47 protein-coding genes and 1 pseudogene are annotated in these 52,531 nt (G+C 72.2%); 21 read left to right on the top strand and 27 right to left on the bottom strand.

Annotation, left to right across the window (positions count from 1 at the left end; all coding sequences use genetic code 11):
• Positions 1-243 precede the first annotated feature (243 nt).
• Positions 244-1,215, bottom strand: coding sequence for an EamA family transporter (locus AB0J74_RS34860; RefSeq protein ID WP_363456141.1), 972 nt, complete (start codon positions 1,213-1,215; stop codon positions 244-246).
• Positions 1,216-1,287: 72 nt separating this feature from the next.
• Between AB0J74_RS34860 and AB0J74_RS34865 the strand changes: the two genes are divergently transcribed.
• Genes AB0J74_RS34865 through AB0J74_RS34875 form a run of 3 tightly spaced genes read left to right on the top strand, consistent with a single transcriptional unit; the run spans position 1,288 to position 4,044 of the window.
• Entirely contained in the window at positions 1,288-2,193 is a 906-nt protein-coding gene (locus tag AB0J74_RS34865) for a LysR family transcriptional regulator (RefSeq protein ID WP_363456144.1), read from the top strand.
• Complete coding sequence (locus AB0J74_RS34870; protein WP_363456147.1) at positions 2,190-2,531, top strand: helix-turn-helix transcriptional regulator; 342 nt, start codon at positions 2,190-2,192, stop codon at positions 2,529-2,531. Before AB0J74_RS34865 ends, AB0J74_RS34870 begins: the two co-directional genes overlap by 4 nt.
• Positions 2,532-2,559: 28 nt before the next feature.
• Positions 2,560-4,044, top strand: coding sequence for an MFS transporter (locus tag AB0J74_RS34875; RefSeq protein WP_363456150.1), 1,485 nt, complete (start codon positions 2,560-2,562; stop codon positions 4,042-4,044).
• Positions 4,045-4,410: 366 nt separating this feature from the next.
• Here the strand turns inward: AB0J74_RS34875 and AB0J74_RS34880 are convergent, their stop codons facing one another.
• The 9 genes from AB0J74_RS34880 to AB0J74_RS34920 form a co-directional block, all read right to left on the bottom strand.
• A complete protein-coding gene (locus AB0J74_RS34880; RefSeq protein WP_363456152.1) occupies positions 4,411-5,343 on the bottom strand; it encodes a hypothetical protein in 933 nt (310 codons plus the stop codon).
• 90 nt (positions 5,344-5,433) lie between these two features.
• Complete coding sequence (locus tag AB0J74_RS34885; protein ID WP_363456275.1) at positions 5,434-6,156, bottom strand: alpha/beta hydrolase; 723 nt, start codon at positions 6,154-6,156, stop codon at positions 5,434-5,436.
• 130 nt (positions 6,157-6,286) lie between these two features.
• A complete protein-coding gene (rhaI, locus tag AB0J74_RS34890; RefSeq protein WP_363456155.1) occupies positions 6,287-7,453 on the bottom strand; it encodes an L-rhamnose isomerase in 1,167 nt (388 codons plus the stop codon).
• Positions 7,454-7,542: 89 nt separating this feature from the next.
• Positions 7,543-8,610 carry a rhamnose ABC transporter substrate-binding protein gene (gene rhaS / locus AB0J74_RS34895; protein WP_363456158.1) on the bottom strand — a complete coding sequence of 356 codons (1,068 nt, stop codon included), beginning with the start codon at positions 8,608-8,610 and terminating at the stop codon, positions 7,543-7,545.
• A complete protein-coding gene (locus AB0J74_RS34900; RefSeq protein WP_363456161.1) occupies positions 8,607-9,641 on the bottom strand; it encodes an ABC transporter permease in 1,035 nt (344 codons plus the stop codon). The genes rhaS and AB0J74_RS34900 overlap by 4 nt, the downstream gene beginning before the upstream one ends.
• Positions 9,631-10,656, bottom strand: a complete 1,026-nt coding sequence (locus AB0J74_RS34905) for an ABC transporter permease (RefSeq protein ID WP_363456164.1) — start codon at positions 10,654-10,656, stop codon at positions 9,631-9,633. The genes AB0J74_RS34900 and AB0J74_RS34905 overlap by 11 nt, the downstream gene beginning before the upstream one ends.
• Positions 10,653-12,134, bottom strand: a complete 1,482-nt coding sequence (locus tag AB0J74_RS34910) for a sugar ABC transporter ATP-binding protein (RefSeq protein ID WP_363456167.1) — start codon at positions 12,132-12,134, stop codon at positions 10,653-10,655. Before AB0J74_RS34910 ends, AB0J74_RS34905 begins: the two co-directional genes overlap by 4 nt.
• Before the next feature lie 81 nt (positions 12,135-12,215).
• Complete coding sequence (locus AB0J74_RS34915; protein ID WP_363456171.1) at positions 12,216-12,890, bottom strand: hypothetical protein; 675 nt, start codon at positions 12,888-12,890, stop codon at positions 12,216-12,218.
• Between the two features lie 32 nt (positions 12,891-12,922).
• A complete protein-coding gene (locus AB0J74_RS34920; RefSeq protein ID WP_363456174.1) occupies positions 12,923-13,498 on the bottom strand; it encodes a CGNR zinc finger domain-containing protein in 576 nt (191 codons plus the stop codon).
• Between the two features lie 68 nt (positions 13,499-13,566).
• Between AB0J74_RS34920 and AB0J74_RS34925 the strand changes: the two genes are divergently transcribed.
• On the top strand, positions 13,567-14,502 hold the full coding sequence (locus AB0J74_RS34925; protein WP_363456177.1) for an EamA family transporter: 936 nt from the start codon (positions 13,567-13,569) through the stop codon (positions 14,500-14,502).
• Here the strand turns inward: AB0J74_RS34925 and AB0J74_RS34930 are convergent.
• Positions 14,494-14,916, bottom strand: coding sequence for an Imm1 family immunity protein (locus tag AB0J74_RS34930; RefSeq protein WP_363456180.1), 423 nt, complete (start codon positions 14,914-14,916; stop codon positions 14,494-14,496). The genes AB0J74_RS34925 and AB0J74_RS34930 overlap by 9 nt on opposite strands.
• Entirely contained in the window at positions 14,888-15,433 is a 546-nt protein-coding gene (locus AB0J74_RS34935; RefSeq protein WP_363456183.1) for a hypothetical protein, read from the bottom strand. The genes AB0J74_RS34930 and AB0J74_RS34935 overlap by 29 nt, the downstream gene beginning before the upstream one ends.
• A 145-nt stretch (positions 15,434-15,578) precedes the next feature.
• Here AB0J74_RS34935 and AB0J74_RS34940 point away from each other — a divergent pair, with 145 nt between their 5' ends.
• From AB0J74_RS34940 to AB0J74_RS34950, 3 genes are all read left to right on the top strand, one after another.
• Positions 15,579-16,154 (top strand): copper resistance CopC family protein, encoded by a 576-nt coding sequence (locus tag AB0J74_RS34940; protein ID WP_363456186.1) that lies wholly within the window; start codon positions 15,579-15,581, stop codon positions 16,152-16,154.
• Positions 16,155-16,221: 67 nt separating this feature from the next.
• Complete coding sequence (locus AB0J74_RS34945; RefSeq protein WP_363456189.1) at positions 16,222-17,385, top strand: acyltransferase; 1,164 nt, start codon at positions 16,222-16,224, stop codon at positions 17,383-17,385.
• A gap of 6 nt (positions 17,386-17,391) precedes the next feature.
• Positions 17,392-17,994, top strand: coding sequence for a dihydrofolate reductase family protein (locus tag AB0J74_RS34950; RefSeq protein WP_363456192.1), 603 nt, complete (start codon positions 17,392-17,394; stop codon positions 17,992-17,994).
• On the opposite strand, the gene AB0J74_RS34955 is transcribed toward AB0J74_RS34950, so the two are convergent.
• The 3 genes from AB0J74_RS34955 to AB0J74_RS34965 all read right to left on the bottom strand — a co-directional run bounded on the left by AB0J74_RS34955 (position 17,991) and on the right by AB0J74_RS34965 (position 19,159).
• Positions 17,991-18,371 carry an HIT family protein gene (locus tag AB0J74_RS34955; protein WP_363456195.1) on the bottom strand — a complete coding sequence of 127 codons (381 nt, stop codon included), beginning with the start codon at positions 18,369-18,371 and terminating at the stop codon, positions 17,991-17,993. The two genes, AB0J74_RS34950 and AB0J74_RS34955, sit on opposite strands and share 4 nt — an antisense overlap.
• Positions 18,372-18,397: 26 nt before the next feature.
• Positions 18,398-18,790 carry an SRPBCC family protein gene (locus AB0J74_RS34960; protein WP_363456198.1) on the bottom strand — a complete coding sequence of 131 codons (393 nt, stop codon included), beginning with the start codon at positions 18,788-18,790 and terminating at the stop codon, positions 18,398-18,400.
• Positions 18,791-18,871: 81 nt separating this feature from the next.
• Positions 18,872-19,159: a DUF2277 domain-containing protein gene (locus AB0J74_RS34965; protein WP_363456201.1), complete on the bottom strand. Its 288-nt coding sequence runs from the start codon at positions 19,157-19,159 to the stop codon at positions 18,872-18,874.
• Between the two features lie 81 nt (positions 19,160-19,240).
• On the opposite strand from AB0J74_RS34965, the gene AB0J74_RS34970 reads away from it, so the two are divergent.
• Positions 19,241-20,152 (top strand): NADP-dependent oxidoreductase, encoded by a 912-nt coding sequence (locus tag AB0J74_RS34970; RefSeq protein ID WP_363456278.1) that lies wholly within the window; start codon positions 19,241-19,243, stop codon positions 20,150-20,152.
• A 304-nt stretch (positions 20,153-20,456) separates the two neighbouring features.
• Here AB0J74_RS34970 and AB0J74_RS34975 read toward each other — a convergent pair.
• A pseudogene (locus tag AB0J74_RS34975) lies at positions 20,457-20,657 on the bottom strand (NUDIX domain-containing protein); the annotation flags it as partial.
• Positions 20,658-20,785: 128 nt separating this feature from the next.
• Here AB0J74_RS34975 and AB0J74_RS34980 point away from each other — a divergent pair.
• Genes AB0J74_RS34980 through AB0J74_RS34990 form a run of 3 tightly spaced genes read left to right on the top strand, consistent with a single transcriptional unit; the run spans position 20,786 to position 22,444 of the window.
• A complete protein-coding gene (locus AB0J74_RS34980; protein WP_363456204.1) occupies positions 20,786-21,649 on the top strand; it encodes a hypothetical protein in 864 nt (287 codons plus the stop codon).
• A gap of 28 nt (positions 21,650-21,677) precedes the next feature.
• Complete coding sequence (locus AB0J74_RS34985) at positions 21,678-21,821, top strand: hypothetical protein (protein WP_363456206.1); 144 nt, start codon at positions 21,678-21,680, stop codon at positions 21,819-21,821.
• Between the two features lie 47 nt (positions 21,822-21,868).
• A complete protein-coding gene (locus tag AB0J74_RS34990; RefSeq protein WP_363456209.1) occupies positions 21,869-22,444 on the top strand; it encodes a DUF4232 domain-containing protein in 576 nt (191 codons plus the stop codon).
• Here AB0J74_RS34990 and AB0J74_RS34995 read toward each other — a convergent pair.
• Both AB0J74_RS34995 and AB0J74_RS35000 read right to left on the bottom strand, forming a co-directional pair.
• Positions 22,439-23,254 (bottom strand): SAM-dependent methyltransferase, encoded by an 816-nt coding sequence (locus tag AB0J74_RS34995; RefSeq protein ID WP_363456212.1) that lies wholly within the window; start codon positions 23,252-23,254, stop codon positions 22,439-22,441. The two genes, AB0J74_RS34990 and AB0J74_RS34995, sit on opposite strands and share 6 nt — an antisense overlap.
• Positions 23,255-23,278: 24 nt before the next feature.
• Positions 23,279-23,878: a VOC family protein gene (locus AB0J74_RS35000; RefSeq protein ID WP_363456215.1), complete on the bottom strand. Its 600-nt coding sequence runs from the start codon at positions 23,876-23,878 to the stop codon at positions 23,279-23,281.
• A gap of 116 nt (positions 23,879-23,994) precedes the next feature.
• On the opposite strand from AB0J74_RS35000, the gene AB0J74_RS35005 reads away from it, so the two are divergent.
• Positions 23,995-24,543 (top strand): hypothetical protein, encoded by a 549-nt coding sequence (locus AB0J74_RS35005; RefSeq protein ID WP_363456218.1) that lies wholly within the window; start codon positions 23,995-23,997, stop codon positions 24,541-24,543.
• A gap of 63 nt (positions 24,544-24,606) precedes the next feature.
• Positions 24,607-25,377 (top strand): aminoglycoside phosphotransferase family protein, encoded by a 771-nt coding sequence (locus AB0J74_RS35010; RefSeq protein ID WP_363456221.1) that lies wholly within the window; start codon positions 24,607-24,609, stop codon positions 25,375-25,377.
• Between the two features lie 13 nt (positions 25,378-25,390).
• Here AB0J74_RS35010 and AB0J74_RS35015 read toward each other — a convergent pair whose 3' ends face one another.
• Positions 25,391-26,140 (bottom strand): SDR family oxidoreductase, encoded by a 750-nt coding sequence (locus AB0J74_RS35015; protein ID WP_363456224.1) that lies wholly within the window; start codon positions 26,138-26,140, stop codon positions 25,391-25,393.
• Between the two features lie 477 nt (positions 26,141-26,617).
• Between AB0J74_RS35015 and AB0J74_RS35020 the strand changes: the two genes are divergently transcribed.
• The 5 genes from AB0J74_RS35020 (at position 26,618) to AB0J74_RS35040 (ending at position 35,953) form a co-directional block, all read left to right on the top strand.
• Positions 26,618-27,646 carry a hypothetical protein gene (locus AB0J74_RS35020; RefSeq protein ID WP_363456227.1) on the top strand — a complete coding sequence of 343 codons (1,029 nt, stop codon included), beginning with the start codon at positions 26,618-26,620 and terminating at the stop codon, positions 27,644-27,646.
• A gap of 78 nt (positions 27,647-27,724) precedes the next feature.
• The gene (locus AB0J74_RS35025; RefSeq protein ID WP_363456230.1) at positions 27,725-28,660 is read left to right on the top strand and encodes a hypothetical protein; all 936 of its coding nucleotides are present in this window, start codon (positions 27,725-27,727) and stop codon (positions 28,658-28,660) included.
• Complete coding sequence (locus tag AB0J74_RS35030; RefSeq protein ID WP_363456233.1) at positions 28,657-30,063, top strand: CHAT domain-containing protein; 1,407 nt, start codon at positions 28,657-28,659, stop codon at positions 30,061-30,063. The genes AB0J74_RS35025 and AB0J74_RS35030 overlap by 4 nt, the downstream gene beginning before the upstream one ends.
• Entirely contained in the window at positions 30,044-34,978 is a 4,935-nt protein-coding gene (locus AB0J74_RS35035) for a tetratricopeptide repeat protein (RefSeq protein WP_363456236.1), read from the top strand. The genes AB0J74_RS35030 and AB0J74_RS35035 overlap by 20 nt, the downstream gene beginning before the upstream one ends.
• Positions 34,979-34,987: 9 nt before the next feature.
• Positions 34,988-35,953 carry an NAD(P)-dependent oxidoreductase gene (locus AB0J74_RS35040; protein ID WP_363456239.1) on the top strand — a complete coding sequence of 322 codons (966 nt, stop codon included), beginning with the start codon at positions 34,988-34,990 and terminating at the stop codon, positions 35,951-35,953.
• A 3-nt stretch (positions 35,954-35,956) separates the two neighbouring features.
• Here the strand turns inward: AB0J74_RS35040 and gap are convergent, their stop codons facing one another.
• From gap to AB0J74_RS35075, 7 genes are all read right to left on the bottom strand, one after another.
• A complete protein-coding gene (gene gap, locus AB0J74_RS35045) occupies positions 35,957-36,967 on the bottom strand; it encodes a type I glyceraldehyde-3-phosphate dehydrogenase (RefSeq protein WP_363456242.1) in 1,011 nt (336 codons plus the stop codon).
• Entirely contained in the window at positions 36,964-37,551 is a 588-nt protein-coding gene (locus AB0J74_RS35050; protein WP_363456245.1) for a TetR/AcrR family transcriptional regulator, read from the bottom strand. The genes gap and AB0J74_RS35050 overlap by 4 nt, the downstream gene beginning before the upstream one ends.
• Before the next feature lie 102 nt (positions 37,552-37,653).
• A complete protein-coding gene (locus AB0J74_RS35055; protein ID WP_363456248.1) occupies positions 37,654-40,749 on the bottom strand; it encodes a glycoside hydrolase family 2 protein in 3,096 nt (1,031 codons plus the stop codon).
• 39 nt (positions 40,750-40,788) lie between these two features.
• Positions 40,789-41,676 (bottom strand): ROK family protein, encoded by an 888-nt coding sequence (locus tag AB0J74_RS35060; RefSeq protein ID WP_363456251.1) that lies wholly within the window; start codon positions 41,674-41,676, stop codon positions 40,789-40,791.
• Positions 41,673-42,863 (bottom strand): sugar ABC transporter permease, encoded by a 1,191-nt coding sequence (locus AB0J74_RS35065; RefSeq protein WP_363456254.1) that lies wholly within the window; start codon positions 42,861-42,863, stop codon positions 41,673-41,675. The genes AB0J74_RS35060 and AB0J74_RS35065 overlap by 4 nt, the downstream gene beginning before the upstream one ends.
• The gene (locus tag AB0J74_RS35070) at positions 42,860-43,561 is read right to left on the bottom strand and encodes an ATP-binding cassette domain-containing protein (RefSeq protein ID WP_363456257.1); all 702 of its coding nucleotides are present in this window, start codon (positions 43,559-43,561) and stop codon (positions 42,860-42,862) included. The genes AB0J74_RS35065 and AB0J74_RS35070 overlap by 4 nt, the downstream gene beginning before the upstream one ends.
• Positions 43,562-43,579: 18 nt before the next feature.
• The gene (locus AB0J74_RS35075) at positions 43,580-44,671 is read right to left on the bottom strand and encodes a sugar ABC transporter substrate-binding protein (protein WP_363456260.1); all 1,092 of its coding nucleotides are present in this window, start codon (positions 44,669-44,671) and stop codon (positions 43,580-43,582) included.
• A 117-nt stretch (positions 44,672-44,788) separates the two neighbouring features.
• On the opposite strand from AB0J74_RS35075, the gene AB0J74_RS35080 reads away from it, so the two are divergent.
• Positions 44,789-45,991 (top strand): ROK family transcriptional regulator, encoded by a 1,203-nt coding sequence (locus AB0J74_RS35080; protein WP_363456263.1) that lies wholly within the window; start codon positions 44,789-44,791, stop codon positions 45,989-45,991.
• A gap of 167 nt (positions 45,992-46,158) precedes the next feature.
• On the opposite strand, the gene AB0J74_RS35085 is transcribed toward AB0J74_RS35080, so the two are convergent.
• Positions 46,159-47,601, bottom strand: a complete 1,443-nt coding sequence (locus AB0J74_RS35085) for a hypothetical protein (protein WP_363456266.1) — start codon at positions 47,599-47,601, stop codon at positions 46,159-46,161.
• 85 nt (positions 47,602-47,686) lie between these two features.
• Here AB0J74_RS35085 and AB0J74_RS35090 point away from each other — a divergent pair, with 85 nt between their 5' ends.
• A complete protein-coding gene (locus tag AB0J74_RS35090) occupies positions 47,687-50,425 on the top strand; it encodes a BTAD domain-containing putative transcriptional regulator (RefSeq protein ID WP_363456269.1) in 2,739 nt (912 codons plus the stop codon).
• A 39-nt stretch (positions 50,426-50,464) separates the two neighbouring features.
• Positions 50,465-52,450 carry a BTAD domain-containing putative transcriptional regulator gene (locus tag AB0J74_RS35095; RefSeq protein ID WP_363456272.1) on the top strand — a complete coding sequence of 662 codons (1,986 nt, stop codon included), beginning with the start codon at positions 50,465-50,467 and terminating at the stop codon, positions 52,448-52,450.
• The last annotated feature ends 81 nt before the right edge of the window (positions 52,451-52,531 follow it).

Here is a 52,531-nt window from a genome sequence, read left to right on the forward strand (position 1 = left end):
GCCGTACCGCGAGGCGGCCGTACCGCGAGGCGGCCGTACCGCGAGGCGGCCGTACCGCGAGGCGGCCGTACCGCGAGGCGGCCGTACCGCGAGGCGGCCGTACCGCGAGGCGGTCGGACCGGAACCGCGCGGCGCAATCACCCACGGACCCGCGCACAGGCCCGGGGGCGCACGCGGACAGGCCGTGCATGCATGCCGATCCCGCGAGGCCGGAGGCCGCGACCGAATCTTCGCGGCCTCTCGTCATCCTGGCCGACGGGACGGCCAGCCGGTCCCCACCGGCTGCGGGGCCAACCGGGTGCGTCCGCCGGCGGACGGCCGGGGATCGTCGGCGGCGGGCGACGTGCGGTCCGGACTCTTTGGCCGGGCGCCGACCAGACCGGCCAGGACGCCGCCGATAACGAGCAGGCCGCCGAGGACGTCCGTCGGGTGGACCGGTTCGTCCAGGAGCAGGGCGGCGCTGGCGATGCCGAACAAGGGCACCAGCATGGCGAACGGAGCGACCGTCGACGCGCCGTACCGGCTGATCAGGTAGCCCCACGCGGCGAAGCCGCCGAGCGTCGCCGCGCCGGCGACGAACAGGACCGCGAAGATCGCGGCCGCGTCGACGTCGCGCAGCGCCGCCAGGTCGGTGGCCGGGCCGTCGACCAGCAGGGACAGGGCGATCAGCCAGGGTGCGGCCAGGGCGCTGACCCAGACCATGAAGCGCAGCATGTCGGTGCCGCCGGCCTTACGGGTGGCCACGTTGGACAGGCCCCACGCCGCGGCCGCGGCGATCACCAGGGCGAACGCGCCGCCGGGGAGGTCCGAGCCGAGACCGGCGGCCACCACGACGACGCCCACCGCCGCGACGGCCAGGCCGGCCAGGCGGCGGCGGCCGGGGCGCTCGCGCAACAGCGGCACGGCGAGCAGCACGGTGAAGACGGCCTGGCTCTGCAGGACCAGCGAGGACAGGCCCGCCGGCATGCCGGCCGCCATCCCGGCGAACAGCAGCGAGAACTTGGCCACGCCGAGCGCCATCGCGACGGCCAGCAGCCAGCGCCACGGCACCCGGGGGCGGCCGACGAAGAAGACCGCCGGCAGCGCCGCGAAGGTGAAGCGCAAGGCGTTGAACATGAGCGGCGGGAAGTGGTCGAGGCCGACCCGGATGACGACGAAGTTGACGCCCCAGAGGGCGGTCACTGCGACGGCGAGGGCGATGTCGCGAAGTTTCACGGCGTCATCGTCGGCGGCGCAGACGGTTTAGCACCAGCAATGCTTTCTTCATCCGCCAGGTAGCCTCGCTACATGATTGATGTCGGCCGGCTGCGCGCCCTCGACGCCGTGGCCAGCTACGGAACGGTGCTCGCGGCCAGCGCGGCGCTGCACTGCACGCCGTCGGCGGTCTCGCAGCAACTCGGCAAGCTGGAGCGGGAGACCGGCGCCACACTGGTCGAGAAGGACGGCCGGCGGATCCGGCTGACCGAGGCCGGCCGGGTCCTCGCGGCGCACGCGGCCAAGGTGTTGGCGGCGCTCGACGAGGCCGAGGCCGCGTTGGCGGCACAGCGCGACACCGTCACCGGGCGGCTCACAGTGGCGGCCTTCGCCACGGCCTGCCGCGGGCTCATGCCGCACGCACTGCACCGGTTGGCCGCCGATCACCCTGCCCTGCGTACGGGCCTGATCGAAGGCGACCCGCACCACGCGCTCGACATGCTCCAGCGCGGCCACGTCGACCTGGCGGTGCTCGACGACTGGCCGGAAGCGGCCCTGACCTGGCCGCCCGGGGTCACCGCGACCGAACTCGGCCTCGACGTCGCCGACCTGGTGGTGCCGACCGGCCACCGGCTCGCGGGCGCGACCGGGCCGGTCCGGCGGGACCAGCTGATCGGCGAACGCTGGATCGCGGCCCCGCCCGGCGCGATCTGCTACGAGTGGCTGATGCGGGTGCTGCCCGGCGTGGAGCCGGACTTCCTGGTCGGCGAGTTCGAGACCCAGTTGACGCTGGTCGCGGCCGGCCTCGGGGTGGCCATGCTGCCCAGGCTGGCCCGCCCGACGTTGCCGTCCGGTGTGGTCGCCCTGGCCGTCGCGCCCCGGCCGACCCGGCGGGTGACGATCGCCTGGCGGGCCGCCGCGGCCGCGCGCCCGGCGATCCACGCGGCCGTGGCGGCGCTGCGCGAGTCCTGGGTCGGTACGAGTACAGTCGAACAATGACGGAGCGCTGGCAGCCCACCCGCGCGGAGCTGGATCTCTCCCGCGTCCTGGAAGCGTTGTCGAGTCCCCTGCGGCAGCGGGTGGTGGCCACCATCGCGGCCAACCCGGGCGCCGCCTACAGCTGCGGTGACCTGCTGTCAGACCTGCCGAAGTCGACCGCGACCCACCACTGGCGGGTGCTGCGGGAGAGCGGCGTCATCGGGGTCAACCGCGACGGCCGCACCCACCGGCCCGAGTTGCGCCGCGCCGATCTCGACGCCCGCTTCCCCGGCCTGCTCGACGCGGTACTCGGCGCCGTCGCGACGTCGGCTCCCTCACACGCGGGCGCCGTTGCTTAAGGTTCGATAGTACGCGTACGTTCGTACCGTGCTACCACCTGCCCGGCACGGCCGTGCCGACACCCGCCTCGTCGTTCCCGTTCTGCTCCTCGGCGTCGTGTCGTACGCGCTGATCCAGTCGCTGATCGCTCCCGTCCTGCCGGTGATCCAGCAGGACCTGCACACCACCCAGAGCACGGTCACCTGGGTGCTGACCGTCAACCTGCTCTCGGCGTCGATCTTCACGCCGATCCTGGGCCGGCTCGGCGACCGCGCCGGCAAGCAGAAGGTGCTGCTGTTCACGCTGGTCGCGCTCGCGGCCGGCTCGGCCATCTCGGCGGTGGCGCCCAACATCGGCGTCATGCTCGTCGGCCGCGCCGTGCAGGGCCTCGGCGGCGGTGTGCTGCCGCTGGCCTTCGGCATCGTCCGCGACACGCTCCCGCGCCCGCGCGTCGCCGGCGCCGTCGGCCTGGTCGCCGCGGTGCTCGCGATCGGCACCGGTCTCGGCGTGGTGCTGGCCGGCCCGATCGTCGACGTGCTCGACTACCGCGCGCTGTTCTGGCTCCCCATGATCATGGTGCTGATCGCAGCCGCGGTCACCTACGCGCGCATGCCGGCATCGGGGGTGCGGGCGCCGGGCCGGTTCAGTTGGACCGCTTCCGTGTTGCTGGCCGCGTGGCTGGTCGCCCTCCTCGTGCCGCTGACCGAGGCCGCGCGGTGGGGCTGGGGCTCGACCCGGGTGCTGAGCCTGCTGCTGGCCGCGGTCGTGCTGGCGGCCGCCTGGATCGTCGTCGAGACGCGCTCCGCCAGCCCGCTCATCGACATGCGGATGATGCGTACGCCGGCTGTCTGGACCACCAACCTCGTCGCGCTGCTGTTCGGCGTCGGCCTCTACGGGCTGCTCGGCTTCCTGCCCGCGTTCGTGCAGACGCCGCCGTCGGCCGGTTACGGCTTCGGTGCCAGCGTGACCCGGGCCGGGCTGCTGATCCTGCCGATGAGCGTGGCGATGTTCGCCTCCGGCCTGGCGGCGCCGCGGCTCACCCACCGGTTCGGCGCCAAGGCGGTGCTGGTCGGCGGGACGCTCTTCGCGGTGGCGTCGTTCGCGATCCTCACCCTGGCGCACGACCACCAGTGGCAGATTTTGATCGCGATGGCGGTCCTGGGCCTCGGCTTCGGGGCGGCGTTCGCCACGATGTCCAATGTCGTCGTGGCCGCCGTGCCGGCACACCAGACCGGCGTCGCCAACGGCATGAACGCCAACATCCGCACGATCGGCGGCTCGCTCGGCGCGGCGCTGATGGCCAGCATCGTGAGCGCTCAGGCCCTGCCCAACGGCCTGGCGACGGAGGACGGCTACCGCTACGGCTTCGCGGCACTGGGCATCGCCGCGATCGGCGCGGCCCTGGCCGCGCTCCTGGTGCCCCGCAACCACCAACACGCCGCCGAGCCGGTCGCCCCGGCCCGCGACGAGGAGGCCTACGCGGAGGCCGCCGTTGCGGGTGTCCCCGGCCTCGAGGCCGAGGCCACCGCGTAGCCGGGTGACAAGGGACGCGACGCAGCAGGGCCCACACCGTGGCCCGGGTGACAAGGCCCCGCGCAGCACGGCCCGCGTCGTAGCCGGGTGACTAGGGCCCCCACGCAGCAGCGCCTACGCCGTAGCCAGTGACAAGGCCCCCACGCAGCAGCGCCTACGCCGTAGCCAGTGACAAGGCCCCCACGCAGCAGCGCCTACGCCGTAGCCAGTGACAAGGCCCCCACGCAGCAGCGCCTACGCCGTAGCCAGTGACAAGGCCGCCACGCAGCAGGGCCCGCGCCGTAGCCGGTGACAGGGCCCACGCGCGCAGCAGGCACCGGGCCGTAGCGAAGGGCGCGACCACACGGCCGCGCCCTTCGCACGCGGCTACGCGAAGTAGTGGATGGTGCCGCGCAGGGCGGCGGCGCCGCCCTCACAGTGCTGCTCGTAGGTCGCGAACAGGGCGCTCACCGCACCGGTGTCGTCGAACGCGATCTCCCGGATCGTGAACGAGCCGGTGAGCGTGTTGCAGCCGCGCCCGTTGCCGCTCACGGACAGGCCCGGGTGGCCGGGCTCGTTGAACGGGTAGCGCTGTGCGTCGGTGTAGGTGCCGCGCTTGAGCGTCTGACCCGCCGGCGGGGTCAGGTTGACCGTCCAGTCGTCGCGCTGGCCGGATACCGAATAGGCCACGCCGTTGGCGTTGCCGGACAGGTTGAAGACCGACAGCGCGTTGGTGTAGGACTTCGTGACCCCGCCACCGATGTAGTCGCCGCTGTCGCTGACGAACTTGTAGGACAGCGGGTAGGCGGCGAACTTCACCGTGCCCTTCAACGGCGGCGCGGTCGCCGACTCGCAGTTCTGGGTGAAGCGGGCGTCCAGCATGGTCACCGTGCCGTCGGCGGCGGTGCCGATCTGGTCGATCCAGAAGCTGCCGTAGACCTCGTTGCAACCCCGGCCGGTCCCCGACACGTCGAGGCCCGGCGAGCGGCCGGTGCGGAAGGCCGCGCGCTCCGCGTCGAGATAGCGACCGGGCTTGAGGACCTCGCCGTTGGGTGCGGCGAGATCGATCGACCACCACTCGTCGCCGGCGTCGACCGACACCGTCACATAGCCGGCCGTTCCGGAGATCCGGATGTTGGCCTCGGGCGCTGTGTAGTCGCGCGTCTGGCCGCCGCCGATGTAGTCACCGGCCGCGCTGGTGAACGAGTAGGACGTCGTGCTGGTCGGTGCCGCCTGGGCCGGCGCGGCCACGAACGCCAACACCAGTCCACTGACGACACTGATCGCGAGACCAACCCGGGACATGCGTCTGAGCAGCATCAGTTCTCCCCGTTGTGATGCGGTGGGCCGCACCGGCCGGCGCGGCCGGAGCCACCGTATCGACAAACGTCAGAACTTGCTGCCCCGCAATCAGTCGCCGAGGAAGTCGAGCACCACCGCGGCGAAGAGCGGTGAGCTGAAGATCGAGTAGTGGGTCACGCCCGGGATGATGGCCAGCGCGTGACCGCCCGCGGGCCGGCCCTCGCCCATCCAGCCGCCGTCGCGCTGGCCACCGTCGAGCAGGGCGAAGGTCTCCATGTAGGCGCTCGGCGGCACCTGGTCGGCGTCGGCGCCGACGACCATCGTGGGCACCCGCAGCGACCGGACCTGCTCGGTGAAGTCGATCTCCTCCGACATGAAGGCGCCGATCTTGTCGAGCAGCCGGCCGAAGTCTTCGGGGCGCGGTGCGACCTTCTGGTAGAGCTGGTACATCGGCGTGTCCACCATGAACTCGGCCGCCGCGGCGCTCACCTGGCCCTGCTGGGCGCGCATCTCCGGGTAGACCGACTCGGTGCGCAACCAGGCCGAGGCCATCACGAGCTTGCCGACCTTGTCGGGGAACAGCGCGGCGGTGTGCATCGCCACGCCGCCGCCCAGCGAGTAGCCGACCAGGTCGGGTCGCGACAGGCCGAGGTGGTCGATCAGCGCGGCGATGTCGGCCGCCATGAGCTCCAGTCGCAGCGGCCGGTCGACGTCGGCCGTGCGCCCGTGCCCCTGCAGGTCGACGGCGATCACCTGGTGCGAGGCGGCCAGCAGCGGCAGCACCGGGCCGAACATCTCGCCGGAGCCGAGCCCGCCGTGCAGCAGGATCATCGGGCGCCCGGAGCCGTGCGTCTCGTAGTAGAGGTTGATGCCGTTGACGTCGGCGTACCCGCCGACGCCGGTGGTCTCGGCGGTCCAGTCGGTGTTCGTCACCCCGACCATGCTACGGAAACCGCCCGATTCAGGCGCCCCAGCCCGCCGCCGTGCCGCCCACCCGGGCGGCGGTCACCGTCTCGAGGTATCCCGACGCCTTGAACGCGCCGATCGGGTCCGGGTCGAGGCCCATCTCCGCGCGCAACTCACGCAGCAGCGGCCGGACGTCGGTCTGGTAGGCGTCCATCAGCACGTCGTTGGCCTCCAGCACGTCACCGGCCTGCTGCGCGGCCGCCAGCGCGTCGACGTCGACGAGCAACGCTTTCGCTGTCGCTTCCTGGACGTTCATCACCGAGCGGATGACGGCCTGGATCTTCGGTTCGATGTTGTGACACTGATCGAGCATGAACGCGATCCCGGCGGCCGGTGCCAGCGCGCCCGCGGACACGATCTCGTGCATGATCCGGAACAGCTGGAACGGGTCGGCCGCCCCGACCATCAGGTCATCGTCGGCGTAGAACCGGGAGTTGAAGTCGAACCCACCCAACTTCCCGGCCCGCAGCAGGAACGCGACGATGAACTCGATGTTCGTACCCGGAGCGTGGTGCCCGGTGTCGATCACGACCTGGGCCCGATCACCCAGCGACAGGCAGTGGGCGTACGCCGTGCCCCAGTCCGGCACGTCGGTCATGTAGAAGGCCGGCTCGAACAGCTTGTATTCCAGCAGCATCCGCTGCCCTGCGCCGAGCCGGCCGTAGACAGCCGACAACGCCTCGGCGAGCCGGTCCTGCCGCGCCCGGACGCTGTCCTGACCCGGATAGTTCGTGCCGTCGGAGAACCACAACTTCAGGTCACGCGAACCCGTCGCGTCCATGATGTCGACACACTCGACCAGGTGCGCCAACGCCTTGGCCCGGACCGCCGGATCGGGATTGGTCACCGAGCCCAACTTGTAGTCGTCGTCCTGAAACACGTTGGCATTGATCGCACCCAGGGCGACCCCGCGCTCCTTGGCGAAAGCCGAGAGATGGCCGTAGTCGTCGACCCTGTCCCACGGGATGTGCAACGCCACCGTCGGCGCCACCCCCGTGAACCGGTGCACGACCGCCGCGTCAGCGATCTTCTCGTACGGGTCCCGCGGCACACCCTCCTGCGCGAACACCTTGAACCGGGTCCCCGAGTTGCCGAACGCCCACGAGGCGGTCTCGACCCGCTGGTCACGAAGCGCCGCGAGGACCCGCGTACGGTCGGTCATGGTTGCTCCCTCAAGGCCGCGTCGACGGCGGCGTGGCGGCGCCGGTCGTGAAGCAGATCCGGCGCACGCCAGCCACCTTCCGCGAAGGACTAGAAGTCGAACTGGTCGATGTTGGACGAGTCGAACGTGAACGGGTCACCCAGCACGATCTCGCCGCCCGCGCCGACGGTGTACTCACCGAGCTTGCCGGCCTTGAACTTGTCGCCCTCCTTGCCGGTGATGATCCCGGAGGCCAGGGCGCCGCCGGCGTACGCGGCCAGGTAGCCCAGGTCGGCCGGGTTCCACAGGGCGAACGCCTTCACGGTGCCGTCCTTGACGTACGCGCGCATCTGGTTGGGCGTGCCCAGGCCGGTCAACTGCACCTTGCCCTTGTAGGACGACCCGGACAGGTAGCGGCCGGCGGCGGCCACCCCGACGGTGGTCGGCGAGATGATGCCCTTGAGGTTGGGGTGCTTGGCCAGCAGGCCCTGCGCCTCCTGGAACGACTTCTCGTCCTGGTCGTCGCCGTAGACCGTGTCGACCAGCTTGAGCTTCGCGTACTCCGGCTTGGCCAACTCGGTCTTCATCATCTCGATCCAGGCGTTCTGGTTGGTCGCGTTCGCCGTCGCCGACAGGATCGCGATCTCGCCGCCGTCCGGGCCGACCGCGTCGGAGATCAGCTTGATCTGCGACTTCGCGATGCCGTCGGCGGTGGCCTGGTTGACGAACACGTCGCGGCACTCCGGCTTGGTGTCGGAGTCGTAGGTGACCACCTTGGCGCCGGCGGTCTTGGCCTCGGTCAGGGCGCCGCAGATGGCGTCCTTGTCGTTGGCCGACACCACGATCACGTCGGTCTGCTGCTGCGAGAGCGTGTTGATGTAGGACACCTGGGCCGACGGGCTCGCCTCGGACGGGCCGGTCTGGGTGAAGGTGCCCTTGAACTCCCCGACGGCGACCTTGCCGCCCTTGTTGTCGGAGGTGTCGAAGTAGGGGTTGTTGACCTGCTTGGGCAGGAAGGCGACCTTCAGGCCCTCCTTGATGGTGCCCGACGAGTTGCCGCCGGTGCCGGTGCCCGAACCGGCGCCCGCGTCGGTGCTGTCGTCCGCACAGGCGCCCATGGCGAGCGTCAGCGCCGCGAGGACGGTCGTCGCGACGACGCGTACACCTGTGATCCTCATGGTTGGGTCCTTTCCTCAGGGGGTCGTCGCCGCAGCCGCCCGCGGGCCATCCGCACCACGTTGGGCCCGACGACGGAAGCGATGAGCAGCGTTCCGGTGACGATCGTCAACGCGTTGGCCGGGACGTCGGCCAGTTGCAACGCGTTGCGCAAAGTGCCGAGGAGCGCGACCGCGGCGACCACACCGAGCAGGCCGCCCCGACCACCGAAAATGGACACGCCGCCCAACAGCACGGCCGCCACCACCGACAGCTCGAGGCCATTGGCGTTGTCGGCCCGGGCGGACGCGAACCGGAACGTCCAGAAGACGCCGGCCAACGCGGCGACCACGCCGGTCGCCACGAACAACCAGAATTTGGTACGCATGACCGCGATGCCGGAGTACGCGCTGGCTTCGGCGTTGTTGCCGATCGCGTAGAGCCCGCGGCCGATCGGGGTGGCGTGCAGCAGCACGCCGAACAGCACCGCCAGGACGGCGACGACGATGACGAACCAGGGAATCACCGTGCCGGGGATCGGGGCGATCATGTTGGTCGTCCAGGCGATCGGGTAGTCGGCGATCGCCCGGTCGCCCAGCACGACGTAGGCCAGTCCCCTGTAGAGCGCGAGGGTGCCGATCGTGACGGCGAGCGAGGGCAGGCCGAAGACGGTCACGAAGATACCGTTGACCGCGCCCAGGACGGCGCCGAGCAGCAGGCTGACCACCAGCAGCACCGGGAACGACGTGACGCCGGAATGCCAGAGCTGGCCCATCACGCTGCAGGTCAGGCCGACCGTGCTGGCCACGCTCAGGTCGATCTCGCCGGTGATCACGATCAGCGTCATCGGCAGCGCGATCAGCGCGATCGGGATCGCCTCGAGGATGACGAACCGGTAGAAGCGCGGGTTGCCGACGCCGTCGACGGTGAGCGTGCCGACGACGATGACGAGCACCAGGGCGACCAGCACGAGCAGGTCCCAGGAGCCGAGCAGGCCGCGGGCGGTCGGCCGCGCGGGAGCCGCCGGCTCGCGGACGGGTGTCTCAACGGCCACGGTCGCCGCCTCCTCGGAGCCGGCGGGCCATCCGCACGGCCAGCGAGCGGTCCAGGCCGATGGCGGCCAGGATCAGCACGCCGACCGCGGCGCGCTGCCAGAACGGGTTGATGCCGAGCACCGGCAGCGCGCTGCCGATCGTGGTCAGCAGGACCGCGCCGAGCGCGGCGCCGTAGACCGAGCCGCTGCCGCCGAAGATCGCGACCCCGCCGACCACGACCGCGGCGACCACGTTGAGCTCCTGGCCCAGGCCGGCGTTGGCGTCGATGGTGCCGAACCGGGCCGCGTGCAGCACGCCGGCCAGGCCGGCCAGCGCGCCGCTGGTGACGAACGCCCAGAAGACGCGGCGGCCGACCGGGATGCCGTAGAGGCGGGCCGCGTCGGGGTCGGAGCCGATCGCGTAGAGCTCGCGGCCGCTGCGGTAGGAGCGCAGGAACAGCCCGGCGGCGACCAGCACCACGACGGCGAAAAGGGCGAGCACGGGAATGCCGAGGACGCTCGCGTTGCCCATCCGCAGGAAGCCGTGCGGCATGTCGGCGGCGTTGATCTGGCGGCCGGTGGCCCAGGTGTAGTCGATGCCGCGGAACACGTAGAGGGTGCCGAGGGTGACCACCAGCGCCGGGACCCGGGCGGCGGCGATCAGGCCGCCGTTGACCGCGCCGCAGGCGGCGCCGAGCGCCATGCCGGCCAGGATCGCGACCGGGATCGGCAGGCCCGGCGCGCTCTGCAGCATCGCGCCGGTGGCGAACGCGGCCAGGCCGAGGATCGAGCCGACCGACAGGTCGACGTTGCGGGTGATGATGACGATCGCCTGGCCGACCGCGAGGATCGCCAGGATGGTCGAGCCGAGCAGCAGGTCCTTGACGTTCTGGCCGGACAGGAACCGGGTGTTGGTGGCGAACGTGACCGCGACCAGCAACAGCAGCGCGAGGGCGATGCCGAGTTCGCGGACGACGAAGACGCGGTGCACGGCCGCCGTCGGCCCGGTCGCGGCCGGCACCGGCGGGGCCGTCATGACCCGGCTCCCGTCGCCGCGACCATCACCGACTCCTCGTCGGCGCCGGACCGCGGGATGTCGGCGACCAGCCGGCCCTCGCGCATGACCAGCACCCGGTCGGCCATTCCCAGGACCTCCGGCAGCTCGCTGGAGACCATCAACACCGCCACTCCGTCGGCCGCCAACTCCGAGAGCAGGCGGTGCACCTCGGCCTTCGTGCCCACGTCGATCCCCCGGGTCGGCTCGTCGACGATCAGCACCCGGGGCCGGGTCGATAGCCATTTCGCGAGGACGACCTTCTGCTGGTTGCCGCCCGACAGCGTGCTGACCGGGTCGGTCGGGCGGCCGGCCTTGACCTGGAGCTTGTCGGTCCAGGTGGCCGCCGCCCGGCGCTCGGTGCCGCCGAACAGCAGGCCGGCTCTGGCCAGGGCCCAGCGCCGGGGCAGCGTGGTGTTGCGCTCGACCGACAGCTCCATCACCAGGCCCTGCTGGCGCCGGTCCTCCGGGACCAGCGCGAGGCCGGCGGCGATCGCGGCCGGTGTGTCGCCGGGCGGCAGCGGCGTGTCGTCGACCCGCACCTGACCCGCGTCGGGGCGGTCGACGCCGAAGACCGCGCGGACCACCTCGCTGCGGCCGGCCCCGACCAGCCCGGCCAGCGCGACGATCTCGCCGGCCCGCACCTGGAAGCTGACGTCGTCGAAGAAGCCGTGCCGGGTCAGCCCCCGCACGTCGAGCCGGACGTCGCCGGCCGTGCTGTCGAGCTTGGGAAACAGCGTGGCGACGTCGCGCCCGACCATCTTGCGGACCACGGCGTCGACCGTCAGCTCGGCCGTCGGCGCGGTGTCGACCCGGCGGCCGTCGCGCATCACGGTGATCCGCTCGCAGAGGTCGAACACCTCGTCGAAGCGGTGCGAGATGAACAGCACCGCGGCACCGGCGTCGCGCAGCGACCGGGCGACCGCGAACAGCCGCTCGACCTCCACACCGGACAGTGCCGCGGTCGGCTCGTCCATCACCAGCACCCGGGCGTTGGTCGACAGCGCCTTGGCGATCTCGACCAGTTGCTGGTCGGCGATGGACAGGCCGCGCGCCGGCCGGTCGGGGTCGAGCCGGACACCGAGGCGACCGAACAGCGCGGCGGCCCGATCGCGCATCGCGGCGGTGTCGATCCGGCGCAGGCTCCGTCGCGGCTGCCGGCCCATGAAGATGTTCTCCGCCACCGAGAGGTCGGGGAACAGCGTGGGCTCCTGGTAGATCACCGCGATGCCGGCGGCCCGGGCGTCGGCCGGGCCGGCGAAGGTGACCGGCGCGCCGTCGAGCACGATCGCGCCGCTGTCCGGTGGATGCACCCCGGCCAGGATCTTGACCAGGGTGGACTTGCCGGCGCCGTTCTCACCGACGAGCGCGTGCGCCTCGCCGGCGACGAGCTCCAGGTCGACGTCGCGGAGCGCCGCGACGGCGCCGAACGACTTGCTCACCGACTGCAGCGACAGCATCGCACCTCCCGGTCATGAAACGTTTCACCGACGCCGTGCTGAAGACACTAGGGATGTCGATCCATCACCGTCAAGGGTTTGCTACCCGCCGGTGTGGCCCTCTTCCTCGCCGTCGGCGGTGAAGGCGCCGCTGCCCTGCTCGGTCTGCAGGTAGACGTGTTGGTGACCGAGGCCGGCGTCCACATTGATCTGGTCGAGCTGAGCGGCGGCGACCGACCAGGCGGTCGCCGCGGCGGTGCGGGCGCGGCCGGCGATCTGGGTCAGGGCCGCCCTGTCCGCGGCCGGAGCCGCGACGGCTTCGGCGTAGATGTCGACCGCCACCTGGAAGTCGGCGACAGCGCCGCGGAAGCCGCCCCGGGCGACGTTGGTCGCGGTCGTGCCGGAGGGGCTGTCGGCGTGCGCGGCGACCAGTTGCCGCACCGTCTGCTGCCAACTCCTGACGGTCGCCGCGTCGACCGGCTTCGTGCCGTCGACGGCCGTGTCGAAGGCGCCGAGCAGGGTTGTCAGAGCCTCCTGCGAGCGGCGGGCAACGGCGGTCAGGTCGCGGATCTGGTCGAGGTCGCGCTTGGCCTCCTGCGCCTTGATGTCGTCGATCGCGCGCGTGGTGGCGTCCGGGCGGCCAACGACATAGCCGACGAGGCCGGCGACCAGCGCGGCCAGCAGCACCGCGGCGATGGTGGCGGCAACCGGAACGCGACGGGCCCGCGCCTGCTCGGCCTGGCGGACGTAGGACGGCTTGCCGGTTTTCCGCGACATCGATGGACGGTATTACGTCATCGTCGCTCGGATCAAGGCTTGCCGCCCGCGCCCGCCGGCGGACCGCCGGATGCCGGCGCATCCTGCCGCCGTGCGGTCATTCTCGCGCGGTAGGCGCTCGCGGCGGCCCTGTTGCCGCAACCGAGGTCGCAGAAGCGCTTGGAGCGGTTCTTCGACAGGTCGACCAGGACGTTGGCACAGTCCGGGTGGGCGCAGGTGCGCAGGCGGTCGAGCGCGCCCGTGCGGACCACGTCGACCAGTGCCATCCCGGCTTCGACGGTCAACCGCACCGCGACCGGCGCCTCGGGCGGCACCGCGTGCAGGTGGTAGCCCCAGCCGTCGTGCCGCACGAGTTGCGGCAACGGACGGCTCTCCCGCAGGAGGGCGTTGACGGTCTCGACCAACTCGTCCTCGCCGATCGCCCAGAACCGGCGGAACCGGGGGCGCAGCGCGCGGACGGCGTCGAGTTCGGCCAGGGTGTGCGCGCGGGAGCCGGTGAACCGGTGCTCGCCGAGAAACGCGTCGAGGGCGGGCAGGTCGGGCAGCGCCGTGTTGACCAGCGCTGCCAACGTCGTCAACGCAGCTTCCGTGTCATGAGCGAAAACCATCTTGCCCCTTGCAGTCCGGCCCCCTACCGTCATCAGTGTAAGCCGCTTTTGGTGATGACAGGGGACCCATGCCACCGACCCGCTCGCTCGGTCTGCTGCTCGCGCTGCTCTCCGCGCTGACGTTCAGCACGTCGGGCCCGTTCGCGCACGCTCTGCTCGACGCCGGCTGGTCGGCGCCGGCCGCGGTCGCCGTCCGGGTGGGCGTCGCGGCGCTGGTGCTCGCCGTCCCCGCGGCCATCGCGCTGCGCGGCCGCTGGGCCGCGGTGCGCCGGGAACTCACCGGCGTGGTCCTGTTCGGCGTGCTCGGCGTCGGCATCGCGCAGGTCGGCTTCTTCAACGCGATCCGCTATCTGCCGGTCGGCGTCGCGCTGCTGCTGGAATATCTCGGCGTGGTGCTGGTCGTGTTCTGGATGTGGGCGGTGCACGGGCAGCGGCCGCGGGCGCTGACCGCGGTCGGCGCGGTCACCGCGGTGGTCGGCCTGGTCCTCGTGCTCGACCTGAGCGGCGGCGCCGACCTGTCCCCGATCGGTGTGCTGTGGGGCCTCCTCGCGGGCGTCGGGCTGGCCTCCTACTTCGTGCTGGGCGCCCGCGACACCGGCGACGAGGGCGTGCCACCGCTGGCCCTGGCGACGGCCGGCCTGGCCATCGGCGCGGTGGTGCTGGTGCTGCTCGGCGTGACCGGGCTGCTGCCCATGCACGCCACGTACGGGCAGGTCGACCTGGGCGACCTGCGGGTCAGCTGGCTGGTGCCGGTGGCCGGGCTGTCACTGGTCGCGGCCGTCGTGCCCTACGTGACCGGCATCGTGGCCGCCCGCGCCCTCGGCGCCCGGCTCTCCTCGTTCGTCGGCCTCACCGAGGTGCTGTTCGCCGTGCTGATCTCCTGGCTGGTGCTCGACGAACTGCCCCGCCCCGTGCAGATCGCCGGCGGCGCGCTGATCATCGCCGGCGTCGCGCTGGTCCGGCTCGACGAGCGGCGGCCGGCCGAGGTGCTGGTGTCAGCCTGACGCCCAGGTGAGCGCGGGGTCGGGCCGGCCGTCCGCCGCGAACGCATGGACCGCGCGCAACGCGGTGTCGAGGTCGACGACGTCGCGCCGGGCCACCCGCCGTGGTTGTCCGGCGGCGACCACGACCTCGTCGCCCGGCTCCGCGTCGACCGACCGCAGCACGATCCGGTCGTCGTCGACATCGGAGCCCAGTTGGACGAGATAGCGGCCGTTGCCGCCCTCGACCGCCAGGTACTGGTCGTCGTGGCCGGTCAGCACGACCTCGGTGCGCGTGTGCTGGTCGAGTGCGCGGACGGCCGCCTCGATCTCGGCCGGCGTCGGGTCGGCGTGGTCCAGCCGCTCGACCCGACCGGCACGCCAGCGGTCGCGTTCGAGCCGCACGGCGTCAGCCGCGTGGACTGTCGAGGTCGTCATAAAGCTCGTCGTAGAGGGTCGGGTCCATCGTCAGCCGGCCGTCGGCGCCGACCGCGAACGCGGCGCGGCGATAGCAGTCGACGAACAGCACGACCATGGACAGCAGGTCGGGGAACTCGACGCGGCTCGGCTCGCCGGCGCGCACCGCCACCACCCGGGGCTCGTCCGGGCCGGACCAGCACGCCGCGAACAGGTCACCGTCGGCCGAGGCCAGCAACGGGAGCCAGGTCTCGCCGAGCACGGGGTCGCCGTCGTAGGCGGGACGCAGGCCCGTCGCTTCGGCGAGCGCGAGCGGCGCGTACCCGGGGATGATCTCGATGTCCTGGTGTTGCTGACCGGCGCCCAGGGTGACGCCGTCGTGCCAGGCGAACCACTCGGCCACGCTGGCCGGCAGCGGGCCGTGACGGCGGATCCCGTCGGGCGGCAGGCCGGGCACCAACAGGTCGACGACCGGGCGGCCGAGCACCCGCAGCCACCACTCCAGGTCGTCGAGGCGATCGGTCAGCGACTCATCCACACGATCACCAGCGCCCGCGGGCTCCCGGATGTCACACCTGTCGCCCGGCGGGCCGGGAAAGTTCCCGCCATCTTCCGACAGCCGGCGCTCCGCTCGTGCCCGGCCGCCAGCCGCTAGCGTGTCCCGAACACCGGATGGAGGATCGATGCGCCGTTATGCCGCCACCCTGGCCGCGCTGCTCGTCGGGCTGGTCGTGGTCGTCGCGCCGGCGTCGCCCGCGTCGGCACACACCAAGCTGTCGAAAGCGGCACCGGCCGCGAAGGCGACGGTGACCAAGCCGGTCGAGACGGTGACGCTCACCTTCAGCGGTCTGGTCAAGCAGGCCGGCACCACCGTGGCCGTGACCGGTGCCGACGGCACGGCCTACCAGGTGGACGACGCCCGGGCCGTGGACAGGACGATCACCCAGGCGGTGCGGCCGTTGGGCGTCGGCGAGGTCACGGTCGCCTGGCAGACGGTGTCCGGCGACGGGCACAGGATCTCCGGCCGCTACACGTTCACCAACAGGTACCCGCCGCCGTCCCCGGCGCCGTCGCCCACGCCGGTCGTCGCGGCCACCGCCACCGCCACGGCCCAGGCCTCGGCGCTCGCGTTGCCGGCCGCCGCGGTCGACGACGGTGGGATCCCGCCCGTCGGGCTGGCCGCGATCGGCGCCGGCGTCGCGGCGGTGTTGGCCGTCGCGGTGCTGGTGCTGGTGCGCCGGCGCCGGCCGCGTTCGTGAGCGTTATTCCACAAACCGGGTGCGGCTGGATGCGATAGCCGGGCACCCCCGATAGGGTCGCGTTTCTATGCCCGACTCCCCCAGGGCGTCCGCCCCCCGGCTGCCCTCCCTCACCGGCCTGCGCTTCGCCGCGGCGCTGCTCGTGTTCGGCGTCCACGCCTACTCGTTCATCCCGGTCGGCGGGCTCGCGCACGACGCGGGCCACCTGCTGCTCGATCCGGGCGACCTCGGCGTCTCGTTCTTCTTCGTGCTCTCCGGCTTCGTGCTCACCTGGGCTGCCCGCGGCGCCGGCCCGGCACCCGGTCGCGGGCTCGGCCGGTTCTGGGCGGGCCGGGTGTTGCGGATCTACCCCGCCTACCTGGTCGCGCTCGGGCTCGCGGTGGCCTCGAAGTATGTCGGCGACCTCGCCGACCCGGTCGGCAACCGGGTCAACCAGGTCAACGGACACAACCTGAGCACGAGCCTGTTCCTCGTCCAGGCGTGGTTTCCGGACGACGTCACCTATCTCGGCATCAACCCCGTCGCCTGGTCACTTTCCTGCGAGATCGCCTTCTACGCCGTGTTCCCGCTGCTCTACCTGCTGCTGCGCCGGCTCGGCGGCCGGGCGCTGGCGATCTCGGCCGTCGGCCTGGTCGCACTCGGGCTGCTGATGCCGGCGTTCACGCACACCGTCGTCGACCCGGCCTACCAACGCTGGTTCGGCTACATCCTGCCGGCCACCCGGGCGGTCGAGTTCGCGCTCGGCATCGTCCTCGCGCTGCTGGTGCGCTCGGGCGCCTGGCGCGGCCCCGGCCTGCCGCTCGCGTCGGCGCTGTTCGCCGCCAACTACCTGATCGTCAACCTGCTGCCGCATCCCGTACGCGACACGGCGGCGGTGCTGGCCACGACGGCACTGCTGATCCCGGCCGCGGCCACCGCCGACCTGAGCGGCGCCCGGTCGGTGTGGCGGCACCCGGTGCTCACCCGGCTGGGCGACGCGTCGTACGCCTTCTTCCTCGTGCATCTCACGATCCTCACCACGGGAATGACGTTCCTCGGCCGGTCGCACGACTATCCGGTCTGGCAGGCGGTGCCGCTCGCGCTGGGTTTCCTGGTCGTCTCCTACGCCGTCGCGCTCCCCCTGCACAGCTATGTCGAAAAGCCCGCGATGCGCCTGTTGCCCCGTCCGCGGCCGCGCCCCGCGATCCCGGCCCAGCGCTCACCACAACCGACGCAGGTCGGCGTAGGCTGATGGGATATGGGCAAGGTTGTCGCAGACATCTCCATTTCGCTTGATGGTTACGTGGCCGCACCCGGCGCCGACATCGAGCACGGCCTGGGCGTCGGCGGTGAGGCGATCCACACGTGGGTCTTCGCCGGCCATCCGGTCGACTCCGAGATCCTGTGCCGCGGCCTCGACCAGACCGGGGCGGTCGTGATGGGCCGCCGGCTGTTCGACTTCGTCGACGGGCCACACGGCTGGACCGACGAACTCGGCTACGGCGCCGGCACCGACCAGGCGACCGGTGGCCCGCCGGTCGTGGTCGTGACCCACGAGCCGCCGAAGTCGTGGCGGCTCGGCCCGCGGTTCAGCTTCGCGACCGACATCGCCGAGGCGGTGAGTCGCGCCCGGTCCGAGGCCGGCGACAAGACCGCGGTGGTGATGGGCGGCGCGCAGGTCGTACGCCAGAGCGTGCTGCTCGGCCTCGCCGACGAGTTGCGGATCCACCTGTCACCGTGCCTGGTCGGCGGTGGCACCCCGCTGTTCTCCCCCGCCGACCAGCCGACACCGCGGCTGCGCCAGGTCGACGTGATCGTCTCTCCACATGCGACCCACCTGACGTACGACGTGCTCCGCTAGCTCCCGAGAACAGCTAGCAGGCGCCGGTGCGCGTCATCCAGTTCGGCGGCCGGGGCGTCCGGCTTGGCGTCGGCGAAGTCGAAGTCGGCCATCCCGCGCGTCTGGAAGACGTGCACGTGCGCGTGCGGCACCTCGAAGCCCGCGATCACCAGGCCCGCCCGCGGCGCGTCGAACGCGGTCTTGACGGCCACGCCGATCCGCGCGGCGACCATCATCACGTGTGACCACAACGCCGGGTCCAGGGTGGTCCAGTCGTCAACCTCGGCGCGCGGCACGACCAGCGTATGCCCGGGCGTCACCGGCGCGATGCTGAGGAACGCGACCACCTCGTCGTCGCGATGGACGAAGCGCCCGGGGATCTCGCCGGCAATGATCATGGAGAAAACGGAAGCCATAGCAGGCATCATTCCAAAAGCGACTTGAGTTCCCGCAGGTCGGTGAGCACGGCGGCGGCGTCGGCCGCGAACGCCTCCGCGGTGGTTCCCTCGCGCCGGAAGACGGTGAAGACCACCTCGCTGCCGTCGGCGTTGGAAAACACCCGCATCGGGTTGTAGAACGTCTGTCCCGACGGGAACGTCACGTCGTGGTCGAGCACCCCGACGGTGTTGGCCGGCGCGAACGTCACCTCGACGGTGCCGTCGGGCGTCTCGGCGAGCCAGCGGCCGTCGACGTTCGCGATCGACCCGGTCAGCCCCGCCGCCCAGCGGGGGAGGTTGGCCGGGTCGGCGGCGAACGCGTAGACCTCGGCCGGTGACCGGGCGATGGAGACACTCACGTGCCGCGACTCGTAGAGCACCTGCACAGTCCTACCACGCCGGCCCGCCGAACCACGGCCGTTAGCACCGGCACCATCGGCCTCGGCTGTCACGCCGCCCGGTCAGGCCGAGGCCGTGGCCCGCGGCCCGTAACGCTCGGCGGCCCGCGCCCTGGCCTTGGCGGCCTCAGTCTCGCGGTCACGCGGCGGCGCCTTGATCACCAGCGTCTCCAGCAACGCCCGGGTGGCCTCGGCGACCACCCGAACGGCCTCGTCGAACGCCTCCTGGTTGGCGGCCGACGGTTTCGTCGCGCCGCTGACCTTACGCACGTATTGCAGCGCGGCGGCCTCGATCTCGTCTTCGGTGGCGGGCGGCTCGAAGTTGCTCAGCACCCGGATGTTCCTGCACATCCGACCAGCATGTCAGCAACCACCGGCCAACCGCCACACCCCTTCCTTCAATGGTCGACTTCGATCCATACTCGACGCGTGATGGGCGTGATCGTTGTGGAGTTGGGCGGGCCCGAGGGCCTGCGGGTGGCCGAGTTGCCCGATCCGGTGGCAGGCCCGGGGCAGGTCGTGGTGCGGGTGCGGGCGGCCTGCGTGCAGCCGGCCGACATCGCGGCCCGGATCGGGATGATTCCCGGCGGTCCGGTGCCGCCGCCGTTCCTGCCCGGGTGGGACATCGCGGGCGAGGTGGCCTCCGTCGCGGACGGCGTAGCCGATCTCCGGGTCGGTGACCGCGTTGTCGGCATGATCCCCTGGTACCTGACTCGGGGCACGCCCGGCGGTTACGCCGAGTTGGTGGCGGCCGACGCTGACTGGCTCGTGCCGGTCCCGGACGGGGTCGACGTGGCGGCCGCCTCGACGCTGCCGCTCAACGCGGTCACCGCACACCAGGCACTCGCGCTGCTGGCGCCGGGCGACGCGTCGACCGTCCTGGTCACCGGGGCCAGCGGCGGGGTCGGCGGGTTCGCGGCGCAACTCGCCGCGCAACGGGGCCACCGGGTGCTCGCCGTCGCCAGCCACGACGACGAGGCGTGGGTCGGCGGTCTCGGCGCCGCCGAGGTGATCGCCCGGTCGACCGATCTGGCGACGCTGGGGCCGGTGCCGGCCGCGATCGACGCCGTGCCGCTCGGCGAGGCGGCGGCCGCGGCCGTCAAGGACGGTGGCGGTGTGGTGACCACCCGGCCGACCCCGCCGATCGACCCGAGCCGCGGCATCCGCCAGCAGCTCCAGCTCATCCACCACGACCGCGACGTGCTCGCCGCGATGGTCGGGCAGTTGGCCGCGGGCACGCTCCGCACCCGGGTCGCGGCGACGATGCCCCTGACCGAGGCCGCCGAGGCGCACCGGTTGGTCGAGGCGGGCGGGCTGCGCGGAAAGATCGTGCTGACGGTGTAGGGCGCTCAGCGGCCGAGGTGGATGGGCTGGGTTGGCGGGTCCGTGGTGAGTAGCGCCGTCAACGGTGTGGCGAGGTCGCGCGGCGAAAACAGCTCGGGGCCGGCAGAGCCGACGATCTCCGAGAGATGCCACCAGCGGAACCCGGCCAGGTTCTCGGCGGCGAGTTGGTCGTCGGTCAGCTCGCCGCGGGGCTGGAAATGGCTCGCCCGGACGAGGAAGCGTTGACGATGCCGTCGAACCTCGGCGCGTGGTCGGTGGAGAGAACCTCCTGGTGCCAGACGTGCGGTGGGTCGATGGTGATCGTCAGGCCGGTCTCCTCGCGAAGTTCGCGGCGCAAGGCCGTCAACGGGTCCTCGCCGGGTTCGATGCCGCCGCCTGGTGCCGCGCATACGCCCTTCGCCTCGCCAGGCACCGCCGGATGAGGGAAGACGAACCGGCACAGCAGGACGCGGTCGCCCTCGTCGAGCACGATCGCCCGGGCGGAGCGACGCAGGTTCGGCGTCATGGCAGGTCAGACGTGGCGGCGGCGGGAACGATGATCGACATGCCTGGACGCTACCAACCCCCCGGTGCGGCTCGACAGGTCCGATTCGTTCAAGCCCGCGCGCGGGCCCGATGACTATCGTCGCGGGCATGACCGCACGATTCCTCGATGGACGCGAGTTTCTCCGCCGTAACGGGCGGCTGGTGGAACGACGGCTGTTCGCCACCTGTTTCGAGGGCGCGCCGGGCCAGGGCGTGGTCGACGCCGTGCGTGGTTACGCGAACGACGACGGCGGGTTCGGGCACGGGCTCGAGCCCGACAAGCGCTGCCCGGCCAGCCTGCCCATCGACGTCGAGTGCGCGCTTGCCGCGATGGCCACCGCCCGCACCGTCGACCTGCCGCTGGTGCACGCCGCGTGCGACTATCTCGCCACGGTCGCCACCGACGGCGGGGCCGTGCCGCTCGCCTTCCCGGTGATCGAGGACTATCCGCGGGCCGAACACTGGTCTGAGTGGACCTACGAGCCGGCCCTCAACCCCACCGCCGGCATCGTCGGCCGGCTCCACGAACTGCGCGTCGAGCACCCGTGGATCGACGCGGCCGCGGCCTGGTGCTGGAAGCAGATCGACACGGCCGAGCTGCCCACCGACGCACACGCGCTGAGCGAGGTCCTCGGCTTCCTGGCGCAGGCCCCGGACCAGGACCGCGCCCGCGCCGCGGCGGCCAAGGTGCGCGACGCCCTCGCGGGCGCGTCGTGGTTCAAGCTCGATCCCGACGACTCGGCGTACGGACTGTCCCCGCTGACCGTGGCCTCGTCCGCCGACAGCCCGTGGCGCGCCCTGTTCACCGAAGACGTCATCCAGGCCCACCTCGACCGCCTGGAGCGCGACCAGCAGGAGGACGGCGGCTGGCCGGTCACCTGGCAACCCCCGGGCGAGGCGGCGCTGCTCGAATGGCGCGGCATCGTCACCCTGGAGAGCCTGCGCACCCTGGTGTCGTACGGCCGCCTCTAGTGTCGGTTGTACGGTAGTCAGTGGTCATATGACGGTGCTGATCCGGATCGAGCTCGTCGGGTTCTGGAACCGGGCCTTCCCCGAGAGCTTCTACGACACCTTTCCGACCGTCACGCTGACGCCGCCGTTGAGCGAGCACTACGCGCGCGACTTCGGCGGCCCGCCGCGTTAGGCCTTGCGCCGGGTGACGTGGTCGAGTCGGCGGCGGATGCTTGGGTCATGCGCAGCAGATGGATCTGCCTTCTCGTCGGTGTGGTGACGGCGGCCGCGCTGACCGCGTGCACCGAACCCCCGCCGCCGGCGCCACCGGGTGGCACGCCGACCACGCCGGGCCCGGCCGCCCCCGCGCCGGCCACGACCGTGACCGCTCCGGCGACGGCCGCTCCGCCGCCGAGCCGCGGCGGTGGCGTGTGCGCCGCCGGCGACCTCACCCTGACGGCCGCCGGTGCCGAGGGTGCGGCCGGGACCAGCTACACCACCTACCGGCTGACCAACGACGCGGCCGGCGCGTGCACGCTCGAAGGGTATCCGGGTGTGTCCTATCTGGACGCTGCCGGGCACGAGGTGCAGCGGGACGCCGCCCGGGAACCCGGTCTGCCGACCCCGCGGGTGCGGCTCGCCCACGGCGCGGCGGCGCTGTTCACCGTGGCCAACTCGACGGTGGAACAGTGCCCGGGGCCGCGCGACGCGGTCACGCTGCGGGTGTATCCGCCGGACAACACCGCGGCGCTCAGCCTCGCCGGGAGCTATCGGGTCTGCGACCCGCGGGTGCGGCCGGTCGCGCCGGCATCATGACTTGCGCGCGAGGCCCCCGTACACCGAGACCTGGGTGTCGGTCGGTGGTTCGCCGCCGCCGGGGTCGGGCCGCCACGCGGGCAGCACCCGCACGCCGGGTTCGACCAGGTCGAGGCCGGTGAAGAAGCGCTCGATCTCGGGCTTGGAACGCACCCGCATGGTGACGCCGCTGCGCCGGTAGACGGCCGCGACGCCCTCCCAGGCGGCGGGGTCGAAGTCGCCGGTGAGGTGCGACAGCGCGAGGTAGCTGCCCGACGGCAGGGCGGCCATGAGCCGATCGACGATGGCGTACGGGTCGTCGTCGTCGCCGACGAAGTGCATGATCGCGATCAGCAGCAGGCCGACCGGCTGGTCGAGGTCGAGCACCGCGCGGAGTTCCGGTGAGGCCAGCAGCCCGTCGACGTCGCGCAGGTCGGCGTCGAGATAGGCGGTGCGACCCTGGCGACCGCTGGTCAGCAGGGCCCGGGCGTGCGCGAGGACCATCGGGTCGTTGTCGACATAGACGACCCGGGCCTCCGGCGCCACCTCCTGCGCGACCTGATGGACGTTGGGCGCCGTCGGGATGCCGGTGCCGATGTCGAGGAACTGCCGGATGCCGGCCTCGGCCGCGAGATGGCGGACGACCCGGCGCAGGAAGGCCCGGTTTTCCCGCGGCGGGATCCGGCTGTGCGGGTTGGCCCGCAGACCGGCCTCGGCAGCGGCCCGGTCCGCGGCGAAGTTGTCCTTCCCGCCGAGCAGGAAGTCGTAGACCCGCGCCGGATGCGGCCGTTCCGCGTGCAACTCCGCCGGCACGGCGATCTCGTCAGTCACGGGCACATGATAGTCGATTGTGGATCACTCTGGCGGGGTGGCGCCCGACTGCTCGCTGGCCATGAAGGTGGCGTACCAGTCGGGCCAGTTCGGGTCTTCCTGGCCGGTCCGCTTCTCGTGCTCGCCGTGCGCTTCGGAGGCGCGCCGCATGGCGTTGGCCAGGTCGGTCACCGAGGTGTAGGAGGTGATCCCGGTGTCGACCCGCCCCGGCAGCCGGTTGACGATCTCCTGTAGCAGCCAGCCGTTGCCGTCCGGGTCGGTCCACGCGGCCAGCGAGTTGTAGCTGTTGCGCTCGGGGTCGGGACCTTCGGCGGTGCCGTCGGCGGTGTTGTGGAAGATCGGACCAACCTCGACCCCACGCGCGATCAGGTCGTCGCGGGCGGCCACGATGTCGGTGACGATCAGAAACAGCCCCGGCGGCGTCCCGGCCGGCGTCGGCGGGCTGCCGATGCCAAAGTGGATCGAGCACTCGGACCCCGGCGGCGTGAACTGGATGGCCCGGCTCCCGCCAAGCTCGAAGTCGGCGTCGAGCCGCCAGCCGAGACCGGCGTAGAACGCCTTGGCCCGGTCGGGGTCCGAGACCGGGATCGTGATCACTTCAAGCTTCAAGTCGGGATTCGGCATCACAGTCTCCCAGTTCGTTGACAGCCCGTTCGTGGTCAGTATCCCCTGACCGATCGGCGGTCGAGGCCCATACGGAGCCCCGTTTCGGCTCTGGTGCGGACGGGGTAGACGAGACCATGGATCGCAATGTGGTCAAGGTGCTGCTGGCCGCGTGGGAACGGCCCGACTTCCGGGCCGGGCTGCGGCACCTGATCGACCTCGACGAGGTGACGTCGCTGCTCGCCGCCCTGTCCGTCGACGACCACGACGACGAGGTGCGGCGGCGGGCGATGGAACTGCTGCGGTCGGCGCTGGAGACCTCGGAGATCCGCGCCGCGGTGCTGCTGCTGATCGAGACCGACGACATCCGGCACAGCCTGGCCGCCGCGATCGCCGACGGCCTCGCCGACCGGCCTGGGCTCGCGGCGTCGATCCGCTCGGCGCTGGAGGATCCGGCCGTCCGGGCGCAGACCCGCGACGCCCTCGAGTCGCCGGGACTGCGGGCGCTGGCCTGGAAGGTGGCGGAGGACGAGTTCCGCGGGCGTCGGGTGGCGCTGGTCAGGCAGGTCGTCCTGCTGCTGCTCCGGCACCGGCCGGCCCGCCGGCTGGCCTGGGCCCTGAAGAAGCACGGCGTCGTCCGCGAGCTGCGCCGCGCGACGTCCGCGCCACGATCCGGCGATGCTTGACGATCGAGGCGATGCTCGCGCCGACCCCGCGCTGCTGGTCCGGCCACGGACTAACGTCGGCGTGTGTCAGGCTACGAAGTGCTGCAGGACGGTCCACATCGCCGGGTCGTGCGCGTGGGCGATACGGTCCGCCGGCCGATGCATCCCTGGTCCCCCGCCATCCACGAGCTGTTGCGGCATCTGGCCGACGTAGGGTTCCCCTACGCGCCGCGGGTCCTGGGCGTCGACGATGACGGCCGTGAGGTTCTCACCTACCTCGCCGGCGAGTCCGGCCCGGCCGGGTGGGCCCCCGTGGTCGACGAGGCAGGCCTGACCGCCATGGCCCGCCTGCTGCGCGAGTATCACGACGCGGTGCGCGGCTTCCGGCCGGACGCGACCTGGGCGGCCCGGACCGGCGCACCCGGCGACGGCGAACTGGTCTGCCACGGCGACTTCGGGCCGTGGAACCTGGTGTGGCAGGGCAGCCGGCCGGTCGGCATCCTCGACTGGGACTACGCGTGGCCCAACCGGCCGGTCCACGACGTCGCGTACGCGCTGGAGTACGTCGCGCCGTTCCGCGACGACCGCGAGTGCCTGCGGTGGCTGCGCCATCCGGCGCCGCCCGACCGCCGGCAACGGATCGAGGTGTTCGCCGCCGCCTACGGGCTCACGTCGACCGACGGGCTCGTCGACGAGGTCATCGGTCAGCAGCGGCGGGTGCTGGAGCGCGCCCGGCGACTCGCGGCCGCCGGGCACCAACCCCAACTGAGCTGGCAGGACAGCGGCGCGCTCGACGAGATCGCCCGGCGGATCGACTGGAGCACAGAGCACCGCAAGCTCTTCGGGGCGACCTGAGTCGCGGCCGGTCCTAGCGGCTCTGGGCGGCCTGCCAGTCGGCCAGCCGGATCGCGCCCGGGCGGTAGTCACCGACCGGGACGATCGTGTCGTCGCCCATCGTCTGCCCGAAGTAGCGTGCGGCCGGATCCGCCACCACCCGGCGCGGATCGCCCTTGGCGGCCAGGGACTGCCTGATCACCTCGTCGAACCGCAGCCGGTCGGGCCCGGCCGTCTCGACCGCACCGTTGACCGGTGCCGCGACCGCCGCGTCGGCGACCGCCGCCGCGACGTCGGCCGAGGCCATCGGCTGGAAGGGGACCGGCGCGATGCGCACGGTGTCGCCCTCGGTCGCGGTGTCGGCGATGCCGGCGAGGAACTCGAAGAACTGTGTCGCGCGCACGATCGTGTAGGGCACGCCGGACTCCCGGATCAGGTTCTCCTGCGCGACCTTCGCCGGCAGGTAGGAGCTTTCCGGGCTGCGGTCGGCGCCCACCACCGACAGCGCCACGTGATGCCCGACCCCGGCCGCCTTCTCCGCGGCGAGCAGGTTGCCGGTCGACGCGCGGAAGAACGCCAGCACGTCGTCGGGCGCGAACGACGGCGAGTTCGTCACGTCGACCACCGCGTCCGCCCCGGCCACCGCGTCGGCGACTCCGTCACCGGTGACCGTGTTGACCCCCGTCGACGGCGACTGGGCGACGGCCTCGTGGCCCGCCTCGCGCAGCCGGCTCACCACCTGCGAGCCGATCAGACCGGTTCCCCCGAACACCACGATCCTCATGTTCAACTCCTCCGAGTCAGTTGTGACCGTCGTCGCAGGTCAATTGACGAACAAGATACGGTTGGTTTCTTGTCTCCCCACGGTACCTCGGCCCGCAAGCCGCGTTCACGGCCGCGCTGGTGCTGGACGCCTCCATCGAAACTAGCCCGGGCCTGGTCGTGCCGGCCGACACCGGCAGCCTGGCCGGGGATCCGCCGAGCCCTCCTCCGCTCGCCCGATCCATGATGGAACCGGTCGGGCGGCAGACGCTGCTCAGCCTCCTCGCCGAACTCGACCGGCCAGCCGGCGACGCGGTCCGCGACCCAGCCCTGTGGCCACCGACACGGCTGCGACTACATCACAGTAGGATACCTTGCGTATCTTAGGGCCCGCCCTGTTGGATACGATGCGTATCTAACAGGAGGTAGTGCGACCATGGCGTTGTTCGCCGCATCGGGCCCGAGGCCGACGGACCACAGCACGGCCAGGAAAATGGCGGTGACCGTCGCGGGCCTGCTGGCCGTCATGGTCATCCTCCTGGCGGCCTTCGCCCTGCCCGGCGTCAACACCGCCGTGCGGCACGTGCCCGTCGCCGTCGCCGGTGCGGGGCCCTCGCCGGTGCGACTCGCGGCGACGCTGGACAAAGCGGCTCCCGGCGCGTTCGACGTCAGCATCGTCGCGTCGGAGCAAGCCTCGCAGAACGAGATCCTGCATCGTGACGTGTATGGCGCGTTCATCGTCGAAGACGGCGGCCTGACACTGGACACCGCCTCGGCCGCCAGCGCCGCCGTGGCGACCTCCCTCACCCAGACCGCGCAACAAGTCGGCACGGCCATGCACCTGCCGGTGACCGTGCACGACATCCGGCCGCTGAGCCCGGACGACCCGAAAGGGGTGGGCCTGACGGCCGGGGCACTGCCGATCGCCCTGGGCGGCTGGCTCGCCGCGATGGGCATCATCGCGCTGATCGTCGGCGCTTGGCAGCGCCTGATCGCGGCCGCCGCGTTCGCCGTCGGCGGCGGGTTCACCCTCAGCGGGACCCTGTTCGCCCTTGGCACCTTCGACCAGAACTACTGGACCACGTCCGCCGCCGCCATGCTGGGCATCGCCGGGACCTGCTACTTCGTGCTGGGCTTCGAGCGGCTGTTGCGCGGGCGGGGCATCGCCGTCGCGGCGCTGGTGCTGATCCTGCTCGGCAACCCGCTGTCCGGCCTGGCCAGCGCGCCGGAGATGCTGCCGCACCCGTGGGGCGCCCTCGGGCAGTTCCTGCCTCCCGGCGCCACCGGGACCCTGCTGCGCAACGTCTCCTTCTTCGACGGCGTCGCCATCGCCAGGCCCGTCGTCGTGCTGATCGCCTGGGCCATTCTCGGGCTGGCGGCCTACCACCTCGCCGGGCACCTGCACAAGCGACGTACGCCGTTCGACATCCACATGGACGCCGCCGAGATCGCCGCGTCCGCACCGGCCGGTTCCGGGGCGCCCGACCATCGCCTCGGGCGGCACCGACGGGGCGCCGTCGCCCCTTGACCGCTCTTACGGTCGGTTCCGCGTCGTTGACGCAATGTGGATACTGAAACCTCGCCGATCTCAAGCGAGCAGGTGGCCATGGCAAGCGACGACCTTGACTTCAGCGCCGAGCTGACCGACGCGCGAGCCTCCATCGTGCTCGACGCCGCGCGCCGGGTCGACGCCCTGTCCGGCCACCTCGGCGACGAGCACGACGAACACGACGGGCGCGACGAACCGCACGAGGCCGACACCACGACCGACCAGTTCGGCGACCTGCTGCGGGGCCTGGCCGAAGACTCCGTCGAGTTCGGCGCCTACCCCGACGTGCTGCCGGTGCCGATCCTCGACCTGCCCAACGCCGACCGCACGTCGGCGGCCTGGCAGGCGGCGCTCGACGAGGGCTTCACCTTCTGGTGGGTCCGGCTGCCGCTGCTGCTGTTCCCCCGCAAGGGGTGGGGGTTCACCCGGCTGGAGATGCGGCTCGAGTTCAACCCCGACGAGACCGACCCGCGGCGCCGGCCGAAGGCCTTCGACATCCTCCCCAACAGACGGTTCGACACCCTGGTCGCGGCCGGTGTCGAGCTCAACGTGGGCGTCGGCGCCGACGGGCACTTCTCGGTGCGCACCAGCGACCTGCCGCTGCCGGGCGGCTCCGCGGGCGCGTCGGCGAACGTCGACGTCGGCGCGGCGGTGCGGCTCGACGTCGTTCCCGTGCGGTTCCGGATGGCGAAGGCCCGGGTCAACCACACCGCCGTTGGCCTGGAGAAGGTGTTCTGGCGGCTCGACGGCGCCGAGTTCTTCACCGAGGACCCGCCGCAACTGATCGTCATCGTGCAGGTCCCCCACGACGCGCCGACCGTGACGATGTCGGCGGTCATGCGCGCCTACCGGCGGTTCGTCTTCTTTCCGGCCGGGCTGCAGGCCATGATCCGGCAGTTGCCGGCGGCGCTGCGCACCTTCTTCGCGCAGGGCGCGCCGGTCGGCGCGACCGCGCGCTACGACCTGACCCCCATCGTGCGGCGGTCGGCGTGACGGCACTGTCGGTCGAGGAGTTCATCATCCAGGTCGGCCGCGACCAGCGGGTCGTCGCGGAGTGGCAGCACGCCGGGTCGAGCCAACAGGTCTCGGGCGAGCTCGACATCGACGACCTGCGCCTGCGCACCATCGATGTGCTGGTCGACCTGCTGCGCAGCAACCAACTGGTGAAGATCCACGAGCTCAAGCTGCTCGGCGAGCACCTGTTCGTGACCCTGTTCGGTTCGTCGACGCTGCGCGACGACGTGCACGGTCGCAGCGGGCCCGGCGCGCTGCTGCGACGGGCGATCAAGGGCGACCATGCCGATGCCGAGGGCGGCGGGGGCCGCCTGCTGCGGGTGGTGCTGGAGATGGGTGCCGGCGCCGAGCGACTCGCCTCGTGGCCGTGGGAATACCTCTACGTGCCGCTCGACAGCCAAGACCCCGACAGCGGGTTCTTCCTGGGCGAGAGCAAGAAGTTCATGCTGACCCGCAAGCTGCCGCTGGCGGTGGCCTCCCGCACGATCCAGGTCGGTCCGCCGCTACGCGTGCTGTTCGTCGTGCTCAGCCCCAACAACCTCGACATGATCGAGTACGAAGCGGTGCTGGAGACGATGCTCGAGTTGCGCGACGCCGACGACGAGACCCGCATCGACCTGCGGGTGCTCAGTCAGGGCCACGGGCCCGACGGCACGCCCTATCCGCCCGACGAGGACCTCGCCGTGCAGGCCACGTGGCCGTCGTTCCTCAACAGCGTCGAGCAGTTCGACCCGCACGTCGTGCACATCATCTCGCACGGGCGTTATTCCGAGGGGCGCGAGGGCGGGCCGCGCGGCCAGGTCGCGTTTCCGCGCGACGACGCGACCGCCGACTGGATCGCCGACCGCGACCTCGCAAACCAGCTCAACGAGAGCGGCAGTTCGCTGCGGCTGGTGTTCCTCCAGTCGTGCGAGTCCGCGGCGAGTTCGTCCAACGCGTACCACGTGATCTCCGGAATGGCGCAGTCGCTGGCCCAGAAGAACATCCCGGCCGTGGTCGCGATGAACTTCAAGATCAAGAGCCTGCTGGCCAACACGTTCGCCCGGGCCTTCTACCAGAACCTCGTGGCCCGCAGTCCGATCGAGGTCGCGATGCACGCGGCGCGCCGGCAGCTCTACCTGAGCGGGATCACCGACGAGTCGCACCGCCGCGGCTTCGGCCTGCCCGTGCTCTACCTGCGCGAGTCCAGCCCGCTGCTCAGCCCGGCGATGCTGTCGCCGTCGTCGGCCACCGGCTCCGGCGGAGGCCGGGTCACCGCGCCCAGGGGTCCCGACAACCGATCGGGCGCCGGGCAACTGGTCGTCGACCGCCCGGGAGCCGACCGGCCGGATTCCGTCGCGTTCACCGGGAGGAGGCCCAGCGGTGACCGGCCTGTCGCCTGAGGCTCCCCCGCAACCCGCGACCCGCGGGCAGCACCTGCTGGTCGTGCCGATCCTGCTGACGCTCGGCCGGACGCTGGCGCACAACGGCCGCTACTCCGAGGCCTCCGAGGCATTGGGCCGGGCGCTGGCCGAGCCGGAGGACAAGCCGATCGGCGAGGTGCTCCTCGCGCTCGTCGACGCGTTGCTGGCCGGCGGCGACCGCGAAGGCGCGCTGCGGGCGACCCTCGAACAGGGTCGGACGGCGCCCGGCGAGGTGCTGCCGGCGCTGCCCCGGCTCACCCCGTTGCTGCGCCCGGCGACCCTGCGGCCGATCGCCGACCTGGTGACCGGCGAGCAGTGGACCGCGGTCGTCGGCGATCCCGCGGCGCCGGTGCCGACCCGCCGCCGGCTGCTGGCCTTCCTGGTGCGGGCCCGGCTCGCCCTGACCGACCCGGCCAGCGCCACCGCTCTGCTCGACTCCGCCGCCGGCATCGTCGACGGTGACCAGGAGTTGCTGATCCTCCGCAGCGACTGCCAGTCGCGGCTGCGCGCGCTGGACGCGGCGGTGGGGTCGCTGACGGCCGCCGCGGCGCTGCCCGGTGAGTTCACCGCCGAGATCGAGTTGCGCCTGGCCCGCCTCTACGAGCAGCTCGCCCGCCCGGACGACGCGTTGCGCCACCTCGACGCGGCCGAGCGGGCCGGCGACGGGTCCGCCGAGCCACCCGCGCTGCGTGCCCTGGTGCTGCTCCAACACGACGACCTCGACGGTGCCCTGCGGTCGTTCCTGGAGGCCGAGCGGCGCGCGCCCGACTCGGTCGCGACGACCTACGCCGGTGCGTGCGTCCACCTCGCGGCGCACGACTACGAGGAGGCGAAGGCGCGGGCCGACGCGGGGCTGACCCATCACCCGGGCCACAGTGGACTATCGTTCCTCCGCTTCCAGGCGATCGTCGAGACCGGAGAGGACGCGGCCGGCATCGAACGCCGGCTGTCCCGGTTCCTGCACCGGATGCCGCAGCCCGACCTCGACGAATGGGTCGAGCGCTGCGCCCGCGTCCGGCGCACCGACGACCCGGCGCTGCACTATTTCGTGGCCGTCCTCAACCAGGCGCTGCGCCGGCCGGCCGAGGCGCTGCGCGCCGCCGACACCGCGCTCGCGCTGCTGGCCACTCCCCAGGCGCCGGCTCCCGTCGAGCTGCCCGCGCGCCGGCTGCGCGCCCTCCTGTTGGAGCCGCTGCTGCCCGAGGAGTCGGCCGCGGAATACGAGCGTGCCGGCCAACTGGCCTTCGACCTGGGCTCACCGGACCTGTGCGCGCAGCTGCTCACCGCCGCCCGCGGCCTGGGCGAGCTGAGCCAGCTCTCGCGCTGGCTGCTGGCGGAGTCGCTCCAGTCGACCTGCTACGAGCTGGCCGAGCCGATGAAGATCGACCGCGAGCGGCTGCGGCGCGCGCTCGACGTGTGGGAGGAGGCCATCGGGCTCGAACTGCCCACCACGGACGCCAGCTGGGTCTACGTGACGCGCGCCCGGATCAGCCTCCACTACGCCCGGCTCGCACCGGATCCGCTGTCCCGCGTGGTCGAGGCCGCGGTCTGGACGCAGTGCTTCGACGCGCTCTCGGTCGGCACCGAGGCTTCGGTCTTCACGTTCGGCGCGGTCGCCGCCCTGCTCGGGATCTACGGCCTGCGCAACGAGCTGACCTGGGCGGCGACCAGGCCACCGCTGCCGCCGGGCCAATATCCACCCACCGGCGACCTGCTGGCGACCGCCGCGGCCAACGCCGGCGAGCTCGACCTGATGGCCGCCGCCGTCCCGCTGGTCGAGCACGACGGCGACGTCAACCTCATGCGCGAGACGCGGGCCCGCCTGGAGGTGCTGCGCGGCGACGGGGCGGCCGCCCTCGTCGCGCTCGACGACGTGCCGCCGGACGAGCGCGACCGCGCGTTCCACGTGTGGTGGCGGGCGATCGCCAACTGGCTGGTCGGCGACCTCGACGCGCTCGACGAGACCCTGACCGGTGCACCGTCGGCGACGTCGTGGGAGGGCATCAGCGTCTGGATGCATCTGCTCGGCGGCGATCCACAGCGGGCGGCGCAGATCGTCGCCGGGCTCGGCGACGAGCAGAGCTGGAGCACCGACGCGACCTTCGAAGCGGCGTTGTGCCGGCTGGCGGCCGGTTCCGCGGACGCCGCCGCCGACGAGGCGATCGCCCTGAGCCGGGCTGAACAGGGCCGCTCGTTCGAGGACGCCACCCACCTGCCGATGCTCGCCGGCATGCTGGCCCGGCGCTATCCGCACGCCGGCGCGGCGTTCGGCCGGATCGCCGCGGCGGGCGCGGCCCGGCTGCCGGACGCCCTGTGGCCGCTCACCCCGGAGGCCGACCTGGCCCATCTCGAGCGGATCGCGCGGTCCGGGCGAGACGAGGGCTGGGCCGAGCCGGCCCGGGCGGCGCTGCGCGCCCGGCTCGCGATGAGCCGCCGCGCGTGGAGCGACGCGATCGCCGGCTACCGTTCGCTGATCACCCATCTCGACCGGTTCCCCGAGGTCGAGTCGGGGCTGGCCTGGGTCCTCGCCGAGGTGCGGGCCGAGCCGGACCCGCTCGCGGAGCTCACCGAGCTCGAAGCCGCCGTCGCCGAACTGCGCGGCCACCCCTCCCGCCGCACCGAGTTCATGCCCGAGCTGACCCTCGGCGACCTGCATCTGCGGGCGGGCCGGCTGGACCGCGCCGTGGCGCTCTACGGGATCGTGACGGGCCAACCGCTCACCGCCGGGCAGCATGCCCTGGCCTGGGCGCGGCTGCACCTGGTCGCGGTCGAGCGCGGCGACCGGGAGGCGGCCGACCTGCTGGAGCGGGCGCTGCACGATTTCCGGGTCGACAGCCGGGCGCCGTGGTTCGGCCTCGCCGCCACCCTGGGCGAGGTGATCACCGCCGCCGAGACCTGGCAACGCCTGCTCGCCGCGTGGGCGCCGCCGGCCGGCGAGACCGAGGGCGACCGGTATCTGCTCCACCTGACCGGCCGGTTCCACCTCGCCCTGCAGCTCGGCGTAGAGGGACGCGACAGCGAGTCCGAGGCGGAATACCGCGCGGTCCTCGGCGAGGAGCGGCGGGTCTACGGCGACGACGGCGTCAACACGCTGATCACCTTGCAGCGGCTCGCGGGCGTGGTCGCCGCGCAGGGCCGGTGGGACGAGGCGGAGGCGATGAACCGGACGATCCTGGCTGCGCGCACCGGCAGCCTGGGCGCCGACGACCCGGCAACGCTGGAAGCCCGGCAGGAGGTCGCCTGGACGCTCTACAACCAGGGCGACCTGACCGCCGCGGAAGCCGAGTACCGTGCGGTGCTGGAGGCCCGGCGACGCGTCCTCGGCGAGAACGACCCGGCCACGCTGGAGACCTGGCACAGCCTGGCCGGCGTACTGTCCAATCAGGACGACCTGGTCGCGGGCGAGGCCGAATACCGGGCGGTGCTGGCGGCCCGGCGGATGGTCCTCGGCGACAACGATGCGGCCACTGTGGACACCTGGCAGAACCTGGCCTACGTCGTGGCCAACCAGGACCGGTGGGCGGAGGCGGAGCCCGAATACCGCGCGGTCGCCGACGCACGCCGCCGCACCCTGGGAGACGACCACGCCGAGACGGCCCGGTCGCGGGCCGAACTGGCCTCGATCCTGGAGAACCTCGGCCGGCACCGGGAGGCGGCCGAGGAATACCGCGCGGTGCTCGCCCAACACGTCAAGGCGTACGGTGCCGACGCACCGCAGACCCTGGCGGTTCAGCACCAACTCGCCGGCGCGCTGGTCAAGGGCGGCGAGCCGCAGGAGGGCGCGGCCGAGTTCCGCGCGGTGCGCGACGCCCGCCTCCGGGTTCTCGGCGACGACCATCCCGAGACCGTCCTGTCGGCCTACGAACTGGCCGCGGTCCACCACCTGCTCGGCGACTTCGCCGAAGCCGAGAGCGGCTACCGCGACGTGCTCGTCCGGGAACGGGTCATCCACGGCCCGGAACACCCGGACACCCTGATCACCTGGCACAACCTGGCCACGACGATCAGCGAGCAGGGTCGCTGGGCGGAGGCCGAGGAGGCCTACCGCGAGGTGCTGGCGATCCGGCGACGGTTGCACGGCGACGCGGATCCGGCCACGTTCGAGGCCAGGTCGGGGCTGGTCAAGGTGCTGCTGGCGGCCGGGCGGTGGGACGCGGCCGACGCCGAGCTGACCAGCTTCGTCGCGGTGGCCACCCAGGCGTTCGGCGACGAGCACCCCAGCGTCCTGGCCGCCGGAATGGACCTGGCCTGGTTGCGGTTCCGGCAGGGCCGGCTGGCCGAGGCGGAGGAGCAGTTCCGGAGCCTGGCCGAGACCCACGCCCGCGCCTTCGGCCCCGACGACCCCGAGACCCTGACCGCCCGCGCCGAGCGCTGCTCGGTGCTGGTCGAGCAGGGCCGGTTCGACGAGGCGATCGCCGAGTTGGGCGAGGTGTTCCAGGCCCGGGCGCGCGTCTTCGGCGACGACCACCCCGCGGCGGTCAGCACCCGCTCGTGGCGGGCCGACGTAATGCGGGTGAAGGGCGACTACGCCGCCGCACTCGTCGAGCAGTCCGCGATCGCGGAGGCGTTGACCAGGATCCTGGGCGAAGACGACGAGCAGACCCTGATCGCGCGCTACATGGTGGCGTTGAACCTGCAGGGGGCCGGCCGGATGACCGAGGCCGAAGCCGAGTTCCGCGAGGTGCTGGAGCGCGAACGCCGAACGCTGGGCGACGAGAACCCGAGCACCTACGACACCTGGTTCCGGCTCGCCGAGGTGCTGGCCGCGCAGGGCCGCCGCGAGGAGGCGCGGGCCGCCTTCCAGACGGTGCTGACCGCGCGCCGGAACCTCCTCGGCGACGACGACCCGGCCACCGACGAGGCCCGCTCGGCGCTGGCCGGGCTTGCCGATTAGCCTGGCCCCGTGAGAGTCGTCGTCATCGGTGGCAGCGGCCACATCGGCACGTTCCTGATCCCCCGTCTGGTCCGCGGCGGTCACGAGGTGGTCAACATCAGCCGCGGCCGGCGATCCGGCTACGTCGACGACCCGGCCTGGCAAGAGGTCCGGCAGGTGACCGCGGATCGGGAGGACGGCTCGGGCGCCTTCCCCGACCGGGTGGCCGACCTTCGACCGGACGCGGTCGTCGACCTGATCTGCTTCGACCTCGAATCCGCGACCGCGCTGGTCGAGCGGCTGCGCGGCGAGACCGGCCACCTGTTGCACTGCGGCACGATCTGGCGCAGCGGCCCCAGCGTGAAGGTGCCGGTCACCGAGTCGTCCGGAACGCCGCCGATGGGTGGCTACGGCATCGCGAAGGCCGCCATCGCCGAGATGCTGCGGGCGGAGACCAGATCCGGCGGCCTGATCACCACCTCGCTGCACCCGGGCCACATCGTCGGCCCCGGCTGGCACCCGATCGGGCCGCTCGGCAACCTCGACCCCACGGTGTGGCGCCGGCTGTCGGCCGGCGAGCCGATCGATGTGCCCGGCATCGGCGCCGAGTTCATGCACCACGTCCACGCCGACGACGTGGCACAGGCCTTCGAGGCCGCGATCGCCCGCCGCGACGCCGCCGCCGGCGAAGACTTCAGCGTGGTGGCGCCGTCGGCGCTGAACGTGCGCGGCTACGCCCAGATCGGCGCGTCCTGGTTCGGCCAGGAGGCGCGGTTGCGCCCGGTGACGTGGGACCAGTTCCGTGCCGGCACCGACGCCGAATCGGCCGAGCTCAGCTGGGAGCACCTGGTCCGCGACCACTACTTCAGCATCGACAAGGCCCGCGCGCTGCTGGGCTACGCCCCGGCCTACGAACCGGAGGACGCCGTGCTGGAGTCGGTGCGCTGGCTCGTCGACCACGGACAGCTCGAGGTCGCCAACCCGCTGAAGGTGTGAGCGTCAGGCCGCCGTCGCCGCTCCGATCCGCTCGGAGAACTCGACCAGGCGGTTGGCGAAGCCCCACTCGTTGTCGTACCAGCCGAGGACCTTGACCTGGTTGCCGACCGCCTCGGTCAAGGGTGCGTCGAAGATCGAGGAGTACGGGTTGCCGACGATGTCGGCCGAGACCAGGGGCGCCTCGGAGTACTGCAGATAGTGGCGCAGCCGCTCAGACGCGGCGGCCTCGCGGAACGCCGCGTTGACCTCGTCGACGCCGGCGCGCCGCCGCAGGACCACGGTGAGGTCGGTGATCGAGCCGACCGGGACCGGAACGCGCAGCGCCGCGCCGGTGAGCCGGCCGTCGAGTTCCGGGATCACCTTGCCGATCGCCTTCGCGGCGCCCGACGACGTCGGGATGGTCGAGACGGCGGCGGCGCGGGCGCGGCGCAGGTCCGAGTGTGGCGCGTCGTGCAGCCGCTGGTCGCCCGTGTAGGCGTGGATCGTGGTCATCAGCCCCGATTCGATGCCGAACGCGTCGTTGAGCACCTTCGCCAGCGGGGCCAGCGAGTTCGTGGTGCACGAGCCGTTGGAGAAGACGTCGTGGCTGTCCGGGTCGAGCCGGTCGTCGTTGACCCCGAGCACGACCGTGGGGACCTCGCCCTTCGCCGGCGCCGAGACGACGACCTTCCGCGCGCCGCCCTTGAGGTGGGCGGCCGCGGCGACGCCGTCGGTGAAGTGGCCGGTCGACTCGATGACCACGTCGGCGCCGGCGTCACCCCAGGCGATGGCGGCCGGGTCGGACTGCGCGAAGACCGTGATGCGCCGGCCCCGCACCGTGATCGCGTCGCCGTCGACGGCGACACCGTCGAGGTGGCCGGAGATGGAGTCCCATTCGAGCAGGGTGGCCAGCGTGCGCGCGTCGGTGAGGTCGTTGACCGCGACCACCTCGACGTCGGCGTCGCTGGCCAGGGCCGCGCGCAGGTAGCTGCGCCCGATCCGGCCGAACCCGTTGATGCCGATGCGTACCGTCATGAGCTTCTCCTGGTGTTCTCGGGTTGGGGTGCCGCCGCCCGGAGCAGGGCGAGGGCGCCGGCCCGGGCGTCGTCGAACGGGCGCGGGTCCTGCTGTGCGATCGCGAGCACGTAGCCGCCCTGGAGCACGGCCATCAGCATGTGTGCGAGCTGCTCCGCGTCGAGGTCGTCACGAAGTTGGCCCGCGGCGACCGCCTCGCGGAGCACTCTGACCCAGCTGACGTGGACCTGGGCGAAGGCCCGGGCCACCGGGGCGAGCAGCACCGGGTCGTCGCGGACCTGCGGGTCCTGGGTCATCCGGCCGACCTTGCAGCCCTTGAGCGCGTCGCGCGGGCGCATCAGGTAGGCCTCGAGCCGGGCCATCGGGTCGCCCGGGCCGTCGAGCTCGGACGCGGCCGGCAGCAGGTCGGCGACGTTGCGCTCGAGGGCGGCGAGCCCGAGGTCGCGCTTGGTCGGAAAGTGGTGGTACATGCTGCCCTGTCCGACCCCGGACCGTTCGCGGACGTCACGCGGGCTGGTGTCGGCGTAGCCGCGCTCCCACATGAGCTCGCTCATGGTGTCGACCAGGAGCTGTCGCGAGTCCATGACACCAGTGTACATACCAGTAGGTACAGAATGCTGAACGGTCCGGGCGGCGACCGCCGTTCGGCGGGTCGCCGCCCGGACCGCTGCGTCAGCGGGGCCGGGTCACGGCTGGACCGTCACCCGCTGCTTGAGTTCTGCCATCGTTTGGGGGGTGTTCGCCGCGCCGGGGGTCGCGTTCCCGGCCGCCGCGTTGCCGTTGGCGGTGCCGAAGTCCTCGGCGCCGCGCGCTGCGACACAGTGGCAGTCGCCGGCGATGGTGGTGGTCGCGACGTTGTAACCGCTGATGGTCACGACCGGGTCCTGCCGGTCCAGCTGTGCCGCGGCGTACGTCTCGGTGATGGTCTGTGACTGTCCCGGCCACAGCGTCACGTAGTTGTCGCTGTAGCTGGCCGGCCTGACCTGGGTGTCCGACCCATGCTGCCGATGCACGTCGACCCGCACCATGAACGCCACGGTGTCGGAGGTGTTGGTCAGCGTGACGTCGGTGGCGGTGTCCTGCCCGTCGGAGAGACCCGGCTGGCGGTGCGTGACCGCGCTGGCCCGGATCGTCGTGTCGGGCAGCAGGCCGTTGGCCGGATCCTGCGCCGGGCTCTGCAGGTTGCGCAGGTCGCCGTAGGTGGACAGGTTCGGGTACGCGTTGCCGGTGTAGGTGGGAACGTCGTTGATCGTCGAGAGCCAGTAGACGTTGCGGTCGACCACGTGGCTTCCCCGGTTGAGCGTCAGCTCCAGGAAGTACGTCCGCTGCGGCGTGCCGCCGACGTCGGGCAGGGTCGGGTTCGGGATGGTCAGGAGCTGGTTCATCACGCCCTGGCTGGGCATGGTGATGCCGGACGCCTGCTGCGTGGTGAGCACGGTGCCGCGCATGTCATAGGTCTTCGCGGTCACCGAGAGCCCGCTCTGCGTCTGACCGGTCAGGTTGGACACCGCCACCGTGCGGTTGCCCGGGTCGGCTTCCGGCGCCGGGTAGGCGTAGTAGACGTGCAGGGACTCGTTGGCCTTCTTGGCGCCGAAGTAGGTGCCGGCCTGGTCGAAGTCGTAGCCGTAGAGGTTCCACAGCAGGCTCGGCATCGGCTTGTTCATCATCCAGTAGACAAGGCCGGTCGACGGCGAGTCGGCTCTGGTCGAGTGGTCGAGGTAGGCCTCGAACTGGGCCCGCACCGTCTCGTAGTTGATGGCCTGGGCCTTGCGTACGAAGTCGTCGACACTGGGGTTGTCGTTGTAGAGGTCGGTGGTGCCGGGCGGGTTGGTCGGGCAGGTGACCGGCCCGGCCGTCCAGGTGCCGTAGCGGTGGCAGATCGCGGTCGCGAGCACGCCGAGGTGCTGGAAGCTCGAATAGCTGGTGCCGCTGTCCTCCTCCCCCCGGCCCGAGTTGAACTGCGCCAGGTTGGGCGAGGTGACCATCCGCTTCTGGTCGGCCGGCGTCATGAACCGGTCGAGCGAGTCCTGCGTCGGGATGGTCGAACCGGGGCTGGACTCGGTCTGGAACGCCCACGCGCCGCCGCGGTTGACGAAATCGCCACTGGTGCAGGGAGCGTTGCCGGTGCGGCTCTTGCAGTTGAGGCTGTAGGCGTAGCTCGGCGGGAACCAGTTGTAGGGGCCTTCCTTCATCCCCGACGGGCCGAGGGTCGGCGTCGACTTGTATTCGGCCGAGGCCATCACCGGAACGTCGAAGTCGGTCTCCGCGAAGCCGCGCAGCACGCCGGCTTCCTGGCTGGCCGACGGGACGTTGTCACTCCAGCTGAAGAAGACGACGCTGGGGTGGTTGCGCTGCTGGCGGCCGAGGGCCAGCGCGGTGCGATAGTTGGTCTCCTGGTCCTTCGCCGTCCAGCGCTCGGCTTCCTCCCAGTAGTTGCAGCACAGGAAGCCGCCGTAGATGAGCAGCCCGGCCCGGTCCATCTGCTCGTAGAAGTCGTCGGGCTGGTCGTCGCCCTCGAGCCGCAGGCCGTTGAGGCCCATCGACTTGATGAGCTGGATCTGGTGCGCCACGTTGTCGCTCGAGTAGCGCAGGAACATGTCCTGGTCCATCATGCCGCCGCCGCGGAAGACGAACGGCTTGCCGTTGACGGCGAACCAGCGCGAGCCGTCGTACGCCTGGCTGCCCGGCGCCGAGAGCCAGGTGTCGATGGTCCGGATCCCGAACGTCTTCGTGGCCGAGTCCGACACCCGCTTGTTCAGCGACACGCTCATCGACAACGTGTAGAGCGGCTGGCCGCCCATCTGATAGGGCCACCACAGCTGGGGGTGCCGCAGGTGCAGGTCGCGGTCGGTGCCCGGGTCGAACGCGACGTCGCGTGACTCACCGGCCTTGAGGGTGAGCGTCCTGCGCAGGTCTATCGGGTGCTTGCCCTGCGGATCCGTGATGGTCGCGTGGACGGTGGCGGTCCGGGCGTGCCGCGACGTGTTGGTCACGGTGCCCTTGACCGTCAGGTCGGAGCTGCTCAGGTCGGCGGCGTTGGCCTGCACGACGTGCGCGTCGTCCAACCGGAACGTGTTCGACGTGTGCAGCCTGACCGGGTATTTGATGCCGGTGTTCTGGTCGCGTGCCGCCTGCGTCCAGTCGTTGAAGTCCTGGGTCAACATCTCCCCCGGTACGTTGGGGTAGATCTTGAAGGCGAGCGCGTTGGGGCTGGCGCCGTTGACCAGGTCGGTGATGTCGAAGGTGTATTCGGGCTCGGAGCCCTGGATGACGTCCTTCGTGGCGAGCTGGACACCGTTGACCCACAGGTCGGCCTGGCCCATGATCCCGCGTACTTCGAGCATGACGTTCCGGTCGGCGTCCCCGCGCGCGCTGAACTCGGTGCGGAACCACCACGGCACGTTGTAACGGTCGTTGGGGGCGCCGTGCGCGTCGGGCTGCGGGCCCTGGCACGCCGTGAGGTTCTCGGCGTAGAAGATGTTGTCGGTGCCGCACCGGTCATCCGCCGGGATGTTCTGCAGTTGCGCGGCGACCACGCTGCCGACCGCGTTGGCGTCGTTGGTGTGCACCGGCAGCCAACCGCGCGGCGAGTAGCCGCGCCGCGAGATGACCTCGCCGGTGTCGGGGGTGGTGGTGCTGTCGCGCACCTGCCACTTCCCGGCGAGGTCGACGGTCGATTCCGCGGCGGCGGACGCGCTGCCGGGCGTCGCCGGTAGTGCGGTGAGCAGCGAGCTGACGAGGACGACGGGTAGGGCCAGTGCAAGGGTGAATCTTCGATTCATCGGGGGTTACCCTCCTTCACCGGGTGGTCCAGATGGGGGCTAACTGCTGCCGACCGCTTCGACAGCCAGGGCCAGTGCGCCGAGCAGCGGCGCGTCGTCGATGAACGTTGCCGGCACGAGCTGTGGCGGGAAGGGCACCGCCCGGGGAAGCAGGGCGGCGATGCGGGGCAGGATGCGGTCGGCGGCGCCCATCATGCCGCCGCCGATGACCACGCGCGCCGGGTCGAGGGTGATGCACAGGTTGGCCACCGCCTGGGCCAGCCGGCGCAGTGCCTCGTCGATGAGCGCGTCGACCCGCGCGTCGCCGACGATCGTGAACAGTTCCGCTGCGGCCACCGGCCGGCCCACCAGAGCCGAACCCTGGCTGGCCAACGCGCTGCCGGAGACCAACTCCTCCAGCGGCGCGTCACCGTCGGCATAGCAGTTGTCGCGGGTGGGGTCGAGCAGGTAGCCGATCTCGCCGGCCGCTCCGTGCGCGCCGCGCACGACACGACCGTCGACCACCAGTGCCGCCGCGAGACCCGTACCCAGGTTGAGATAGATGCCGACGTCGACACCGCGCAGCGCACCCCAGCGCAGCTCGGCCGCGGCGGCCGCGTTGACGTCGTTGTCGATGACGACCGGCGTGTCGCCGTACTCGTCTCGGAGCATCCGCGGCAGTTCCATGCCCTCCCAGCCCGGCACGTTGGGTGCGAGCCGGATCCGCTCGTCGCGCACGATGCCGAAGGTGGACACTCCGACGGCGGCCGGCGCGGCGACGATGCCCCGGGCCGTCTCCAGCGACCGCCGCACCACCTCTTCGGCACTCCCGCTGGTCGGGATCCTCAGCCGGGTCGAGGAGACCGCGGGTGACCATCCCGCGTCGGCGGCGGCCAGCGCGACCTTGGTGCCGCCGAAGTCGATGCCGAGCACATGGGCGGCCGTCACTGCTCAGTGCCCCGGCGGGACAAGGAGTCGATGGCCACGGCCGCCGCGAGCACGATGGCGGTGACCATGAAGCGGATCGAGGAATCCACGTTGAGCAGCAGCATGCCGTTCGTGATGGACTGGATCACCAGGATGCCGAGCAGGGCCGCGTAGGGCCGGCCCCGGCCGCCGAACAGCGACACACCGCCGATGACCGCGGCGGCGATGGCCATCAGCAGGGTGTCGCTGCCCCCCGAGCTCTGGTTGACCGCGGCCAGCCGGCTGGCCGCGAGCAGGCCGCCGAACGCCGCGAACGTGGACGCGAGCACGAACGCGACGATCCGCAACCGGGTGACCGGGATACCGGCGCGCCGGGCCGCCTCCGCGTTGCCGCCGATCGCGTAGATCCACTGGCCGAAAACCGTGTTGCGCAGCACCAGGTCGAGGGCCACGACCAGCGAGCCGAAGATGATCAGCAACAGCGGTACGCCGCGGTCCGCGCTGAGCACGAGCACGGCGGCGCAGAGCAGTGCGGCGAGCCCGGCGATGCGCAGGACCATCCGGTTCAGCGGCGCCAGCGGCAGGCCGGCGGCGCGGCGCAGCCGCCGGTTGAGGACGGAACTCGTTCCCGCGACGCCGACGATGAGCACGACGACCAGCCAGCTCGCCCATGGCGGTAGCCAGGTGTCGCTGAGCCGGGCGATCGCCCCGTCGAACGGGAGGTTGATCGTGCCGCCGCGGCCCAGCACGTACAGCAGCAGCCCTTGCCAGCCGATCAGGCCGGCGAGCGTCACCACGAACGACGGCATGCGCAACTGCGTGAACATCAGCCCGTGCACGAGGCCGATGGCGGCGCCCAGGCCGAGGGCGATGACGACGGCGAGGAGCGCGGACTGGCCGTGCCGGACGTGCACGATGGCCAGGACCGCCGCGCACAGCCCGCTGACCGACCCGGCCGACAGGTCGATCTCGCCGAGCAGCAGCACCATGATGATGCCCAGCGAGATCGTGCCGGTCGCGGCGAGTTGCAGTGCGAGGTTGGTGAGGTTCTCGGCGGACAGGAACTGTTCGTTGAGCGAACCGAACACGATCGCGATGGCGATCAGCCCGCCCACGACCGGCCAACTCCCGACGCCGCCGGGCCTGGTCGCCCGCTCGGCCGAGCGGCCCGGCCAGCGGATCGCCTTCGCTTTCGCTGACGCGGTCACGCCGCTGCTCCGGTGATTGCGGCCACGATCGCCTCCGGGCTGGTCTCGGCGGTTCGGAACTCGCCGGCGTTGCGGCCCAACCGCAGCACGACCGTGCGGTCGCTCACGGCGCGGACGTCGGCGAGGTTGTGCGAGATGACGAGAACGGCCAGACCGCGGTCGCGCAGGCGCCGGATCAGATCCAGCACCTGCGCGGTCTGCTCGACACCGAGCGCGGCCGTCGGCTCGTCGAGGATGACCAGCCACGGTTCGCCCACCAGCGCCCGGGCGATGGCGACGGACTGCCGCTGGCCGCCCGAGAGCATCGCCACCGGCACCTGGATGTCCTGGATCCGCACGTCCAATGAGGACAGCAACGCCCGCGCGGACCGTTCCATCTCGATCTTGCGCAGCAACGACCAGCGCCGCCGCTCCGAGCCGAGGAACAGGTTGCCGATGACGTTGAGGTTCTCGCAGAGCGCCAGATCCTGGTAGACGGTGGAGATGCCGAGGCTCCTGGCCTGATGCGGGTTGTTGATCTGGACGGGCACGCCGTCGCGCTCGAGCCGCCCCTCGTCCGCGCTCACCGCGCCGGAGATCACCTTGATCAGGGTCGACTTGCCGGCGCCGTTGTCGCCTACGAGCGCGACCACCTCGCCCGCGTTCAGGTCCAGGTCGACCGCGTCGAGCGCGCGCACCGCACCGAACCGTTTGGACACCCCTCGCGCCGCGAACATCTACTGGATTCCCGCCTTGGCGCAGGCGGCGGCCACGGCGCCGGTGCAGATCTCGCTGGGCTTGTAGAAGCCGTCCTTCACGATGGTGTCCTTGACCTTGTCAGCGGTCACCGCGATCGGGTCCAGCAGGAACGACGGGATGTCGGTCGCCCCGTTGTTGACCTTGGTGGTCGCCGGCGGCTGCTCGCCCTTGGCCAGCGCGACCGCCAGCTCCGCCGACTTCTCGGCCTCGCTGCGAATGTCGAGGTAGATGGTCATGTACTGCTCGCCGGTCAGGATCCGCTGCACGGCGGCCAACTCGGCGTCCTGTCCGGTGATCGGTGGCAGCGTGGTGTAGCCGGCCCGCTTCATGGCGGCGATCGCGCCGCCGGCCATGCCGTCGTTGGCGGACAGCACGCCGACGATGTTGTCGCGGCCGAGCGCGGTGATGGCCTGCTCCATCTGCTGCTGCGCCTTGTCGGGACTCCAGTCGGGCGTGTCGAACTCGCGGCCGATCTGGACCTTGCCGTCGAGGACGTTGTGCGCGCCGGTCTTGTAGTCCGCGGAACTCGGGTCGGTCGGCGCTCCGTTGATCATCACGATCTTGCCCTTGTCGGTGGTCCCCTTGGCGTTCAGGGCGTCCAGCAGCGCCTGACCCTGCGCCTCACCGACCCGGACGTTGTTGAAGGACACGTAGTACTCGTACGGGATCTTCGAAATCAGCCGGTCGTACGCGATGACCGGCACCTTCTTCTGTTTCGCCTGGTTGACCAGGGAGGCGGCCGCGACGGCGTCGACGGCGTCGAGCACCACGACGTCGGCGCCCTGCGCGAGGGCGGCCTCGAACTGCTGCTGCTGTTTGGTGGCGTCCTGGTCGGCGTTGTTGTAGAGCAACTTGCAGGCGGGGCAGAGCGACTTGACCTTGGCCTCGAACAGCGGCCGGTCGAAAGCCTCGTAGCGCGTGGTCTTGGACTCGGGCAGGAACAGCGCGATCGTCGCCGCGTCGTCTGCCTGGGTGCCGGAACCGGAACCGGAATCGGAGTCGGACCCGGAGCCGCAACCCGCGACCAGCAACGAGGTCGTCAGTAGGACAACGAACCATCTAGTTCTCATGGCATACCTCTCGTTGGAGGTTCAGGCCAGCAGGATGCACCCTGCCCGAGCCATTTAGCAAGGTCTCTAACGAAATTCGTATTGGACCTTTACGAACCCGTGTGAGAGCGTGATCTGGTGCCGACTCACCAGACCGCGAGCACGACGAGCATGTTGCGGGTCATGAACGAGCGGGCGGTGTTCGGGGAGATCTTCCGGCTGGGCCCGGTGTCGCGACCCGAACTCGCCCAGGCCACCGGCCTGTCCAAACCCACGATCTCGGTCGCCCTGGCCAACCTCGGCCGCGCCGGTCTGGTGCGGGAGGTCGGCCTGCGCGCCGGACCCGCCGGCCGGTCCGCGCTGCTCTACGAGGCCCGCCCGGAGGCGGGCTGGGTGCTCGCTGTCGACATCGGACGGGCCTTCGTCCGGCTCGTGCTGGCCAACCTGGCAGGAACGGTCGTGTCCCGCATCGACGACCCGTCCGGCAGCCGGAACCCGGCGGACCTGCTCGACCAGGTGACCGGACTGGCCGACCGGCTGACGGCGGAGGTCGGGATCGGCCGCGCCGACGTCACCCTGGCCGTCTTCGGCACACCCGGCATCCACGACAAGGAGACCGGCGCGCTGCACCTCGCGCCCAACCTGCCCGGCTGGGACCTGCCCGGCGCGGTCGACCGGTTCTCGGCGGTGTCGCCGTCGCCGTTCCTCGTGGAGAACGACGTCGACCTGGCCGCGGTCGGCGAGGCGACCTACGGCCTGGGCCGCGGGGTCGCGCACTTCGCCTACGTGTCGATCGGCACTGGCACCGGCATGGGCATCGTGATCGACGGCAAGCTCTACCGCGGTTCCCGTGGCTGCGCCGGCGAGATCTCCTACCTCCCGATCGGCGAGGGCGACCCGTTGCAGGACGACCCGGCCGCGGCGCGCCGCGGGATGTTCGAGACGGTGGCCTCGGCCGACGGCATCGTCGCGGCGGCCCAGCGGCTCGGCTGGGCGGGGGCGACCAGCGCCAAGGAGGTCTTCGACGCGGCACGGGCCGGCGAGCCGGTCGCCCGGCGGGCGGTGGAGGTCGAGGTCAACCACCTCGCGCACGCGCTCGCCGCGGTGACGGCCGTGCTCGACCTGGAACTCATCGTGCTCGGCGGCGGCGTCGGGGTGCAGGGCGCCGACCTGCTGATCGGTCCGGTCCAGGACCGCCTACGCCACCTCGTGGCCCTGCAACCCCCGCGGATCGAGGTGTCCACGCTCGGCGCCGACGCCGTCCGCATCGGCGCCGTCGCCGTCGGCGTCACCGCCGCCCGCGATCTGGTCCTCGACCGGACCGTGGCGGCCAGCGGCTGACGCGGTGCGCGGCCAGCCAGAGGTGGACGCACCGGATCGCCGTCGTCCACGCCCACAAAGCAGGTGACCAGACGGTCACCTGGCAACGGCTCCCGCATCGAGGACCGTGAAGGGCAGGGGCCCGGGTCGGCGCCTGCCTGGCACCGCCAGCGACAGCCTCGCTCGCGTCAGAAGCGCGGCTCGACGCGGCGGATGGCCCGGGCCGCGCCGGGAAGGCCGCCGACGGCGGAGCGGTACTCGGGTGTGCCGATGCAGGTGAACAGGAGGCCGTCGGCCGGCTCGCCCAGCAGGTCGGGCAGCAGCGTGTCGGCGAAGGTCATCCCGGAGGCGCTGGCACCCAGGGCGTACGCCAGCAGATGCAGCCGGCCCTCGACCAGCCCCGCCGCGAGCTGTGCCGCGCGATAGCCATTGTCATCCACCGTGGAGATATCCGTCGTCGAGAACACGACGAACGCGGCCTCGCTGCCCAGGCTCTGGTCGCAACACAGCCGGTAGAGCTCAGGCCGCAGGTCGCCCGACCGCACCGGGCTGGACAGCTCCGGCCACCGGTAGAGGCCAGGCTCGACTCCGTCCACATTGTGCACCGCGACCCAGTGCGGCACGCTGATCCCGCGCAGAGCCACGGCCAACGACGTGCGCAACACACTGCCAGGCACGGCCCGATCCGGGTCCATCAGGCGTTGCGACCCGCGCGAGAGGATCACGGTCTCGACCGGCCCGCCCGGCGAGCCGGCCACGTCGACCGGAGCGCCCCGGTCCCAGGCCGGCCCGAGCGCGTCCCGCTCGCCGGCCCACTGCGCGGCCGTCACGAGGGGGAACTCGATCGGCGCGACGTCGACCTCACCGGTCGCGGCCGCACCGCCCGCGCCGAGCGCCGGCTTCCCGTCACCCAACGTGACCACGGCCACCGGCCACTCGTGGACCCGGTCCGCGCCCACCAGCGCGGCGACCGCCGCGTCCGGTAACCGGGTGTGCGGGTGCGCCGGGATCCCGGCAGAGTCGGCCAGGGCGAGGAACTGGGAGAGCATCGTCCCGGCGTCCCAGTAGACGTGCCGGAAGCCGCGCTCGCGGTACTTCCAGCCGGTCCGCCACGGAATGCCGGTCACGACCAGGGCCGGCGACTCCCCCAGCGGCGGCGGGCCGACGCGCACCAGGGCGTGGTCCTGCGGGTGGTACCAGAAGACGCCCGCCGGCAGCGCGCCGCCGGCGGGTACCGCGACATAGAGCTCCAGGGGGAACCGACCACCGGCGGAGCCGGCCGCCCGGAACAGCCAGGTGCCGTAGGGGCGCTCCATCGTCCGCGTCACGCCGGCGGACAGGTGCAGCAGCCGGGACAGCTGCGCCAGGTCCAGATCCGCCCGGGGTACGCGGGCCGTCCCGGCGAGCACGTCGACGGCGGGCGCCTCGGTGGCCGGCAGGTCGCGCGGCAGGGCCACCGACGGCAGCGGCGCGGCATAGCGCTTGTAGAACCACGGCAGGTGGTCGACGTCGTTGGCCACCAGGTCCCGCACGACCCGCGGGTCGTCGACCGGCGGCTCCAACTCGCGGTCCGGGTCGTACGGGCCCATCGAGGTGATCCGGTGCAGGTCCTGGGTCGCCGTCAATGCCACGCCGTCAGCGTAGGGTCGGCCCGTCCGCCACACCAAAACTGCTCTACAGTGGACTCGGGGATCGATCGGGGGGGTCGAGTGGTCTATGCGGTTTCGTCTGCTTGGTCCGGTCGAGTTGTGGGACGGCGACCGGCGGATCGAACTGGGCCCGATGAAGCAGCGCACGGTGCTGGCGGTCCTGCTGGCCGACGCCGGTCAGACGGTCGGCCCGGACGCGCTGATCGACCGCGTGTGGGGCGACCACCCGCCCGCGCAGGTGCGTAACGCCCTGCACACCTATGTCGCCCGGCTGCGCGGCCTGCTCGGGCGGCTCGGCGACGACCCGCCCCGGCTGGTGAAACAGCCGGCCGGCTACCGCCTCGACACCGGCGGGGCCGCCGTCGACCTGCACCGGTTCCGCGCGCTGGCGAAGACCGCCGAGGCCGGGCCGCTGCGCGAAGCCCTCGAGCTGTGGACCGGTGAGCCGCTGGACGGGGTCGAGGGCGCCTGGGCGGACGCGTGCCGGACGCGCTGGCTGGCCGAGCACCGCGACGCCACGGTCCAATGGGCCGGCCTCGAGCTGGGCCTTGGCCGAGGGCCGGCCACGCTCGGCCCCCTGGAACGGCTCGCCGAGCGCTATCCGCTGGTCGAGCCGGTCGTCGACGCGCTCATGCGGGCCCTGCACGCGGCCGGGCGCGACCCCGAGGCGCTGGCCCGCTACGAACTGCTGCGCCGCACGCTCGCCGAGGAACTCGGCGTCGACCCCGGCAGCGGCCTGCAACAGCTGCACCGGTCGATCCTGCGCGGCGAGCTGGGCGCACCCGTCATCGCGCTGGCCGCCCAGGTGCCGGTCGGTGTCGCCGGGTTCGTCGGGCGCCGCGAACAGCTCGACCGGCTCGACGAGGCGTCGGAGATAACGGTTCTGCACGGCACGCCGGGCGTGGGAAAGACCTCGCTGGCCGTGCGCTGGGCGCGGACCGCCGCGGACCGGTTCCCGGACGGGCAGCTCTACGTCGACCTGCACGGCTTCTCGGCCGGCGGTGCGGTGACCACGCCGGCCGCGGCGCTGCGCGGTTTCCTGGAGGCGCTGGGTGTGCCGTCGCAGCGCATCCCCCAGGACCTCGACGACCGGGCGGCGCTGTATCGCAGCCTGATCGCCGGCCGGCGGATGCTGGTCGTGCTCGACAACGCCCGCGACGCCGAGCAGGTGCGCCCGCTGCTGCCCGGCACACCGACCGCCAGGACCGTGGTGACCAGCCGCAACCGCCTCACCGGCCTGCTGGTCGCGTACGCCGCCCGCACCATCGCTCTTGACCTGCTCGACGAGGCGGACGCGCTGCGGCTGGTCGTCGCCCGCGTCGGCGCCGAGCGCGCCACCCGCGAACCCGGCGCGCTGCGGGAGATGATCGGCCGCTGTGCCGGGCTGCCGCTCGCACTCGCGGTGTTGGCCAGTCGCATCGCGATGCGTCCGGACGTGCCGCTGGCCATGCTGGCCGAGGAGCTGCGCGAAGACGGCAGCACGTTGGACGCGCTGGCCAGCGACGACCCGGCGATCGACGCGCGGACGGTGTTCTCCTGGTCGCTGAGCCGGCTCAGCCCGGCGGCCGCGCGCCTGTTCCGGTTGCTGGGCGCGCAGTTCGGCAACGACATCAGCGTACCGGCGGCGGCCAGCCTCGCGGCGCTGCCGTTGGCGCAGACCCGGCGGCTGGTCCAGGAACTGCTCGGCGCGCAACTGCTCTCGGAGACCCGCCCGGGGCGCTATGCGATGCACGACCTGCTCCGGGAGTACGCGCGGGAACTGGTCGACGACGACGACCGCCAGGCGGCGGAGGTACGCCTGCTCGACCACTATCTGCACGTCGGCCACGCGGCCCGGATCCGGATGACGCCGAGCTACGGCTACCTGACGCTGCCCGATCCGGCGCCGGGCGTGCAGGTCGTGCCGATCGCTGACTACGAGGCCGCCCACATCTGGTTCGCCGCCGAGTATCCGGTGCTCACGGCGGCGGTCCGGCGCGCGCTGGCCGTCGGGCTGCCCTCCGTGGCGTGGCGCCTGAGCTGGTCGTTCAGCAAGTTCCAGCAGCAACAGGGCAACTGGCGCGACCGGATCGACGGTGGGCGGCTCGTGCTCGACGCGGTCGTCCGCGCCGGCGACCGGGTCGGCGAGGCGCACGTGCGGCACGGCCTGGCGGTCGCATACAGCCGTATGGGCCAGGCCCAACTGGCCCGGAGCACGGCCGAAGAGGCGCGGCGGATCCATCAGGAGATCGGCGACCTGCACGGCGAGGCGTTCGTCCTGACCACCCTGGCCATCATGGTCCACCGCACCGGCGACAAAGCGCTGTCCCGGCAGTTCTACGAGCGCTCGGTCGAGCTCAACCGGATGGCGGGAAGCCGCCTGGGCGAGGGCGCCGCGCTCAACTCCCTGGCGTTCCTGGCCTGCACCGAGGGGAACTTCAAGGAGGCCGTCGAGTACGGGCACCTGGCCCTGGCGGCCATCGCGGGTCACGACTACCTGCTCGTCCGGGCCGCCACCTGGGACACGCTGGGCGTCGCCTACCAACACCTGGGGCGGCTCGACACGGCCATCGACGCCTTCCGCCGGTCCATCCGATACTTCACCCGGGGCGACGACCCCTACTATCTCGCCGCCTCGCACATCCACCTCGGCGCTGCCCTGCTCGACCGCGACGACCGCGAGGGCGCCCGCGCCGAATGGCAGCGGGCCGAGCGGCTGCTCTCCGACCTGGAGCACGACCGGGTCGCCGAGGTGCGCCGGCGGCTGGCCGACCTCGACCGGCCGGCCGGTCGCACCACCACGTCCGTACTCGACGAGGTCGTGTAATCAAGAATCGTTCATGTCGCGAGGCAGAACCTGCTTCACGTGTCCACGAACTTCGCCACCCAGTTGCGACTGAAGCGACAGGACGCGGGTCTGACGCAGCGGGAACTGGCCACCCGGGCGGGGGTCAGCGTCGCCGTCATCCGTGACCTGGAGCAGGGCCGGACCAAGCGGCCACAACCCCGCTCGGTCGAGGCGCTCGCCCGCGCGTTGAGCCTCCACCCGGTGCTCCCGCCCCGGCCGGCGCCGCCGCGGGTCGCCGACAGCACGAGCCGGCCGGTGATCCAGATCCTGGGACCGCTGACCGTCCGATATGCCGGGTGGGGTGCGGACCTCGGCGGCCCGGGACCGCGTACGGTGCTGGGCCGGTTGGCGTTGAGCCCCGGCCGGCCCGTGCCGCGGGCCGAGCTGATCGACCTGCTGTGGCCGGGCGAGGACCCGCCCGTCTCGGCCGTCAACCTCGTGCAGACCTACGTCTCCCGGCTCCGCCGGGCGTTGGGCCCGGCCGGGTTGGTCAACCTGGTCCCCGGTGGCTACCAGCTGGCGGTTTCGGCCGAGCACCTCGACGCGCTGCGCTTCGGCGACCTGCTCCGCGAGGCGCGTGGCGTGGCTCCGCTCGAACCCGAGCGGGCCGGGGAGTTGCTCGACCAGGCGCTGGCGCTGTGGCGCGGCGACCCGCTCGCCGACCTGGTCGGCCTGGCCGAACACCCCGCCGTCGTGACGTTGTCCGAGGAGCGGCTCAGCGCCGGGCTCCTGCGCGCTGACGTCGCGGGCGCCCGCGGAGAGCACGAGTTGGCGGTGCGGCTGCTGTGGCCGCTGGCCGACCGGCATCCGCTGCACGAGCCGCTGCACGCCCGCCTCATGCTGGCGTTGGCGGCGGCCGGGCGGCAGGCCGAGGCGCTGGAGACCTACGAGCGGATCCGGGTGCGGTTGGCCGAGCAGCTCGGCGTCGACCCCGGCCCCGAGCTGAGCGGCTACCGGCAACGGGTGCTGCGTCAGCAATGGCGGCCCGGCCCCGGGCGCCCGACCGTCCCGTTCCAGGTGCCCGCCCCGCCCGCCGACTTCACCGGCCGGGCCGGACCGCTCCACCGGGTGCAGCGCATGCTGGACCGGTCGGTGGTCTGCGCGATCTCGGGGGTCGGCGGTGCCGGCAAGACCGCCCTGGCCGCGGTGGCCGCGGCGCGGCTCCGCACCGCCTGCCCCGACGGGCAGCTCTTCGTCGACCTGCGCGGTTCCGGGCCCGCGCCGCTGCCGCCGGTCGAGGCGCTGGGCAGCCTGCTGCGCGCGCTCGGGGTGGACGGCGACCTGCCGGCGGACGTCGCCGAACGCGCCGGCCTCTACCGCAGCATGCTGGCCGACCGGAGGGTTCTCGTGGTGGTCGACGACGCGCGCGACGCCGCTCAGGTCCGGCACCTGCTGCCGGGCCCGGGCCGATGTGGCGCGCTCGTCACCAGCCGCCGGCGCCTGGTCGACCTGGCCGGCGCCCAGCTGGTCGACCTGGAGCTGCTCTCCTGCGAGGAGGCGGTCGAGCTGCTCGGCTCGGTGGCCGGCCCTGCCCGGGTCGGTGCCGAGCCGCAGGCCGCCGCGGCGCTGGTCGCGGCGTGCGGGCTGCTGCCGCTCGCGGTCCGGATCGCGGGGGTACGGCTGGCGAGCCGGCCCGGCTGGCGGCTCGACGCGTTCGCCCGGCGCCTCGCCGACGGGCGGCTGCGGCTCGACGAACTGTGCGCGGGCGACCTGGACGTGCGGGCGACCTTCCAACTCAGCTACGCGCAACTGGCGCCGCCCGACGCGCGGGCGTTCCGGCTGCTCGCGCTCGCGCCGGGCGCGCTCATCGGGCTGACGGCCGCCGCCGCGCTGCTGGGTCTCGATCCGATCACCGCGGAGCGCGGGCTCGACGCGCTGGTCGGCGTCAACCTGCTCCAGCGCCTGCCCGGCGACCGGTTCACCTTCCACAACCTGCTCCGGTTGTACGCGATCGAGCTGGCCGGTGCCCTTCGGCCGACGCGCGGGCTCGCCCGGGCCAGCTGAGAGCGGCGTGGGGGGGGGGGGGGGGGGCCCCCCCCCCCCCCGCGGGGGGGGGGGGGGCGGGGCGGGGGGGGGCGGGCGGGG

This window comes from Asanoa sp. NPDC049573, assembly GCF_040676615.1.
Taxonomy (GTDB): domain Bacteria; phylum Actinomycetota; class Actinomycetes; order Mycobacteriales; family Micromonosporaceae; genus Asanoa.

What these genes read in the sequence shown, in the direction of transcription:
- AB0J74_RS35025 (WP_363456230.1), top strand. Translation starts at nt 27,725, where the DNA reads ATGGCAAGCGACGACCTTGACTTCAGCGCCGAGCTGACCGACGCGCGA.
- AB0J74_RS35075 (WP_363456260.1), bottom strand. Translation starts at nt 44,671, where the DNA reads ATGAGAACTAGATGGTTCGTTGTCCTACTGACGACCTCGTTGCTGGTC.
- AB0J74_RS35055 (WP_363456248.1), bottom strand. Translation starts at nt 40,749, where the DNA reads ATGAATCGAAGATTCACCCTTGCACTGGCCCTACCCGTCGTCCTCGTC.
- AB0J74_RS34950 (WP_363456192.1), top strand. Translation starts at nt 17,392, where the DNA reads ATGGGCAAGGTTGTCGCAGACATCTCCATTTCGCTTGATGGTTACGTG.
- AB0J74_RS34945 (WP_363456189.1), top strand. Translation starts at nt 16,222, where the DNA reads ATGCCCGACTCCCCCAGGGCGTCCGCCCCCCGGCTGCCCTCCCTCACC.
- AB0J74_RS34980 (WP_363456204.1), top strand. Translation starts at nt 20,786, where the DNA reads ATGACCGCACGATTCCTCGATGGACGCGAGTTTCTCCGCCGTAACGGG.
- AB0J74_RS34910 (WP_363456167.1), bottom strand. Translation starts at nt 12,134, where the DNA reads ATGCTGTCGCTGCAGTCGGTGAGCAAGTCGTTCGGCGCCGTCGCGGCG.
- rhaI (WP_363456155.1), bottom strand. Translation starts at nt 7,453, where the DNA reads ATGACCGACCGTACGCGGGTCCTCGCGGCGCTTCGTGACCAGCGGGTC.
- AB0J74_RS34985 (WP_363456206.1), top strand. Translation starts at nt 21,678, where the DNA reads ATGACGGTGCTGATCCGGATCGAGCTCGTCGGGTTCTGGAACCGGGCC.
- AB0J74_RS34940 (WP_363456186.1), top strand. Translation starts at nt 15,579, where the DNA reads ATGCGCCGTTATGCCGCCACCCTGGCCGCGCTGCTCGTCGGGCTGGTC.
- rhaS (WP_363456158.1), bottom strand. Translation starts at nt 8,610, where the DNA reads ATGAGGATCACAGGTGTACGCGTCGTCGCGACGACCGTCCTCGCGGCG.
- AB0J74_RS34880 (WP_363456152.1), bottom strand. Translation starts at nt 5,343, where the DNA reads ATGCTGCTCAGACGCATGTCCCGGGTTGGTCTCGCGATCAGTGTCGTC.
- AB0J74_RS35005 (WP_363456218.1), top strand. Translation starts at nt 23,995, where the DNA reads ATGGATCGCAATGTGGTCAAGGTGCTGCTGGCCGCGTGGGAACGGCCC.
- AB0J74_RS35090 (WP_363456269.1), top strand. Translation starts at nt 47,687, where the DNA reads ATGCGGTTTCGTCTGCTTGGTCCGGTCGAGTTGTGGGACGGCGACCGG.
- AB0J74_RS34870 (WP_363456147.1), top strand. Translation starts at nt 2,190, where the DNA reads ATGACGGAGCGCTGGCAGCCCACCCGCGCGGAGCTGGATCTCTCCCGC.
- AB0J74_RS34905 (WP_363456164.1), bottom strand. Translation starts at nt 10,656, where the DNA reads ATGACGGCCCCGCCGGTGCCGGCCGCGACCGGGCCGACGGCGGCCGTG.
- gap (WP_363456242.1), bottom strand. Translation starts at nt 36,967, where the DNA reads ATGACGGTACGCATCGGCATCAACGGGTTCGGCCGGATCGGGCGCAGC.
- AB0J74_RS34970 (WP_363456278.1), top strand. Translation starts at nt 19,241, where the DNA reads ATGGGCGTGATCGTTGTGGAGTTGGGCGGGCCCGAGGGCCTGCGGGTG.
- AB0J74_RS35015 (WP_363456224.1), bottom strand. Translation starts at nt 26,140, where the DNA reads ATGAGGATCGTGGTGTTCGGGGGAACCGGTCTGATCGGCTCGCAGGTG.
- AB0J74_RS34885 (WP_363456275.1), bottom strand. Translation starts at nt 6,156, where the DNA reads ATGATCCTGCTGCACGGCGGGCTCGGCTCCGGCGAGATGTTCGGCCCG.
- AB0J74_RS35050 (WP_363456245.1), bottom strand. Translation starts at nt 37,551, where the DNA reads ATGGACTCGCGACAGCTCCTGGTCGACACCATGAGCGAGCTCATGTGG.
- AB0J74_RS34990 (WP_363456209.1), top strand. Translation starts at nt 21,869, where the DNA reads ATGCGCAGCAGATGGATCTGCCTTCTCGTCGGTGTGGTGACGGCGGCC.
- AB0J74_RS34955 (WP_363456195.1), bottom strand. Translation starts at nt 18,371, where the DNA reads ATGATCATTGCCGGCGAGATCCCCGGGCGCTTCGTCCATCGCGACGAC.
- AB0J74_RS34925 (WP_363456177.1), top strand. Translation starts at nt 13,567, where the DNA reads ATGCCACCGACCCGCTCGCTCGGTCTGCTGCTCGCGCTGCTCTCCGCG.
- AB0J74_RS35000 (WP_363456215.1), bottom strand. Translation starts at nt 23,878, where the DNA reads ATGCCGAATCCCGACTTGAAGCTTGAAGTGATCACGATCCCGGTCTCG.
- AB0J74_RS34965 (WP_363456201.1), bottom strand. Translation starts at nt 19,159, where the DNA reads ATGTGCAGGAACATCCGGGTGCTGAGCAACTTCGAGCCGCCCGCCACC.
- AB0J74_RS34920 (WP_363456174.1), bottom strand. Translation starts at nt 13,498, where the DNA reads ATGGTTTTCGCTCATGACACGGAAGCTGCGTTGACGACGTTGGCAGCG.
- AB0J74_RS34915 (WP_363456171.1), bottom strand. Translation starts at nt 12,890, where the DNA reads ATGTCGCGGAAAACCGGCAAGCCGTCCTACGTCCGCCAGGCCGAGCAG.
- AB0J74_RS34865 (WP_363456144.1), top strand. Translation starts at nt 1,288, where the DNA reads ATGATTGATGTCGGCCGGCTGCGCGCCCTCGACGCCGTGGCCAGCTAC.
- AB0J74_RS34930 (WP_363456180.1), bottom strand. Translation starts at nt 14,916, where the DNA reads ATGACGACCTCGACAGTCCACGCGGCTGACGCCGTGCGGCTCGAACGC.